Below are 40,692 nucleotides of genomic sequence, written 5' to 3'. Positions count from 1 at the left end.
TTCCCAGACCTTAGGGTCTGGGAACCACTCCTTTTTTGTTGCCCTCTTTGAGGCGACGAAAGTACGGAGGCGGACGGCTCGGTACGGGGCGACGGGCCGCTGCCGGGCGTGCCGCCGGTGTCCGTGACGGTGATGCTGACGAGTCCGGTCTCGTACCGGACCTGCACCTCGGCCGCGGCTCCCGGGCCCGAGTGCTTCATGGTGTTGGTGAGGGCCTCCTGGACCAACCGGAACACGGCGGGTTGGAGGCCGGGCGGGGCGTGAGGTGTCACGGAGCGGGCGGCCTGCTGCACCCTGTGGATGAACTGGGTGGGGACCGGCTTGCCCGCGGCGGCCGTTGGCCGCGTGGGACCAGCCTCCGGCGCTCCGGGTGCCGGCAGGGCGTGGGCCCGCGGATGGGGTGGTCGAGGGGTGGCGACGGTGTCGTACGTTCTTGTCGTGCGCACCTGGCCATCGTCGTACGGGGCGGGCCCGCCGCACATCGCACCACGGTCGTGGAACACCTTCCCCTGACCTCGTACCCGGGTACTACGGACACCGATACCGCAGGGGGCACTCCGCCGGTCGGTTCCGGAGCACAGGAGTACCGCAGTACGAGATGAAGTCGCTACCCCAGTGTGATGTCCCCCGGCCCTCCACCATGGTCCTCTTCTCCTGCTCGGGTACGAGCCCGAGCGTGCCAAGCGTTCCGAGTGAACCGCTCACGACGGTGCACGGGAGCGAACCAGTCCAGGAGAGAGGTGCCCCGATGACGACGGCGAAGTGGCTGGTGCTGGACCGGCGGATCAGGCAGGGAGTTCGTCCTCGGGCCAACGGGCCCGGGCCTGCTCACGGGAACGGAGGAGCGCCAGTGTCGGCAACCCCCGCTCTTTCCCCGCGGCGAGCAGGGAGGGTAGCTGGGGGATGGGCGCGACCGCCGCCACATCGTCGAGGACGAGGGCGAGTGGTGGGTCGAGCCGACCGGAGGATGACCGTTCGGCCATGCGCCGGCCGTGCTCGACCACGCTTGAGGCCAGAGCCGTGAGGAGGGGCATGGCTCCGGGGCGGAGCTTGGGATCTTCGATCGCCTCGCCCACCAGATAGATCGTGCCCCCTTCGGACACGAAGGAATCCAGTGCGAGCGCATCAGTTCTGTTGGGCGTGCACGCCTCGCGGACGTTCACGGTGAAGAGGGAGGAGAGAGTACGCGCCGTCAGCTCCTGAGCCATGTCCCTGCGTTCGGGGTGAGCGGTGAGCGCCGCTTCCAGTTCGCCCGCGCTGCCGGACGCGGCCTTGGGGTTGGTGCGCAGGGCGCGAACCGCCTCCTGGACCTGATTTCCCTGTGCCCACCGGTGGACGTGACGGAACTGGCGTCCGTCGACCGCGGCGGCGTGGAGGAAGCAGCGCATCAGGGTCTCGGCGGTATCGGCCACCGCCGCGTCCAGCTTCGCGGTGGGCCTCGTCGGAGCGAGTAGTGCCCTGGCCCGCTGCGCTGCCGTCTCTCGGTCCTCGCAGCCGTTGCTCGGTGACCAGTGCAGGCGGGCCGGGGTGTCACAGAGGTGAAGGGGGTCGTAGAGGAGGACGGGGCCCAGTTTGGCGCGGGCGTCCTTGGTGTCTTCCCACAGGGCGGGAGCGGAGGTGATGACGAGCGCGGGGCCTTCCGCGTCCCGTACTGCCTGGGCGGCCACCGGGTGGCGGTCCCGCGGAGGCCCCAGGACCAGGGGTCCGTGTGCGGACGGTACGAAGGCGTGGACGGGGGCACCCGGATCGGGGCCGTTCGGTCCGGTGGGTGGCACGACACTGCTTGTGGACCGCGGGCGGCGTGCCCCGGACGCATCGGCTTCGGCGGCGACCAGCGCTTGGGCTTGTGCCTGTTGAGGTTCCGACAGCTCGCTGAGCGGGGTATCGGCGCCACGAGGGGGGAGGGGGCGGGGGGTGGGGGAGGGGGGAGCCCCCCGGAGCGGCTTCTCCAAACGGTGCCGCTCCCCCGCTTCCCCCACATACCGTGCCCCGTTCCGGTGATCCGCGGGAACGCCGCCGTCTCCGTACTGCCGGCGCTCGTCGTACTCGTCCTCGTAGCGGGTGTGGGGGCCGCGGTGGCGGGCGACCTTGCGGGCGTGGGCACGTTCGGCGCGGGTGAGGCCGGTGCGCAGGCGCTCGACCAGTCCCATCACGAGGAACCCTGCGACGACGAGCAGGGCGGTCTGAACGGCGAACAGGGTCCAGAACAGCTCGTGGCCGGGGAGCTGCTCGGCAGGGGTGGCGGGCCAGGCTCCGGTCACGTCCTGGGGGTTGGTGATCAAGTGGCGTAGCGCGGCGGGGGTGTTGTCGAAGGTGATCGCGGTGGGCCAGGAACCGTGTGCCAGTCGGCCGGCGAGCCCGGTGGAGGACCAGATGAGTAGCGTTGCGCAGAGGAGGGCGGCGAGGCCGCCCACGAGGAGGGAGTCGGGCACGCCGCGTCCGCCCTGCCCGCGGTCGCCGTCGTCGTACGGGGCTTCGTACCTCCTGCGGTCATGCCGGGGCATCAGGACACCGTCCGGTTCCGCATCGCTCCTCCGCTCACACCTGTACCACTGTCCACAGTCGCCCCCGTGCTCACACACGTATCCCGGCAGATATGGCGTTGACTCGCCACCGTTGCCGCCCCCGCTCCTGTCGCTCCTGCTGGTGCTGCTGCCGGGGTTCGGGCCGGGGCGCGGGTCATGCGACGGTCGATTCGGACGCGTCGCCCCACTGTTGTTCCACGAAGGCTGCGGCGCGGTGTTCCGCTTCGAGTTCGGCGGCGTGCAGGGCCTCGTCGTGGGTCGCGGAGGATTCGGTCATGGCGCGGTCGGTGAAGACGAGGGGGCGTTCGGCTTCGGTGACCAGGTGTTTGACGACCTGGACGTTCCCGTTGACGTCCCAGACGGCGATGCCCGGGGTGAGGGTCGGGATGATCTCGACGGCCCAGCGGGGCAGGCCCAGCACCCGGCCGGTGGCCCGGGCCTCGTCGGCCTTCTGGGCGTAGATGGTCCGGGTGGAGGCCATCTTCAGGATGGCCGCTGCTTCCTTCGCGGCGGCGCCGTCGACGACGTCGGACAGGTGGTGGACGACGGCGATGAACGAGAGGCCGAGGCGGCGGCCGAACTTCAGCAGCCGCTGGAAGAGCTGTGCGACGAACGGGCTGTTGATGATGTGCCAGGCTTCTTCGACCAGGAAGATGCGCTTCTTGCGGTCGGGGCGGATCCAGGTGTGTTCCAGCCAGACGCCCACGATGGCCATGAGGATGGGCATGGCGATCGAGTTGCGGTCGATGTGGGAGAGGTCGAAGACGATCAGCGGGGCGTCCAGGTCGATGCCGACGGTGGTCGGGCCGTCGAACATGCCGCGCAGGTCACCGTCGACCAGGCGGTCCAGGACGAGGGCGACGTCGAGGCCCCAGGCACGGACGTCGTCGATGGCGACGTTCATGGACTGCGCGGATTCCGGTTCGGGGTGGCGGAGCTGTTCCACGATGTCGGTGAGTACCGGCTGCCGGTCCAGGATCGTTTCGTTGACGTAGGCGTGGGCGACCTTGAGGGCGAAGCCGGACCGCTCGTCGAGCCCGTGTCCCATCGCGACCTCGATGATGGTGCGCAGCAGGGCGAGCTGTCCGGTGGTGGTGATCGACGGGTCGAGCGGGTTGAGGCGGATGCCCATGTCCAGGGCGGCCGTCGGGTCGAGCCGGATGGGCGTTATGCCCAGCTCCTGCGCGACGAGGTTCCATTCGCCGACGCCGTCTTCTCCCTGGGCGTCGAGGACGACGACCTGTCGGTCCCGGAACCGGAGCTGCCGCAGGACGTAGGTCTTCTCCAGGGCGGACTTGCCGTTGCCGGACTCGCCGAGCACCAGCCAGTGGGGCGCCGGGAGCTGCTGCCCGTACAGCTGGAAGGGGTCGTAGATGTAGCCCTTGCCGGAGTACACCTCGCGGCCGATGATCACGCCGGAGTCGCCGAGGCCGGGTGCGGCGGTCGGCAGGTAGACGGCCTGGGCCTGGCCCGTGGAGGTGCGCACGGGCAGTCGGGTCGTTTCCACCTTCCCGAAGAGGAAGGCCGTGAACGCGTCCGTAAGGATGGACAGCGGGTCCCGCATCAGTTCATCAGCTCCCGTCCACACACATCACCCTGTCCCCGCTCATCGCTCATCATCGGTGGGTCCGGTTCACGTTCGCTGGCCTGGTTCGCGTGTTCACTGACCTGGTTCATGTTCGCTGGGGTCTGGTTCGTTTCCTGGACCCGGTCCACGTGCATGGCCTGGTCGTTCCCGTGGTGCGTGCCCTCCGTGGCGTGCAGGGCCGTGCGGTGGGGCCGGGTCCGTGGTGGGCCCGGCCGGGGTGGTTCGGCTATTTGCGGATGCCGGTGGCGAACGGCAGGGTGTTGACGAAGGCGCGGTGGTGTTCGCGGTCGCACCACTCCAGCTTGAGGTACGACTTGCCGGCGGAGGCGCGGATGGTGCGCTTGTCGCGGGCGAGGGCCTCGGGGGAGCGGGCGGACACGGTGATGTAGCCGACGAGGTTGACGCCGGCGGCGCCGGAGGCGAGGTCCTCGCCGCGTTGGTCGAGTCGGGAGTGGGCGGCGATGTCCCGGGGGTCGACGGTGCGGTTCATCTTGGCGGCGCGGCTGGCGTCGGCCTCGTCGTTGGTCTTCTCGGTGAGCATCCGTTCGATGGCGATCTCGGTGGGTTCGAGGTCCATGGTGACGGCGACCGTGCGGATGACGTCGGGGGTGTGCACGAGGAGCGGCGCGAGGAAGTTCACGCCGACGGGGGTCATCGGCCACTCCTTCACCCAGGCGGTGGCGTGGCACCAGGGGGCGCGGGTGCTGGACTCGCGGGTCTTGGCCTGGAGGAAGGTGGGTTCGACGGCGTCGAGTTCGGCGGGCCAGGCGTTGCGCTTGGTCATGGCCTGGATGTGGTCGATGGGGTGGTCCGGGTCGTACATGGAGTGCACGAGGGAGGCGAGGCGGCTCTGCCCGAGGGGTTGGCGCAGCCGGATGTCGGCTTCCTGGAGGCGGGAGCAGATGTCGGTGAGTTCACGGGCCATGACGACGGCGAGTCCGGCGTCGCGGTCGAGTTTGCGGCGGCCGGTCTGGGCGCGGGCGGCGCGGGCCATGGCGTTGGCTTCGGCGGCGAGTTCCCGGCTGTGGTGCATGCAGGCGACGAGGTAGGCGCGGTGCTGTTCGCTGCTGGTGGACACCATGGACTGGAGTTGTTCGTAGGAGTCCTGGAGCCAGCCGGGGGCGTGGGTGTCGCCGCGCTGGGCGACGTCCTTGGCGTGGGCGTCGGGGTCGGCGGGCAGGGTGCGGGCGAGCATCTGGATGCGGGTGACGAAGCCGTCGCCGTTGGCCACGTGCTTGAGGAGGGTGCCGAAGCGGTCGACGAGGGCTTCTTGGTCCTCGGAGTCGCGCAGGCCGACGCCGGGGCCTTCGATTTCGATGGCCGCGGTGATGGTCTTGCGGTCGGCGTGGAGGAGGACGGCGATCTCGTCGGGTCCGAAGGGGGCGGAGAGCCAGGCGATGCGGCCGATGCCGGGCGGCGGACCGATTTCGACTTCGTGGCCGTCGACGCTGATGCCGGCTTCGGGGGCCGCGGAGCGGTAGGTGGTGCCTCGCTTGAGGTGCCGTTTGAAGCTGCGGTTGATCTCGAACCACTTGTAGAAGGTGCGCCGTTTGTAGGGGACGTAGACGGCGGCGAGCGCGAGCAGGGGGAAGCCGAGGAGCAGCACGATCCGTAGGGACAGCACGGGGACGAGGAGTCCGCTCATCATGCCCATGAAGGCGCCGGCGATGATGAGGGCGATCTCGCCGGTCTCTCGGTTGCGGCCGACGACGGCGTTGGGCCGGGCGCGGCCGATGAGATAGGTCCGGCGTGCTGCGGCCGGGTGGGACGCGTGGGACAGCGATTCGGTCGTCAACGTCCTTCACCTCCCGTGCGGTTGGTGCTGGCGTGCGGGCTGTTCATGGGGCTGGAGCGGGGGGCGGGTGCGGAGGCGGGGGTGGTGCCGCCGCCTTGCCCGCCCTGGCCGCGGCTGCTGTGGGCGGCGACGCCTCCGCTGACCGGGTTGCTGGGGCGGGGGGGTGCTCCGCCGCCGCCGTGGTCGGCGCGGGTGCTGTGGGTCTTGATGCCCTGGGAGACGAGGGCGGCGGGGGAGCTGATGACGGCGGCGGCGCGGCTTTCGGCGCCGTGTTGGATGCGGTTGTTGCGGGAGTTCGCGATTTCGTCGCCGAAGCCGGGGACGAAGCGGTAGATCATGGCGCTGGCGAAGATGGCGAGCAGGATGATCGCGAGTCCGGAGACGACGGCGGAGAACGCGTCGGGTCCGTCGTCGGAGCTGGAGAGGGCGCCGGCGAGGCCGAGGACGATCACGATGACGGGTTTCACCAGGATGACGGCGATCATGATGCCGGCCCAGCGGCGTACGTGGCCCCACAGGTTCTTGTCGACGAGTCCGGCGTAGACGACGGTGCCGAGGAGTGCGCCGACGTAGAGGAGGGCGGCGCGGATGACGAGTTCGAGCCAGAGGACGCCGGCGGCGAGGACCGAGACGAGGGAGACCACGATCAGCATGATCGGTCCGCCGCCGATGTCGTCGCCCTTGGTGAGGGCTTCGGAGAACGAGCCGAAGAACACGTCGGTCTGGCCGCCGGTGGCCTTGGCGAGGACGTCGGTGACCCCGTCGGTGGCGGAGACGACGGTGTAGAGGATCAGCGGGGTGAAGGCGGAGGCGATGACGGTCAGCCACAGGAACCCGACCGCTTCGGACAGCGCGGTGCCCATCGGTACTCCGCGGACGGCTCGTTTGGCGACGGCGAGCAGCCACAGCAGCAGGGTGAGGATGCTGGAGGCGGCGAAGACGACGGCGTACTGCTTGAGGAAGGTGGGGTTGGTGTAGTCGACCTCGGCGGTTTCCTTGACGGCCTCGGACAGTTTGTTCACGGTCCAGGCGGCGGCGTCGGCGCAGCCCTTGGCGAGGGCGTTCAGGGGGTCGAGGGCGTCGCCGAGGGTGTCCGCGGGGTTGTCGGAGGAACCGCTCCCGCCGCCGTCGCCCTGGCTGCCGTTCTCGCAGTAGTCCCGTGCGGGCCCCTGGACGAGTTCGCAGTTGTCGTTGGTCTCCGACGGCGACGGAGTCGGAGTCGGGGCGGCGGTGGCGCGGGTGGCCAGCAGGAGAACGGGTAGGAGGGCGGCGGTCGGCGCGGCGATGAACGCGGCGGCGATCCGGGACGGGTGACGGTGGGTCCGTCCGCTGCGGTGCGCGGTGGACGCGCGGGTTTCCGGCTCCTGGGGGAGCGGGGCGCCGGAGCGTCCCGTTCCGGGTGGGGTGCCTGTCCGCACAGGTGAACGGCTACCGGGCATAGGTGAACCCTCCGTACCCCTCGACTGCCTTGGCGATGTCCTCCGCGCTGGACGCCCGGTTGTCGCCGGGGACCGGTGCGGGGCCTTGCTTCTGGGAGTGCGTGGCGACCTTCCAGTCACCGTCGGTCCACTCCAGGTTCAGGGTGAGGGTGAACCAGGTGTGGGTGACGGGGTTGGTGGAGCCTTCCCCGGCGAGGCCGAGGAGTCCGCTGCACCAGACCTCGACGGTGGCCCGATCGCCCTCCGCGCTGGTGGCTTTGGTGCCGATGGGGGTGGTTCGGGACACGAAGGTGTATCCGGTGGGGGTGGTTCCGTCGTCGTTGAGGCCGACGGCCTGGTGGAAGCCTGGGGAGTACGCCTTGTCCAGCGTGGATTCGAAGCCGGGCACCTTGGAGGGGACGATGATGGTGCGCAGGACCGCGGACCGTTTGGCCTGGTCGAACATGTCCGCCGAGCCGAGTGCGACCGCGTAGTTCGCGGCGGCCGACTGCGCCCCCTGCGCGTCGCGGGCGAACCCGGTCGCGATGCCGCCCTGCTGGCCGTCGACGGGCCGGGTGCCGCTCGCCGCGGTGGAGTCGGCCTTGGGCCGCTCGGTGTCGGGGCGGGCCGTTGACGGTTCGTCACCGCCCCGGTTGGCGAAGGCGATCGCGGCGATCAGGAGGACGACGATCCCTACGACGGTGACGAGGCCGCGTGACGAGGAGCGGGCGGGTCTGCGGGGCCCGCCCTGGCGGTCGTCGGCGTAGTCGGGCAGTCGGGTCCGGGTCTGGCCGCTGCCGCCGGGCCCGGACCTTCCGTACGGATCGGCGTGGCCGTCGCCGCGGCCGGGGTCGCCGTAGGCCCCCTCGTCCGGACTCATCGCGGGTGGGTCCCCTCCGTGTCGTGCCGGTCGCCGTCACCGGTCGCGGTGCGGGTACGGATATCCGTACCGCGTGACGCGTCCCCGTACCGACCGGTTCCGTGGCCGGTGCGTTCGCGCGGTCCGGCGCCCCCGTGCCCGGGTGTGTCGCCGGGGTGTGCACGGGGTCGTGCTGGTGTTCGCGGGGACGCGGTGTGGTGACGTGGCATCAGGGGACGCAATCTCAGCGGCGGACGGGTGGGCGGGGGCGGCCGGGGCGTGCCCCCGCGTGCGTCCCACCGGTGGGTGCGGGTCGCAGGGCGCGGCGTCGGGGGTGCGGTGGCGGGGTCACACGGTCAGACGGCCATTCCGTACACGATGGTGAAGACCGTGCCGAGCGATCCGATGATGAAGACACCGGTGAGGCCCGCGACGATGAGTCCCTTGCCCTGCTCCGCGCTGAAGGTGTCGCGCAGTGCCGTGGCGCCGATGCGCTGCTTGGCCGCGCCCCAGATCGCGATGCCCAGACACAGCAGGATGGCTGCTGCCATCACCACCTGGATCATCACCCGTGCCTCGTTGCCCAGGCTCCCGAAGGGACCCCAGTCCGGGGCGATCCCGCCGATGATGGTGGTGATGTCGCCCTTGTCGGCTGCCCTAAACATGTAACTCACCGCCCCTGTATGGGTAGTTCCTGAAACCCCTGCGAGGGTGCAGAGGGCACGCTCATTCTCGCTGACGAATCCGCCTCAGCATGTCGACTTGGCGTCTTTGGTCGGCGGGTTTCGTACAAATTATTGTTCATCGGCTCACGCGGGGGCGTGAAACGGCATACAAGGGACTGTTTGATCACTCTGTGTATCATGCGGCGTCACGCCGGGCAATGATGGCCTTGCGCAACCTCACATCTGTTGGCTCGTTAGACCCTTTTCCCCTCCGTGGCGTGCCCTGCACCTGTTGCGGGTGTGCGCCGGGCGGCCCTCATGGTGCGTGCAAGGGCGCATCGGAGCGGTCCGCACCCCCTCGTTGCGCTCCTGTCGGGCCGTGGTGCCGGGCCTACACTGGCCGGCGGCGGACTCGCTGGCGCTGAGGAGGGGTTGACGGTGCGTAGGGCGCGTGGGGCCTGGCTCGTCGCCGGTGCCGTCGTCAGCGGTGGGATCGGGTTCGTGATGCTGTTGGTCGTCGCCACGTTCCTGGCCGCGGGGAACCTCGCGGGCGGTGGTGGTGGTCAGGGGGTCGGGCTGGCGAAGGGCGCGGTTCCGGCCGCGTACCAGCCGTTGGTGGAGAAGTGGGGCAACCTGTGCGCCGCGATCAACCCCGCGCTGCTCGCCGCCCAGCTGTACCAGGAGTCGGGTTTCAACCCGAGGGCGCAGAGCCCCGCGGCGGCGCAGGGCATCGCCCAGTTCATCCCCGGCACCTGGGCGACGCACGGCGTCGACGGGGACGGGGACGGGGACCGGGACGTCTGGGACCCGAAGGACGCGATCCCGTCGGCGGCCTCGTACGACTGCGCACTCGCCAAGTACGTGAAGGACGTGCCGGGCGACCCGACGAAGAACATGCTGGCCGCGTACAACGCGGGCCCGTACGCCGTGATCAAGTACGGCGGGGTCCCCCCGTACCGCGAGACCCAGAACTACGTGAAGATCATTACCAGTCTCCAGGAGAGCTTCGCGCGGCCGGTCGGCCGGGTGGAGCCCTCGCGGCAGGCGGCGGGGGCGATCCACTACGCCCAGGGGAAGCTCGGTACGGACTACCTGTGGGGCGGTACGGGCACGGCCGCACAGGGCGGTCGCTTCGACTGCTCGGGGTTGACGCAGGCCGCGTACCGGAGTGTGGACATCGAACTGCCCCGGGTCGCCAATGACCAGTACAACGCCGGGCCGCACCCCTCGCGGGACGAACTGCTCCCCGGTGACCTGGTCTTCTTCTCGGACGACCTCACCAACTCGCGGGCCATCCGGCACGTGGGGATCTACGTGGGAGGCGGGTACATGATCGACGCGCCGAGGACGGGTGCCGTGATCCGGTTCACCCCGATCGATACGCCGGACTATTTCGGGGCGACCCGGGTGACCCAGGACGGCGCGGAAGCGTTGCCGACGCGCACCCCGTCGACCTGAGGAGACCCGTCGTGACCAGGGGCGGGGCGGCGTGTGGGACGGCTGCTCAGGCGTGTGATGATGAAGATCCGCGCGCATCGAGTGGCTGGAATCCTCCCTCCGGCGCCCGTCCCTGAGCTGCGATGACGAATCTCTCTTGGGTAACGTCTCAGTGATCTTTCGGTTGAGAGCGGAACGCGTCCCCGGGGGTTGTGCGTTCCTCGTGTACGTGGCCCCCGGGGCCGTCTCGGACACCGGAGCGGGAGACCGCCCCGGCCGGGACCGAGGGACGGGCAGACGCCGGACGAACCGGCGGTGACCGTCCGACGTGACACGAGGATCAACGGGGGTTGGTCGGTGAGGCGCACAGCCGGGTGCGCCCGCAGTAGCGATGCATGACGAAGGGGCCGCGGCACCATGGCTGGACTCGAAGACTCCGGGTCGAACCCCGATGTCAGCCTGCTCTACGAGATCAATGGCCTGGCCAAGGACGCCCCGACCTGGTTCGACGACATCATGCACTACGTCGGCGAGTACGGGCTGATGTTCGCCCTGGTGCTGCTCGGGGTGTGGACCTGGTGGAAGCTGCGGGCCCGTGCGGGTTCGCTGGACGAGGCCGCGCAGTCGGCCGCCGCCGTCATCTGGGTGCCCCTGGCCGCCGCCATCGCGGTCATCGTCAACATCCCCATCCGCGGCTTCGTGGAGCGACCGAGACCGTTCAACGACCACGAGGGCCTGGAAGTCCTCATCGAGGGCAAGACGGACTACTCCTTCGTCAGCGACCACTCCACGCTCGCCATGGCCATGGCCGTCGGCATCTTCATCGCCCACCGCAAGTACGGGCTGATCGCCATCGTGATGGCGTTCTTCGCCGGGGTGTCCCGCATCTACATGGGCGTGCACTACCCCACCGACGTCATCGGCGGATTCGCCCTCGGCACGGCCGTCGCCCTGCTGCTCGCACCGCTCGCCGCGATGCTGCTCACCCCGCTCACCCGGGCGATCGGGCGCTCCCGGCACGGCTCCTGGCTGATCATGCCCCGCTCCGCCACCGATGTTTCCCGTGAAACATCCGGCACCCCCGGCTCCCGCTCCGAGGAACGCGACCTCGCCGCCTGACGCCGACCCCGGAGACCCCTGTAGCCCCCGTGCGACGGCGGCGCTACAGGGGCGACTGCGGCACTACAGGGACTGCGGGAAGGTGAAGAAGCCCGACGGGTCGTACGTGGCCTTCACCGCCCGCAGCCGTCCGGCCGCCGCCCCGTAGTAGGCGGTGCGCCAGTCGGTCAGCGCGGCATCGGTGTAGTTCTGGTAGGCGGCACCGGAGGCGTACCGCCGCATCGCGGTGTGCGTCCCGTCGAGCCAGCCCGACGCCGCGGTGCTCGCGGTTCCCGGGGCCCAGGACACCAGGTACTGGGCCAGCATCCGGGAGCGACGGTGGACGAAGGCCGTCGCGGTCGGGGCGACCCGGTTCACGGCCCCGCCCAGCGCGGTCAGCGAGACGCTCCCCGCCCCGCCGCGCACCCCCTCGATCCGGCCGAGCAGGGTCCGCACCCCGGCCTCGGACAGCGACCGGTCGAAGAAGTCGGACCGGGCCGCATAGGTCTCCCGGCCCAGCGCACCCCGCGGGGAACGCCCCGGGACCTCCCCCGGCAGTCGGCACTGCGCCGCCTCGCCGAAGCCCGAGCAGCCTGCGTACACCTCCATCGCCGCCGCGTACGACAGGCGCCGCAACCGGACGCTGCTCGCCGAGGCGCCGATGCGGTCGGCGAGCCGGTCCACCGCGTTCTGGAGCTCGCCGTACGTACCGAGCGAGAAGCAGTTGACCGCCACGCGCGGGGCGCCGCCCGGCGAGCGGGTCAGGTGCAGCGAGGACCAGATCTCGTCGGGCTGGGCGGGCCCCCACGCCTGCCACGCCTTCAGGACGGCCGCCGCCCGGGCCCACGGCCAGGTCAGCCGCCCCGAGACGGCGCGAGGTGCGGGACGGGTACGGAAGCGGAGTTCCGTGACGACGCCGAAGTTGCCGTTGCCGGCGCCGCGCAGCGCCCAGAACAGGTCACGGTTCTGCTCCCGGTCCGCGACCAGCCGCTTGCCGTCGGCGGTGACGATCCGCGCCCCGATGAGGTGGTCGCAGGTCAGCCCGTAGGCGCGGGACACCACACCGTGGCCGCCGCCGAGGGTGAGTCCGCTGATGCCGACGGTCGGACAGGAGCCGGCCGGGACGGTCACCCCCCGCGCGGCGAGCGAGCGGTAGACGTCGATGAGCTTGGCCCCCGCGCCCACGACGGCATCGGCGCCGTCCGCGCGGATCCGGGACAGCGCGGACACGTCGACGATCAGTCGCCCGTTGCCGGAGGACCAGCCGGCGTACGCGTGGCCGCCGCTCCGGATCGCCACCTGCATCCGCCGGGCCCGGGCGTACGCGAGGACGGTGCGCACGTCCTGTTCGTGCCGCACGTAGGCGACGGCGGCGGGGCGCAGCCCGTCGAACCGGGTGTTGTAGAGGACCCGGGCACTCTCCCAGACGCGGTCGCCGGGCCGCACCAGCGTTCCGTCGAGGTCCCGCGCCAGGTCCCGCCACCGTGCGGGGACCCTGGTGGGCGCCGCGCGGGAGGCGGAGGCGAGCGTGGCGGGTGCGGCCGTGCTCGGTGTCGGGGAGGTGCGGGTGCCGACCGCTGCTCCGTCGTCCCGGGCGCCACCGCCCGTGCAACCCGCCAAGGTCGTCACCGTGATCGCCGCGCCCGCGCCGATGAACCCGCGCCGTTCCATGTCCGCCTCCCCCCGGGGCCCGGTCGCCGGCACGCGGTGTGCGTCGCCCCGCCGCCCGTCCGGCGCGCGACCGCCCGCCCCCCACGCCCGTTCGTCCGTCACCCCCGTAGAGCTGCGGCGGTGACGTTCGGTTCCCGGGCGGGCGGGTTCAGCGCAGGGGGCCGGTCCGGTGTCCCTCGGCGTCCGAACGGGCCTTGCTCCGGGCACGGCGGGCCGCGCCGCGCCAGCCGCAGCTACAGCGTGCGGTGACGAAGCGGCCCTGCTCCACGGTGGTGGTGCGGTGCTCCGCGGCGGTGGGGGGTTCGGTGAGATCCAACTCGTGCGCCACGGTTCCACGGTAGCGCCGCGGGGGCGCGGTGCGAACCCGAGCGTGACGGGCGCCGGGACACGTCGTTAGGCGGGACGACACAGCACGGTGCCCTGACTCGTATCGACAGCTTCTCGACAGCCATGGGGGTCGGCGATGGTGGTGCGGCAGTACAGGCGGAGCCCGGGCGCGGTCGTCGCGGCCGTCGCCGTGACGGGGCTGCTCGCCGGGACCACCGGCTGCACCGGGGCCGGGGTCGTCACCGGGCAGTTGCCCCCGGCCGATCCGGTGGACGCCGTGCACCGGGCCGCCGCCCGGCTGGTGGGTGCGGGGACCGCCAAGGCCCGCACCGCGATGGACATGGCGACCGGCGGTACGCGGGTCACCATCCGCGGCGAGGGCGTGTACGACTTCGCGCGGCGGCTCGGTCGGTTGCGGGTGGTGCTGCCGCAGGACCCCACCGGAAGCCCTCGTCAGCGCCCCATCACCGAACTGTTGGCGCCCGGGGCGCTGTACATGAAGAACCGGGGGGCCGGGGTGCCCGCCGACAAGTGGGTCCGGGTCGACACCGCGTCCGTGTCCGACGGGAACCTGGTCACCGGCGGTGTCACCGATCCGTTCGCCGCCGCCGAGTTGCTGCGTGGGGCCCGTGCGGTGCGGTACGTGGGGGAGACCAGGGTGGCGGGGACGCCGGTGCGGCACTACCGGGGGACCGCGGACCTCGCGCGGGCGGCGGCCGTGGCGTCCCGGGAGACGAGGAGCGCCCTCGCCGCGGCGGCCAAGGGCTTCTCCACCCGGGAGGTGCCGTTCGACGTGTACCTCGACGAACAGGGGCGGGTGCGGAAGGTACGGCACCAGTTCAGCTTCGTGAACGAGCGCCACGCGGACGCGGTGGCCGTCGCGTCTACGACGCTGCTGTTCGGGTTCGGCGCACCGGTCGACGTACGGCTGCCGGACGCGGGGGACATCTACGCGGGAAAGATCGCGGAAGGGGCGTGAACCGGTGCTGCGCGCGGAGTGCGCGGCGCGCGAGCCGCGGCAGGACGCGGGAAGGCGCAGAAGGGGCGTAGTCGTCAGGGCGGGGCGGAAATGGTCCGTCCGTGCCATGCGCGGTGTGTAGTCGCTGCCTACTCTAGGAAGTCGGTGGCGGCCAGGAAGAGGTGATGTGTGTGGCTCCGTCCAGTGGAACGGCAGTGCAGGACCACGTCGCTCTTGCTGAGATCGAGCTGTGCGGCGAGTTGATCATCGCTGCGAGTGCGTCGCACGAGGAGCGGTTGAGTGTGGCCCTCATCGACGAGGTGCTGCGGGTGCACCGTGCGGCGGACGAGGAGCCGGTCGTCGGCAGGACCGACGGCCGGACCGGGTGACCGCACGGCGTACGGCGTTCGCCTGACCGCGTGCCGGTGTCGAGCCGCACCGGTACGCGGTCAGGTCGCCGTACGGATCAGGTGCGGAGCAGCCGGGCGATGGCCTTCGACGCTTCCTCGACCTTGTCGTCGATCTCCGAGCCGCCCTTGAGGGCCGCATCGGCGACGCAGTGCCGCAGGTGCTCCTCCAGGAGCTGGAGGGCGAAGGACTGGAGGGCCTTGGTGGAGGCGGACACCTGAGTGAGTATGTCGATGCAGTAGGTGTCCTCGTCCACCATCCGCTGTAGGCCGCGGACCTGCCCCTCGATCCGCCGCAGCCGCTTGAGGTGCTCGTCCTTCTGCTTGTGGTAGCCGTGGATGCCCAGGTCGTGGTCGGTGATCAATTCCGTGGTCCCCTCGGTCGCCGCCGCGCTGGATCCGGAGCAGCAGGCGCCGGTCGTCGTCGAGTCGGTGTCGGTGCTCGCCATGGCGTCCTCCGTACTGTCGCCGCGCGGAGCGGCAGCCTTAAGGTTGTATACCCCTAGTGGGTATATGGTACCGAACTTTTCCGGGTACGGGACGGTTGGACGGACCCGGTGCCGTCCGGTGCGTTCCATGAGCGACACTGGTGGAACGCCGGTTAGCGTGACTGGATGATGCGCCTGGCATCAACCTGACCGAAACCACAGCATCCCGAGGACCCCACGTGCGTTTTCGTCTGACCCCCAGGGAGACGAGCTTCTACGACATGTTCGCCGCGTCCGCGGACAACATCGTCACCGGCTCGAAGCTCCTGATGGAACTGCTCGGGGCCGACGCGTCCGATCGGGCCGAGATCGCGGAACGGATGCGCGCTGCCGAGCACGCGGGCGACGATGCCACCCACGCCATCTTCCACCAACTGAACTCCTCGTTCATCACCCCGTTCGACCGTGAGGACATCTACTCCCTCGCCTCCTCCCTCGACGACATCATGGACTTCATGGAGGAGGCCGTCGACCTGGTCGTCCTCTACCAGGTCGAGCAGCTGCCGAAGGGCGTGGAGCAGCAGATCGAGGTGTTGGCGCGGGCGGCCGAGTTGACGGCCGAGGCGATGCCGCACCTGCGCACGATGGAGCACCTCACCGAGTACTGGATCGAGGTCAACCGGCTGGAGAACCAGGCCGACCAGATCCACCGCAAGCTGCTCGCCCACCTCTTCAACGGCAAGTACGACGCCATCGAGGTGCTCAAGTTGAAGCAGATCGTCGATGTGCTGGAAGAGGCCGCCGACGCCTTCGAGCACGTGGCGAACACGGTGGAGACCATCGCCGTCAAGGAGTCCTGACCTTCGTGGACACCTTCGCGCTGGTCGCGACCATCGGGGTCGCGCTGTTCTTCACGTACACCAACGGGTTCCACGACTCGGCGAACGCCATCGCCACCTCCGTCTCCACCCGGGCGCTGACGCCCAAGGCCGCGCTGGCGATGGCCGCGGTGATGAACCTGATCGGTGCGTTCCTCGGCAGCGGGGTGGCCAAGACGGTCAGTGAGGGGCTGATCGAGACGCCGCACGGCAACAAGGGGATGGGCATCCTCTTCGCCGCGCTGGTCGGTGCGATCATCTGGAACCTGGTGACCTGGTACCTCGGGCTGCCCTCGTCCTCCTCGCACGCCCTGTTCGGCGGGATGGTCGGCGCGGCGCTCGCGGGCGGCACGGACGTCATCTGGTCCGGGGTGTTCGACAAGATCGTCATTCCGATGTTCCTGTCGCCGCTGGTCGGGCTGGTGGTGGGCTATCTGGTGATGTGCGCGATCCTGTGGATGTTCCGGCGGGCCAACCCGCACAAGGCCAAGCGCCACTTCCGGATCGCGCAGACCGTCTCGGCGGCCGGCATGGCCCTCGGGCACGGCCTCCAGGACGCGCAGAAGACGATGGGCATCGTCGTGATGGCCCTGGTGATCGCCGACGTCCAGGCGTCCGGCGACGAGATCCCGGTGTGGGTGAAGATCGCGTGTGCGGTGATGCTCTCGCTCGGCACCTACGCCGGCGGCTGGCGGATCATGCGCACCCTGGGGCGGAAGATCATCGAGCTGGACCCGCCGCAGGGGTTCGCGGCGGAGACCACCGGCGCGGCCATCATGTTCGGCTCGGCGTTCCTGTTCCACGCGCCGATCTCCACGACCCATGTGATCACCTCGGCGATCATGGGGGTCGGGGCGACGAAGCGGGTGAAGGCGGTGCGCTGGGGGGTCGCCAAGAACATCGTCCTCGGCTGGTTCATCACCATGCCCGCGGCGGCGCTGAGCGCCGCGTTGAGCTTCTGGGTCATCCAGCTCGGCTTCGGCTGACCTGACCTGACCGGGCCCCAGCACCGGAGCCCCAGCACCGGAGCCCCAGTGCCGACGCCCCGGCGGCGGGGGTCAGAACGCGGCGCGCACGGCGCCCACCTCGGCCGCGCCGCCGGTGAGGGGCGCCCGGCCGATGCGGTCCACCACCTCGTCGTGGACGTCCAGCTGGTGCAGCACCCGGGCCAGGACCGGACCCAGGGCGCGCCCGCCACCGTCCTCGATCTTGAAGGCGAGGGCGCGTCCATCGGGCAGCGCCACCGCCTGGACGGCCTCGGCGCCCATCTTCGCCAGCGTCCCCGGCACCGCCCGCATCAGCCAGGTGTCGGCCCGCCGGGTCCCCGCCACGTACTCGGGGTGGCTGCGCATGGCGTCCGCGACCTGCCGCTCGGGCGACCCCTGGGGCGCCCGCACGAAGGAGCGGAACGCCCGGGCGAGCCCCGTCAGGGACAGCGCGAACAGCGGCGCCCCGCACCCGTCGGTGCCCGTCGCCGCGATGCTCTCCCCGGCGGCCTCCTCGACCGTGTCGCGCACCAGGAGCTGGAGCGGATGGCCCGGGTCGAGGTAGGAGTCGAGCGGCCAGCCGTTGCGCAGACAGGCGGCGAGCATCGCCGTGTGCTTGCCCGAGCAGTTCATGGTGACCCGCTCCCGGGTGCCGCCGGCCGCGAGGTACGCCTCCGCCTCCGTCGCGTCGAGCGGCAGGTCGGGCGGGCACTGGAGCTGCTCCTCGGTGAGCCCGTACTCGGTGAGCAGGGTCCGCACCAACTCCAGGTGAAACGATTCGCCTGAGTGGCTGGCGGCGGTCAGGGCGAGCCGCCGTCCGGTGAGCGGGACCCCCGCCCGCAGGATCGCGGCGGCCTGCATCGGCTTGTTCGTCGACCGGGGGAACACGGGTGCGTCGGCGTCCCCGAGCACCCGTTCCACCCCGCCGTCCGCGGCGAGCACCACCAGGTGCCCCCGGTGCCGCCCCTCCACGAAGCCGGACCGCACCACCTCGGCGAGCACCGGCGGCACGTCGGGCCGCGGCTCCGGGGACGTCACGGGGTTGGGGACGGGGCTGGTGGACATGGCAGGTGGCCTCCGGGGGACGGCCCGCGACCGGCCGCCCGGGATCGCCGGGCCGACGGGGTCAGACGAGCAGGTCGTCGACTTGTGCTTCGCCCTCACGGTACCTGCGGGCGATCTCCGCGCTGCACTCGTCGGTGGTCCGCTGGAGGGTCTGTCGTCGTCCTGACACCTGCTGTTCGTACTGGACGAGCCGCCCCCGGGCGTCCCGCAGCTCCTGGTCGGTGCGGGCGGCGAGATCGGAGAGCTCGACCTCGCCGAGCATCTCCGCGGCGAGCCTTCGGTACTCCTCGCCGTGCGGGGTGCCGAGGGTGACGTGCCGGGCGGAGGAGCGGTGCCGGGCGGGCTGGTCGGCGAGGATCTCGGACAGCCGGTCCACGACGGGCGCCTTGGGGGCGGTGCGCCGGCCGAGCTCCGCGCACAGGATGTCGATGCGGCCCTGGAGCAGCCGCCGCACGTAGCTGAGGTCGGCCTCGTCCCGTTGCGCGTCCCGGCGCAGCCCGCGCAGCTCGGGCAGGGTCAGCGCGGTCAGGTCGGGTTGCGGCAGCCGTTCGAAGAGCGGGGTCTGGGCGGTGCGCTGTGCGGGTGGTCGCGCGCCCGTTCTCGCGCCGCCCTTCACGGTGCTTCTCGTCCGCGGGCTCGTCCGGGTCAGTGACACGGGTACGGGCTGCTGACGCCCGGTACTCGGTGTGCTCATGTGATCGTTAACCGTCCCCTCGACCGGTGCGGCCTACCGCCTGGGAAGCATCGTGCCACCCCGAGTGGGCGCTATGTGACCGAGTGCCCCCGATCGGCCCCGGATGGGGGGTTCGGGAGCATGCGAGTGCCCCCGGATGGGCGTGGGGGCACACGACCGGCGGGTGCGGGCATGATGGTGCGCATGCGAGCGGTGGTGCAGCGGGTGGACGGGGCGGACGTCGTCGTCGAGGGCGAGACGGTCGGGGAGATCGACGGGGAGGGCCTGTGCGTCCTGGTGGGGGTGACCCATGAGGACACCCCCGAGCAGGCGGCGCGGCTGGCCCGCAAACTGTGGACGCTGCGCATCCTCGACGGGGAGCGGTCCTGCTCGGACACGGGCGCCCCGCTGCTGGTGATCAGCCAGTTCACCCTCTACGGGGACGCCCGCAAGGGCCGGCGGCCCACCTGGAACGCGGCGGCCCCCGGCGAGGTGGCCGAGCCGCTGGTCGACGAGGTGGTGGCCCGGCTGCGCGAGCTGGGCGCGAAGGTCGCCACGGGGCGGTTCGGCGCGTCGATGCGGGTGTCCCTGACGAACGACGGCCCGTTCACCGTGTTGCTGGAGGTCTGACCTGCTGGAGGTCTGCCCCCTCCGGCGCCGGGCCGTCTCGCGCGTCCCGGGTGTTCAGGGGGCGACGACGGTCTCCTGGGCCGCGGCGGTGGTGTCTGCGAGGAGGTCCGCGTCGACGGGGACGTTCCGCTTGATCAGCGCGAGGGCGATGGGCCCCAGTTCGTGGTGGCGGACCGAGGTGGTGACGAACCCGATCGCCCGTCCGTCGGGGCCGTCGGCGGCGCGCCGCAGTTCGGTGCCGCGGGGCGGCAGGTGCACCTCGCTGCCGTCGAGGTGGAGGAAGACCAGCCTGCGGGGCGGCTTGCCGAGGTTCTGCACCCGGGCGACGGTCTCCTGACCCCGGTAGCAGCCCTTCTGGAGGTGCACGGCGGAACCGATCCACCCCAGCTCGTGCGGGATCGTGCGGTGGTCCGTCTCGAAGCCCAGCCGGGGCCGGTGACCCTCCACCCGTAGCGCTTCGTACGCGAGCACGCCCGCCGGCGGGCCGAACGGGCCGCTGCCGGAGAGGTCCGCCAGCCGGGCGCGCGGCAGGAACAGGTCCCGCCCGTGGCCGGTCTCCCGGACGACGACGTCCTCGGGGACGGGGGCGATGGACCCGGCGGGCAGGTGGACGACGGCGAACTCGTCCGTGCGGTCGGCGACCTCCACCCGGTAGAAGAACTTCATCGACTCCAGGTACGCGATCAGCGCCTGCTGCGTGCCCGGTTCGACGTGCACCCACACCGTCGTGCCGTCGTCGACCAGGTACAGGGCGTGCTCGATGTGTCCGTTGGCGGACAGGACCAGTGCCTCGGTGGCGCGGCCGGGCGGCAGCTCGCTGACGTGCTGGGTGAGCAGCAGGTGCAGCCAGGCCAAGCGGTCGTCGCCGGTGACGGTGATGACCCCGCGGTGCGACAGGTCCACGAAGCCGGTGCCGTCGGCGAGGGCGCGCTGCTCACGGAACAGGTCGCCGTAGTGGCCGGCGACGCCTTCGTCCACGCCTTCGGCGGAGACGGCACCGGGCAGCGACAACAAGGGGCTCTTCATATCCACTCAGGGTACGACCCGCCGCGGCCCGGGATTATTTCCCGGCGGCGGCCCGGTCCTCGTCGGCCGCCGGTTTCGGTGCGGTGCGGCAGTTCCCGCACCGTCCGAAGATCGCGAAGTGCTTCATGTCGGTGTCGAAGTCGAAGGTGGCGTGCAGCTTCGCGGTGAACTCGTCGGCGACGGTCACGTCCGCTTCGATGACGCCCGAGCAGTCCCGGCACACCAGGTGCAGGTGGTGGTGGCGGGCCGCGAGGTGGTAGGTCGGCGCCCCGTGCCCGAGGTGGGCGTGGCTGACCAGCCCCAGTTCCTCCAGCAGCTCCAGGGTGCGGTACACGGTGGAGATGTTGATCCCGGACGCCGTCTTGCGCACCTCGCACAGGATGTCGTCGGGCGTCGCGTGCTCCAGCGCGTCGACGGCCTCCAGCACCAGCTGCCGCTGCGGCGTCAGTCGATAGCCGCGGCGCCGCAGGTCGGCCTTCCAGTCGGTGCTCACCACGCGACCAGTGTAGGCAGGGCCGGACGGGTCGGGGCCCGGCCGACGCAATCCCCCGGGACGCTGGCGAAAACGCGACGGCCCCGGCGCGAGGGGTTCGCGCGCGGGGTCGTCGGGGTTGCCGGGGGCCGTGGGGCCGGCGGGGCTACTTGAAGAAGGCGATCCCGTCGTCGGGGAGGTCGCCGAGGTCCTTCGCCCAGTTGGCCACGTCCTCGGGGCTGACGACCTTCTTCAGGTGGGCGGACATGTACGGGCGCAGCGGGACGTCGGGCGTCTGCTTCTCACCGACCCACATCAGGTCGCTCTTGACGTAGCCGTACAGGCGCTTGCCACCGGTGTAGGGGCCGGAGGCCGCGGTCCGCGCGACCGCGTCGGTGACCAGGTCGATCTGCGGCTTCTTGTCGGCCAGCTCGCCGTACCAGATCTCGACGACGCCGTCGTCCCGGACCATGGTCACCTCGACCTTGCGGTCCGCGTCGATGCGCCAGAAACCGGCCTCGGACTCCAGCGGCTTCACCTTGTTGCCGTCGTTGTCGAGGATCCAGGTGTGGGAGCGGTACTCCAGGAAGTCCCGTCCGTCGTGGCTGAAGGTGACCTCCTGTCCGAAGTTGGCCTTTTCGGCCCCGGGGAAGTCGGTGACGCCCGCGCCCGCCCAGTTCCCGAGGAGGAACGCGAGGGGGACGAGGTCCTTGTGCAGGTCGGACGGGATCTCGATCATGAGCGGAGGTTCCTAGGTGGGGATCAGCGCTGGCCCTGGTACAGCTTCTTCACAGCCAGCCCCGTGAAGGCGAGGACGCCGACGCAGACGAGCGCGAGAAGGACTTCGAAAAAGATGACCACGGGGTGCTCCTCGGTGGGCGGTCGGGCGGGGCCGGCGGTGCCGGGCCGGGCCCCAGTTTAGTGGGCGGGGGCCCGGGCTTCGCGGTGAGGTCAGCCGAGCAGCTGACCCTGGAGGGTCACGGTCTGCTGGAACGGGACGTCACGGGCGCCTCCCGCCCGGGACTGGATGACCAGGCCGACGGTGTCGCCCGCGGTGAGGAAGGCGAGTCGGGTGTGCTTGCGGCCCTGCGGCTCGGCGTCCGTGAAGGGGTACGCGGTGACGTACTCCTGCTGGGCCTCCTCGGGGAACTCCGTGTCGCGACGGGCGACCGACACGTCCTTGAGCTCGTGGACGGGACCCGTGCTGCTCCAGCCGTGGGCGAGCCGCCAGGACTCCGCCGCGCCCGCGCTGCCGAACCGCAGCAGGTAGACCCGGGTGCGGGTGCCGTCCGGTGTGGTCCAGCCCCGGGCGGCGATCCCCGGTACGGCGTAGTCGATGAGCTGCTGACGGATCTCGGCGCGGTCCTGCGGCAGGGTGAAGAGCTCCGCGAACTCGCCGGGCGGCAGCCAACCGTCCTCGTCCTTCAGGCCCGGGTCGGGGACCGAGCCGCGCGGCGCCGGCAGCAGGAGTTCCCGCAGCGGGGCGTGGTGGACGGCGGCCGGGTTGTCCTCCGCGAAGGGTGCGGGGGAGCCCTCGGGCAGCGCGGGCCGCTCGATCCGCGGGTAGTCCCACCGGCCGTCTGAGTCGGTCGCCAGGCCGGGCACCTCGGCGCGTTCGACGGTGGTCAGGCCGTAGGCGATGCCGGTCGCCGCGGCGGCGAAGACCAGGACCGCCGCCGCCCAGCGGACGAGGGCGCCCGGGCCGCGGCGCGGGTCCTTCGGGGGCGCCTCGTCCGCGGTGTCCACCGGGGTCTGTTCGATCGTCTCGATGGTCATGCGGGCTGCCCCTGCTGGGTGAGGCGGTCGAGTTGACCGCCGATGAGTGCCAGGCGGTACTGGTCCAGGGGCCCGGCGGAGTGCACGAAGGCGAGCATCAGCACGTCGCCGACGTGGGCCACGCACTCCAGTGAGTCCACCCGGTCCGAGGTTTCGCTGGACTCCTTCGGTTGGATCGAGGGAAACCGGTAGCAGCGGGCTTCGCGGTGCCCCTCCGGTGTCGGCCCCGGCACGGCGCCGGGCTTCTTCGCGAGGGAGTCCGCCATGATCCGCGCCACGGGCCCGGTGTTCTTGCTCGGCAAGCGGGACAAGGAGATCCGGACGACGTTGCCCTGCCCGCCGTACTCCCGGGCGTAGCTCCGCACGGCCGTCGCCTCGACGTCGGTGTTCGCGAGACCCCGTTCCAGGTCTCGGCGCTCGTCGTCCGACCAGGTGGGGTTCTCCGCCCGGAACCGTTTCCTGATCTCGTCGCCGCTCAGGACGGTGTCGTGACCGCCTAGTTCGACGTCGTCGGGACCGGGTCGGTAGCCGTAGTCCGCCTCGTAGGGAACGAGGAGCGCGGCGAGTCCTTCGGGGCGCTTCGCCGGCGGTTGCGGGGTGTCCGCGGACGCCCAGACGGGTGCGGGCGGGGTGCGGTCGGCGGTGGCCACCGTCGCGGCGGTGACTCCGGTGGCGATGACTGTCGCGCCGGCCAGGGCGAGGGCCGTCACTAGCTTGGCCCGCCGGCGCCCGGTCGCGGGTGCTTCCTCGTTCACAGCCGGGCCACCTGTCGTCGTGCCAGTTCGCTGATCTCCTGCTCGGGGATCGGCGTGGTGCCCGTGATGATCACGCGTACGACCACGTCGCCGCGCCACGCGTGGGCCTGGCCCAGGTACATCGGTCGGCCGTCGACCTGCTCGGGTGTCGTGTGCGTGAACACCATTCCGTTGCTCGAACCGGGCAAGGCGGTGCCAGGCGTCCCGCTCTCTCCGGCCGCCTGGTAGCTCATTCCGTCCACCACGCGGGGGAGATGGTGCTCCGGGCCCGTCCGGTACTGGTCGAGCTGGACCTTGACCCCGCGGCTGCCGGTGCGCCAGGTGGCCTGGGCGGTGCGGCGGAAGTCGTGATCGACCAGGTTGCTCAGCCGCCCCGCCGGGATGCCGTACAGCTCCAGCTGCCGGCCGAGCGGCGACCAACCCCGCAGGTCGCGTGCCCCGCGGGGTGCGGGGAGCAGCAGTTCGCGCAGGTCGCCGGCGGTGCGGGCGGCGGGGTCGGCCGGGGCGGTGTCGCCGCGGGGCGCGGTCGGGACGACCGGCTGGGACAGCGGTGCGAGCGGGGTGGGGGTGCGGTCGGCCTGGATCAGGTAGCCGACGCAGGCACCGGCGATGACACCGAGTGCCGCCGCTCCGGCGAGCAGCGGGAGTGTCCTCCTCCGGGGGCGGCCGGGTGCGGTCCGGGGCCCCTCGTCGGGTCTCGGTGGTTCCACGGGATCTCCTCTGAGGATCAGTTCAACGCAGGGGAGACCCGTGGGCACACTGTGTGGTTGCGGGATACACGATTACGATTCGGGCATGGCGAAGAAGCTCGTGATCAAGGTGACGGCGGGGGCGGACGCGCCCGAACGGTGCTCCCAGGCGTTCACGGTGGCGGCGGTCGCCGTGGCCAGTGGCGTCGAGGTGTCGTTGTGGTTGACCGGGGAGTCGGCGTGGTTCGCGCTGCCCGGGCGCGCGGCCGAGTTCGAACTGCCGCATGCGGCGCCGTTGCCCGAGCTGATCGAGGGGGTGCTGGCCGGGGGGTCGGTCACCCTGTGCACGCAGTGTGCGGCGCGGCGCGACATCACGCAGGGCGATGTGCTCGACGGTGTGCGGATTGCGGGGGCGCAGGTGTTCGTCCAGGAGGCGATGGCTGACGGCACGCAGGCGCTCGTCTATTGACGTACCGCCGCTCGTACGGGGCACCTGCGGTGGGCTCGTTCGTTCGTGCGGGTGCGCTGTGGTTTTGGTGCGTTCACCTGGCGGTGCGCTGTTTTCGTGCGGGTGCGTGGTGTGTTTGCGCAGTTCCCCGCGCCCCCTTCGGGTGCGTTCACCTGTGGGTGCGTTGTCCGGTGCGGTGCGCTGGAGGTTCGCGCAGTTCCCCGCGCCCCTTTTGGTGCGTTCGTCTGGGCGTGCGCTGGTCCTGTGCGGGTACGTGGTGTGTTTGCGCAGTTCCCCGCGCCCCCTTCGGGTGCGTTCACCTGTCGGTGCGTTGTCCCGTGCGGGCGGATTCGCGACGGCGAGGCGTGGCCCCGCCCCGATAGGGGCGCGGGGAACTGCGCGAGACCACAGCGCACCCGCACAGAACCAGCGCACCCACAGCGGAACGCACCTAAAGGGGCGCGGGGAACTGCGCAAAACGCACCGCGCACCCGCACGGAAACAGCGCACCGCCAGGTGAACGCACCAAAAGGGGCGCGGGCAACCACAGCGCACCACACGGGAACAGCGTCCCCGAAGGGGGATCAGCGTTTGCCGTCCAGTTCGTCCCACCACTCGTCGGACTTGGGGTCACCGGACGGCGCGTCCCACCAGCGGTCGTCGGGGCCCCGACGGTTGGCCATGATCGCGGCGACCGGCGGAATGAGCATCGCGACCACGCACATGGCGACGGCCGCGGGGATCGACCACAGGCGCACCACGGACCACGCCAGGACGAAGAGCACCACGCACGTGCCCATCATGGCGAAGTACACATGCCGCCTGCGTGCGTACATGTCTCCAGCGTACGTCCGGTGCCTGGGCCCGGCCCGGTTGGAAGTCGAGGCGGACGCGCTTTTCGGTGCTCGGAGCCGGTCAGTCCCGTCGGGCGCCGGCGGGCCACGTCACCGTCACGGGCACGCCCTTCTCGCGTGCGTACGCAACGACGTCGGCGCTTCCTCCGTACCCGCGCGCGGGCTGCCCGTCCCAGACGGCGATCAGTCGGTCAACCTGGTCGACCAGGAGCTCGCTGCCCGCCATGTGGGCACGGGAACCCGACGCGTCGAGTCCCGTGCGGTGCACGGAGGCAGCTCGGCGGAGGAGCTCGTCGTAGGTGTCGTGGTGCCAGTCGGGCAGGTCCGCGCGGTACTCCTCGGCGGGCAGGACGACTTCCAGTTGCCCGCCGTGTTCGAGTACGGCCAGGGTGAACCACGTGTCGGGGCCATCGGCGATGCAGCTGACGACGACCAGTTCAGCGGCGTCGTAGTAGGTCACCACCTTGGCGAGGAGAGCCCGCACCTGCGCTTCGACTTCACTGGGCAGACCGCGGTGGCCAGTGATTCCCAGTCTCATGAGTGATCTCCCGTCTCCTACTGATGTGAGAAGTGCCGATAAGGACCTACAGGTATGCGTCGTGGAGTCTCGCGTCGAAATCCTGGATGACCGCCGGCGGCGTGTTCGATGCGTAGCTCCGACGGAAGGTGCGAGCCCGCTCGACAATGCGGCCGGAGCGCAGTCGGAGGCCGGTATCGAGGGCTCGGGTGGCGAGGCCGAATGCGGTATCGAGGTGACCGGCAGCCAGGTGCCCAGTCGCCACGTCTAAGCCGAGCAGCGCCCGCTGTTTGTGGTGATGAGACGACAGGGCCGCCTTCGCGTCGTCGAGTGACGTAGTGACCCATTGGGGTCGGGCCAACCGTGCACCACAAGCGACCCGGGCAGCTGCCACCTTGCGCTGGTCAAAAGCGAAGACCCACGGCCAAGGCGGCGGCTCTTCCGCCGACATCTTCTCCACTCCGTCCGCGCTGTCGAGCAGGGCCCGATCTGCCGCATGCCCGTTCCCTGCCGTGGCGTGGGCAACGGCTTCGAGGGCCGCCAGCCACGCAGTGGCGATGGCCGGTTGTTCATCCCCTAGCCGGCCTCGGGCGCTGCGGATCATTCTCAGACCCTGGGATACGTTGCCGGCCTCAACCTCGAACTGAGCAAGACTGCCCTGCTGGTACGCCATCAACAGCGGGTCACCAGAGCGGCGAGCGGCCTTGATCGCCGCTCCGTACCAGGTCCGCGCCGACCCGGTGTCCGCCATGTCCCAGCTCAACCAGCCAGCAAGACTCGCAACTTCGCTCCCCACAGCGGCGAGTTGGGCCCGACTGACGGGATCAACGGCGCGGGCCGCCACAGATTGCACCAGCCGCATATGGCCGTGAACAGTGTCAGAGAGCTGCCGGGCTCCTACGGTGGCGTCCATGCGCCTGTAGGCGTTGGTGGCGAGACGCAACGCGTCTGTCTGGTCGGCTACTTCCTCAGGGAAGCGAGGCGATGAATCGCTGGCGGATGACCGCCCGACACCAACCGGTTTCCCCACGGGCAACCGGCGTCCTCGCGCTCGATCGGGCTGCCCTGTTGGCAATCCGGTTGGCACATCTGGGCTCGCGAGGCCAACCAGCGCGAGGGGGATTCCTAGGTGTCCGGCGGCTCTGGCAAGGGTGGTCATGTTGTAGGCACCAACTCCCCTCTTCTCCATCCGGGAAATTGCTGACTGCGACAGCCCGCAGGCATTCCCTAGTTGCCGCTGGGTCATCCGAGCCTCCTTGCGAGCCAGCTCTATGACCCGCCCGTAGTCGCCAATCCCGGAAGCTTCGCGGGCCTTGCTCTCCGACCAGCTCATCACCATCTGCTCCTCACGGTATGCATCTGTTCGTGGGATGCGGATCTCCTTATGCGCCTGCGCATACGCGCATGCGTCCGGCGCATCAAATCTCAGCGTTCCCCCGGCAACGGCGTTTCCCTCACGACACGACCTGCGTTCCTTCGATGCTGCAAGTGACTCAAGGGGAGACACCAGATGCCAACTCACCAGGATCCACCCCAGCCCGGCACCCTCGTCCGCGACACCCAACGGGACACGCTGGGAACATTCATGGGGGAGGTGGGCGGGCGGTGGTTGCTGCGGCCCCTCGGGGGCGGCCTGGAGTGGGAGGCAGAGCCGTCACAGGTGGAGGCGATGGCGGAAGCCGTGCCCCGGGCCGTCCGGTACCGGTTCGGGGAGTGGACGCACACTCCTGGCGCCGGGCTCCGACTGCTCCCCTGGTCGTCCCCCGAAGGTAAACCCTGCTACCTCGCGACGGCCGACGAGGACGGGTACCTCTCCCGGCTCGCAGGCGGAGTGGAAGCCACCCAACTCTCCATGGCGGAGGACCTGCTCGGACACGCCCACGCGATGCTCGACGAACCCAAGCTCACCGTCCCGGAACTCAAGTTCACCGTGGCCCGGTTGGCGGAGGCGCTCAGCGACACGCTCCGGGTCGCCCACAGTCGGGGCCGGCGCTAGGGATGAGTGGACGCTCCGTGCAGCGCGCGAAAAGCCCGGAGCGCCGTACCCCGGTCCAGTGGCGTCCAACCCCTGGGGTACGGCCCTCCGGGCCGCTTCGTTGCGCGGTGGCCGTCAGACGGCGATCGCGACCTCGGCGAGTCCGCCGGTCTGGGCGACGACGGTACGGTCCGCCGTGCCGCCGGGCACCAGGGCGCGCACGGTCCACGTGCCCTCGGCGGCGTAGAAGCGGAACTGACCGGTGGCCGAGGTGGGCACCTCGGCGGTGAACTCGCCGGTCGAGTCCAGCAGTCGGACGTAACCGGTGACGGGCTCGCCGTCGCGGGTCACCTGACCCTGGATGGTGGTCTCACCGGGCTTGATCGTCGAGGCGTCGGGGCCGCCGACCTTGGCTCCACACATAATGCGTCTCTCCTGAGTGGCTGTCTGGCTGTCGGTCGGGGGGCTTACTTGGCGGGGCCGAGCTCGATCGGCACACCCACGAGGGAGCCGTACTCGGTCCACGAGCCGTCGTAGTTCTTGACGTTGGTCACGCCGAGCAGCTCGTGCAGCACGAACCAGGTCAGGGCGGAACGCTCACCGATGCGGCAGTACGCGATGGTGTCCTTGCTCAGGTCGACCTGCTCGTCCTCGTACAGCGCCTTGAGCGCGTCGTCGGACTTGAAGGTGCCGTCGTCGTTGGCGTTCTTCGACCACGGGATGCTGCGGGCGCTCGGGATGTGGCCCGGGCGCTGCGACTGCTCCTGCGGGAGGTGGGCCGGGGCGAGCAGCTTGCCCGAGAACTCGTCGGGGGAGCGGACGTCGACCAGGTTCTGCACGCCGATCGCGGCGACCGCGTCGTCGCGGAAGGCGCGGATCGAGGTGTCCTGGGCCTTGGCCTTGTACGCGGTGGCCGGGCGGGCGGGGACCTCGGCGACCAGGTCGCGGGAGTCCAGTTCCCACTTCTTGCGACCGCCGTCGAGGAGCTTGACGGAGTCGTGGCCGTACAGCTTGAAGTACCAGTACGCGTAGGAGGCGAACCAGTTGTTGTTGCCGCCGTAGAGGACCACCGTGTCGTCGTTGGCGATGCCGCGCTCGGACAGGAGCTTCTCGAAGCCGGCCTGGTCGACGAAGTCGCGGCGGACCGGGTCCTGGAGGTCCTTCTGCCAGTCGATCTTGATGGCGTTCTTGATGTGGTTCTTGTCGTACGCCGAGGCGTCTTCGTCGACCTCGACGATGACGACCTTCGGGTCGTCGAGGTTGGCCTCGACCCAGTCGGCGTCAACCAGGACGTCGCTACGGCTCATGCTCGTTCTCCTCCGGGGCAGTTCGGGGCAGTTGCGGCGGGGCAAACACAGGGGATCAGGGCGCGCGGCGCGGAGCCCGGGGGTCCGGGGTGGCGCCTGGCTGCGCGGGCCTGGGTGGAACCGGCCGCCGGGGCGGCTCGACGGGGCGGGACCGCGCGGTTCGTCGGGGTCGGTGACCGAGGGTCGGGGTCCGCTCAGACAGTGCGACAGAGCATGGCGGCGACGCGGCACAGGTCGACTGCCCGCCGCTTCGTCAGATCCGCCTGTCCCCGCGTTCGGGGACCGCTCAAATAGCACTGCATGGGGACGATCGTAGGTAGCCGGGGGTGGCCGTGTCACCGATGTTTCACATCGCGAGACAGGATCATCCGCAATGCGGGATGAGCGGACCTCGGCGGGTCGGCGGGGCGGGGTCCGGTGGACCTTCGCGCGGGGTCGTATCTGAGGTACGGACTTCACCGTCTCGCACTGTGGACGGAGGGTGTCCCGTGGGGCCTCCGAGGAGGGTTCCGTGAGGTGGCCGACGACCGGGGACTACCCGACGAGGCGGACGTTCGAACCCTTCACGGAGATGTTCACCCCGTCCGGGGCGGCCTCGACCTTGTCCAGCTCGATGCCCGCGGGCAGGTCGCTGATCCGCTGCCGGAAGTCCGTGATCTCCCGGACCTTCTCCTCGGCGAGCGGCACCCCGAGGTTCGGCAGCGAGTCCGCGTCCACGGTCACCTCGCCGTTGCGCACGGTGGCGGAGCTCGTCACGGTGATCGGCTGCGGGAGCTTGCGGCCCATCACGGTCGCCTCGACGGACACCGCTATCTTGCCGTCGCCCCCGTCGGACAGCCCGATGACCTTCGCGGTCACCCCGCGGGCCAGTTGCACCGGCTTGACCTGCGCGGCCTTCAGGAGTTCGGGGTAGGAGACGAGTGCGGTGCCGGTGGCGCGCTGGGCGGTGGCGGAGGAGAAGTCGCCGGAGAAGTCGACGTCCGTCATCCGGGCCGTCAGCTTCTCGATCCGGACCGGCTTCGCGCCGTTGCCGCTGCCGGTTCCGGCGTTCGCGTCGTAGTCCTTGATGCCGACCTCGATCTCGTCCAGGGTGCCGCTCGCCGCCTGGGTGAGGAAGGGGAAGCCCTTGATCGAGACGTCGGGCGTGCTCGCCAGACCCTCGCTGGTGCGCAGCCGACCGGCGGCCTCGTTCTCGGCGAAGTTCACGGCGAGTCGGTCCGCGGCGACGAACAGGCCGCCCAGGACGACGGCCACGATCAGGAGTATGCGTAGTGCGCGCATGGACGGTCTCTTCCCCCGGCTGCATCGGTCGTAGACGGCGAGCCTAACCCCGTCCACAGGCTGTGGACGGGGTCGGTCGAAGGTTGTCGATCGGCTTTGACTCCTCCCCTCACTGATGGGAGGGGATTCCTAGCTCACTTCGCCTGGCCGTCAGCGACGGACAGGGCTTACAAGATCAGCACTAGCCGGGTTGAGACCAGCCCGGACGAGCATCACGCGGGCGGAATTCTTATCCCTGGGGGACATCGCTGCGCACGCGGTGCACGTATACGTTCTCTCGGAGAGGGGAAGTGCGTGCTTGGCTCTCGCTCCGCACTGTGCGCAGTCCATGGTGGTGTGCGCGGGGTGGACCAGGTGCACGGTCCGGCCGTGCTTGCGGCCCATCTCGATCAGGGCCGTCTTGGTCGCGCCGATCGCGGCGTCTGCCGCCTTGCGGGCCATGGTGGTCCTCGCGAGGAACTTCGGTCGGAAGTCTTCCACCGCGAGGTGGTCGAAGTCCCGGACGACTTGCTTGGCCCACTTGCGGCCGGTGTCCTTCCGCTGCCGGGCGAGCTTCTTGGACACCTTCGCGGCTGCCTCGCGGGCCTTGCGGTAGCCAGCGGTGTCGGGCCGGTTCTTCGGGGTCCGGCGCCGGGCCGTCATCCGCTGGTACTTCGCCAGCTTTGCCGCAGCCGTCTTCCCGTGCTGGGCATGTGGCAGGTCGTGGGCGTCTGAGGTGGTGGTGGCGGTCTCCTTGACGCCCCAGTCGATGCCGATGTTCCGGCCGGTCTCCGGCAGGCCCTCGGTCACCGTGGCCACGACGAAGGAGCAGTACCAGTGTCCGAGGCTGTCGCGGTACACCCGCACCGACGACGGCGGGGTGAGCAGCTCACGCGACCACGCCACCGTCAGCACGATCCCGCCCGCAAGATGCAGCCGGTCGTCCTTGATCCGGAAGCCGCGCCGCGTGTAGTTCAGCGACGGTGCCGCCTCGCGCTTGCGCTTGATCCGGGGCATCCCGGCCCGCTGCCGCATCGGCAGCTTCGCCTTGACGTCTTTCAGGGCCTTGGCCCGGGACTTCGCGAAGTCCCGGATGATCTGCTGCTGCGGAACGCTCGCGCCTTCCCGCAGCCAGGTCATCGACTGCCGGGCCTCGGTCAGCATCCTGTCGAGCTGCGCCGGGCCGCACGTCGCCTTCTCGCCGGTCGTCTTGTTGCGCTGGTGGACCTTGCGGGACATCGCCACACACTCGTTCCACACCCAGCGACACCGTGCCCACTCATCGTTCAGCTTCGCGAGCGCGCCAGACGACACGCGCAGCCGGAAGGCATACCGAGCATGCCCGGCCACCTGTTCGCCCATCGCCGCCGTGGTCACGATCCAGAACGTAACACCCCCCACTGACAACGGAAGAGAGTGCAAGTCACCACAGACACGAAGGGAACCCCGGCGCTTCGCGCCTCCACGCCAAAGACCTGTTCCTCCCCGACCCGAAGGCCGGGCACCCTGGGAGAAGTCAGGTAACGAGCGGGGTCCCGCCCCCCTAGGGAGGGCGGGACCGGGCCCGGGCGGCGTCCGCGCGGGTCAGCCGAGGGCGCGGCCCAGGAAGTACACCGCCGGGCCCGCGGCGGCCAGCGGCAGTGCGACGCCGGCCGTCATGTGCACGAACCGCGAGGGGTAGTCGTAGCTGGCGGCCCGGTGCCCGACCAGGGCGCAGGCACCGGCGGCGAGGCCGAGCAGCGCACCTTCCGAGCCCAGGTCGGTCAGCCCGCCGGCCACCAACCCGCCGCCGGCTGCGGCGGCCACCAGCGCCACCAGGACCGACACCACCGTGGGGAGCGGCAGGGCCCGGGCGAGCACGGCCGCGGCGACGGCGAGCGCCCCGACGACCACCGCGTCCGGTTCCGCGCCGAGGTGCCCGGCGGCCACCACCGCGAGCGCCGCCGACACCACCTGGGCCAGCAACCCGTACAGCCGTTCGTCCGCGCTGGCGTGGCTGCGCAGGGTCAGCACGATGGACAGCAGCACCCAGACGCCGAGGGTGCCGAGCACCGCGGCGGGCGTGTTCTCCCGGCCCGCGACGAGCAGTGCCGCATCGGCGACGAGACCGCCGAGGAACGCCAGCGCGATGCCCTGCCGGGCGGGCCACATGCCGTTGAGCCGGAACCAGCCGGCCGCCGTCACCGCCTGGAGCAGCGCCACCGGAAGGAACAGGGCGTACTGGTGCAGGGCCCCGGCGCCGGCGATCAGCAGCGCGAGGACCGCGGTCAGCGCGGCGGGCTGGAGCCCCGGCTCCAGGATCTGCGGCCGGCCCTCCGCACGGGCCCGGTCCGCGGCCGTCGCGTACTGCGGCTCCGGGGCGGGCGCCGCGGCGGAGCCGGCGTCGGTGGTTCCGTTTCCGGCCGTGGTGCTCCCGGTGTCGGTCTGCCGGGGGTCGCCCGGGTCGGTGCCCTGCGGTGGGGTGCGGGTGCCCCGGCCGTACGTCTGCGGGGGGCCGTACGCCGGACCCGGCGCGGGCTCCGGCGCGACGGGGGCGACCGGTGCGTACGGGGCGGGGGCGGGCTGCTGGTCCAGCGCGGGTACGGGGGGCTGGAGCTGGGTCTCCCAGGTGGGCGCCTGCCACTGCTGGGTCTGCGGCCCCTCGTCGTACGGCTGCTCCGCGAAACCGGGGTGACCCGTGTGACCAGAGTGACCCGTGTGGCCCGGGTGGTGGCCGGGGTACTGGGCGGCGGCCGGCGGGAACGCACCGGGTGCCTGCTCCTGCGGGGACGGCGCTCCGTACTGCTGCCCCTGCTGCTGTCCGTGCTGCTGTCCGTACTGCTGTTGCCCGTACGCGTACTGCTGCTGTCCGTACGGGGGGGCGTGCCCGTACGACGGGTCGGTGCCGTGGCCGGCGCCCTGCGGGTGCGACGGGTGCGGCTGATGGGGCTGGTAGGCCAGGGAGTCGGAGTCGTGGTCTGACTGGTCAGGCATCGTGCGGGGTCACCCTCCTGCGAACGGCGGGAGCACCTCGACCGTGCCGCCCTCGGCCAGCCGTACCGTCTCGTGCCCCCGGGTGCCGACGGGCTCGCCGTCGATCAGGAACGAGCTGCGGTCCAGCACGCGTACCAGCTCCCCGGGGTGGCGCTGTCGCACCCCGGCCAGGGCCTCGGCCAGGTTCCCGGCGTCGAACGGTTCCTCCGCCACCCCCGCGGCGGCCTTCGCCGCGGCCCAGTAGCGGATCTTCCCCCTCGCCATGCGTCGCCCCTCCGGAGTCCTCTGGTACGGCTCCCATCATGCCGTGCCCCGGGTGTCCGTCGTGCCCGTGCGGCAGGGCGCAGGATCGGTTCCGTGAGCGGCGGCACACTCCGGGCGACCCGTTGACCCTGCCTATGGGGGAGGCATGTGGGTTATTCTGCTGGCAGAGGACTCGGGCGAAGTGGCCCCCGGGTCCTTTTGTGCTTTCCGGCGCGTTGTATACGACTCTGGAGTCGTGACGGGACAGAGTGCGCAGCAACATGAGCAGTGCGAGTAAGACCAGTACGAGTAAGACCAGTACGAGCAGCAAGAGCAGTACGAAGCAGTGCCGTAAACGTCCTCGCAGGGACCGAGGAGGAACCGACGTTATGGGCGAGCGAACCGTGCACGCAGGCAGGACGACCCGGGCGGGTGGGGTGCGATGAGCTCACTCCTGCTCCTGACCAATGCCCTCCAGCCTTCGGCGGAGGTGCTGCCCGCGCTCGGACTGCTCCTCCACAACGTCCGGGTGGCGCCCGCCGAGGGCCCCGCCCTGGTCGACACCCCCGGGGCGGACGTGATCCTCGTGGACGGGCGGCGGGACCTGCCGCAGGTGCGCAGCCTGTGTCAACTGTTGCGCTCCACGGGGCCCGGGTGTCCGCTGATCCTGGTGGTGACGGAGGGCGGCCTCGCGGCGGTGACCGCGGACTGGGGGGTGGACGACGTCCTCCTCGACACCGCGGGGCCCGCCGAGGTCGAGGCGCGGCTGCGGCTCGCGACGGGTCGCCAGCAGATCGGGACCGACGACTCCCCGATGGAGATCCGGGGCGGTGACCTGTCGGTGGACGAGGCGACGTACAGCGCCAAGCTGAAGGGGCGCGTACTGGACCTCACCTTCAAGGAGTTCGAGCTGATCAAGTACCTCGCGCAGCACCCCGGGCGGGTGTTCACGCGGGCCCAGCTGCTCCAGGAGGTGTGGGGGTACGACTACTTCGGGGGCACCCGGACCGTGGACGTCCACGTGCGGCGGCTGCGCGCGAAGCTGGGCCCGGAGAACGAGTCCCTGATCGGCACCGTCCGCAATGTCGGGTACCGGTTCGTCATCCCCGAGAAGCCCGATAAACACGACAAGCAAGACAAGCGGGACAAGCGGAACGAGCGAGACGGTGCCGACCGGCGCGACGGGCGCGACCGGGCCGGCGAATCTGAGGGTTCGTCGCGGTCCGCCGCTGCCGCGCCCGTTCCGGGTGGGGTGCCGCACCGGCTGCGGGGGTGACCGGGCGGGGTTCGGGACGGTCGGCGCGGGACCTGCGGCGGTCGGCACGGGACCGGCCTGGTCACCGTTGGATCGCCCTCGGGTCACCGGAAGATCCCAGAGAACGGACGACCCGCTCATTTCGGGGTCTCTCCGCGTAGACTTCGCGCGTGGCCAAGGTGACTCGGGACGATGTGGCGCGACTGGCGGGTACCTCGACCGCGGTCGTCAGCTATGTGATCAACAACGGACCCCGGCCGGTCGCCCCGGCCACCCGGGAACGCGTGCTGGCCGCGATCAAGGAGCTCGGGTACCGCCCGGACCGCGTCGCCCAGGCGATGGCCTCCCGCCGCACGGACCTCATAGGCATGATCGTTCCGGACGCCCGGCAGCCGTTCTTCGCGGAGATGACGCACGCGGTGGAACAGGCGGCGGCCGAGCGCGGCAAGATGGTGCTGGTCGGCAACTCCGACTACCTCGACGAACGCGAAGTGCACTATCTGCGCGCGTTCCTCGGCATGCGGGTCTCCGGCCTGATCCTGGTGAGCCAGGGCCCCAGCGAGACCGCCGCGGCCGAGATCGACGCCTGGGACGCCCGGGTGGTGCTGCTGCACCGCAGGCCCGAGGCGATCGAGGACGTGGCCGTGGTCATCGACGACGTGGGCGGCGCCCAACTCGTCACCCGTCACCTGCTGGAGCACGGGTACCCGTACGTCGCCTGCCTGGGCGGCATCGAGGAGACCCCGACCGTGGGCGACCCGGTCACCGACCACGTCGAGGGTTGGCGTCGCGCGATGGCGGAGGCGGGCCGCTCGATCGAGGGACGCCTGTTCCAGGCCCCGTACAACCGGTACGACGCGTACCAGGTCGCGTTGGAACTGCTCGCCGGACCGCGCCGCCCGCCGGCGATCGTCTGTGCGACCGACGACCAGGCCATCGGGGTGCTGCGGGCCGCCCGGGAGCTGCGGATCGACGTTCCCGGGGAGCTGGCCGTCGCCGGTTTCGACGACGTGAAGGAGGCCGCGTTGACCGATCCGCCGCTGACGACGGTCTCCTCCGACCGGCCCGCGATGGCCCGCGCGGCCCTCGACCTCGTCCTCGACGACGGCCTGCGGGTGCCCGGTTCCAGGCGGGAACGGCTCAAGCTGTTCCCGTCCCGCCTGGTCGTCCGCCGGTCCTGCGGCTGTCACTGATCCCGGTCGACGGCGCCGCGGGCCCGACGCCTACAGATTCCGCCTACGCCTCCGAGCGGTACATCAGGTCCGTCTCGTGGGTGACGAACCCGAGGCGTTCGTACACCTTCACCGCGGCGGTGTTGTCGGCGTCGACGTAGAGCATCGCGGTCGGTGCGTCCGTCGCGGCGAGGTGGCGCAGGCCGATCGTGGTGAGCGCCTTGCCGAGTCCGCCGCCCTGGACGCCGGGGCGCACCCCCAGCACGTACACCTCGCCGAGTCCCTCCTCGGCGTGCACCTTCGTCCAGTGGAAGCCGACGAGTTCGCCGTCCCGCTCGGCGAGGAAGAACCCGGCTGGGTCGAACCAGGGCTGTGACGTGCGCGCGTCCAGGTCACGTTGGGTGAGCGAACCCTGTTCCGGGTGGTGGGCGAAGGCTGCGGCGTTCAGCGCCAGCCAGTCGGCGTCGTCCCGGCCCACCACGAAGGTCCGTACGGTGACGCCCTCGGGCAGCACCGGGTCCGGGAGGTCCAGGGCGGTCAACGGGCGCCGCATCTGGCGCAGTTCGCGGAACAGGGTCAGACCGAGCACCTGGGCGAGGTGGCGCGCGGCGGAGTGGCCGCCGTGCGCCCAGACCCGTAGCCGCTTGCCGGTGGCGGCCAGCAGGGCGGTGCCGAGGGCGCGGCCGTGGCCCCGGCCCCGGAGCGCGGGCCGGACGACCAGCTCGGCCGCGGGGGCCTCCACCGGGTCGGTGTCCTCCAACTGTGCGTAACCGACGAGTTCGTCGCCGACGAGCAGCAGCAGGTGGCGCACGCCCTCGCGGGTCCCGCCGCGCAACTGGAGGCGGCCCTGCTCGGACACGGCGGGTTGGCCGTCCTCCCGGGCCGCCTCCTCGATCAGCTCCAGCACGGCGTCCGCCTGGTCGGCCGTGAGCGCCGTCAACGTTTCGATCCGCCGCAGCGGTCCGCCCGCAGGCGCAGTCTCACTCGTCATGCCCCCGAGCCTACGTCCCGCGTGGACCCTTGCCGGGGTGGTGGTGCGGTGGCGCGGTGGCCCGCGGGTTCCGGTCCCGCAACCACTCCGTAATCCTTACCCCCTGTTGCGCTACGCGCGTTGACTCTAGGCTTCCGACGATTGCCACCGACGACCGCACCCACCCAGGGGGCCCCGTGCGAATCCATTCGACCCCGTCCAGACGGAACATCCGCGTGCTCGCGGCCGTCGCCGCCGCCGCCACGGTCGGCGCGCTGACCGCCGCCCTTCCCGCCTCCGCCGATTCCGGTCGGGGCGACCGCGACGACCACCGTGGTCACGGCCACGGTTCGTCCCGCACGGTGGACGTCCAGCTGCTGTCCTTCAACGACCTGCACGGTCACCTGGAGCCGCCCTCGGGCTCCTCGGGCAACGTGACGGAGCGTCAGCCCGACGGGACGACGAAGCAGATAGCGGCCGGTGGCGTCGAGTACCTGGCCAGTTCCCTGCGGGACGCCCGCAAGGGCGAGCGGTACTCGGTGACCACCGCGGCGGGCGACCTGATCGGCGGCAGCCCGATGCTGTCCGGTCTGTTCCACGACGAGCCCACCATCGAGGCCCTGAACGCACTGGACCTGGACGTCGCGGGCGTCGGCAACCACGAGTTCGACGAGGGCATCAAGGAACTCCAGCGCATCCAGCGCGGCGGCTGTCACCCCACGGCCGGCTGTTACGAGCCCGGCCGGAAGTTCGAGGGCGCCGACTTCCCGTACCTCGCGGCCAACGTCACCAACGAGAAGTCGGGCCGCCCGGTCCTCGCCCCCTACTGGGTGTGGAAGGAGAAGGGCGTCAAGGTCGGGTTCATCGGGATCACCCTGGAGGGGACGCCGGACGTCGTCTCGGCGGACGGCATCAAGGGCCTCAAGTTCCACGACGAGGTCGAGACGGTCAACAAGTACGCGAAGGTGCTGGAGCGCCAGGGCGTGAAGTCGATCGTCGCCGTGATCCACGAGGGCGGCTACCCGGCTTCGACCTCGTACAACTACGACTGCGACTCGCCGGGTGCGGGCGACGGCATCTCCGGTCCGATCGTGGACATCGCCAAGGGCATCTCGCCGCAGGTGGACGCGCTGGTGACGGGGCACACGCACCAGCCGTACGCGTGCACCATCCCGGACCCGTCGGGCAAGCCCCGCACGGTGACGTCCGCGGCGTCGTTCGGTCGTCTGTACACGGAGACCACGCTCACGTACGACCGGCGGACCAAGGACATCGTCCGCACCAGCGTGAAGTCCGCGAACCACGTGGTCCGGCGCGACCAGCCGAAGGCCGCGGACATGACCGAGCTGATCGGCCGCTGGAACAAGCTGGCCGCCCCGGTGGCCAACCGCCCGGTCGGCTACATCTCCGGTGACGTCCCGGGCCGCGGCGCCACGACGCCCGAGACCCCGCTCGGCGACCTGATCGCCGATGCGCAGCTCGCGCACGCCAAGTCCCTGGACCCCAAGGCTTCGCTGGCCCTGATGAACCCGGGCGGCATCCGCGGGGACCTGCTGCACCGGGCGAGCGGGGCCGAGGGCGACGGCGTGGTCACCTTCGGCGAGAGCTTCACCGTGCAGCCGTTCGGCAACACCGTGAACCTGGTGGACCTGACCGGTGCCCAGCTGGTCACCGCGCTCCAGCAGCAGGTCACCGGCTCCAACACGGCCGCCCCGAAGATCCTCCAGGTCTCGGACGGCTTCACGTACACGCTGGACCTGACCAAGTCCGGTGCGGACCGCGTCGTGGTCGACTCGATCCGGCTGAACGGTGCGCCGCTGGACCCGAACGCCACCTACCGGGTCGCCCTGAACAACTTCCTCACCGGTGGCGGTGACGGCTTCGCCGAGCTGGGCAAGGGCAAGAACACGCTCGTCGGCGGGGACGACCTCAAGGCCCTGAACGACTACTTCGGCGCCCGTTCGTCGGCCGGGTCCCCGTTGGCCCCGCCGAAGGCGGACCGCATCAACGTCGTCCGCTAGCCCCTAGCTCCGCCTCACCTGCCTCACCCGCCCGAAGGGGCCGTACGGGACCAGCGTCCCGTACGGCCCCTTCGGTGCGTCACGTACGGGCCCCGTCAGGCGGCTTCCCGGGGGCCGTCCGGGGGTTGTGGGGGTGGGGTGGGGGCGCCCGGGAGGCGTACCGAGACGAGGGTGCCGCCACCGTCCGCGGCCTGGAGGCGAACCGTTCCGCCGGACTGTTCGACCGTGCGCGCCACGATCGAGAGGCCGAGGCCCGAGCCGGGCAGCGAACGGGCGGACGGGGAACGCCAGAAGCGGTCGAAGACGTGCGGGAGGTCATCGGGGGAGATGCCGGGCCCGTGGTCCCGCACCGACAGCTCGCCCTCCCGCAGGGTCACCGTGACCTCGCCGCCGGCCGGGCTGAACTTGATCGCGTTGTCGAGGATGTTGATGACGGCGCGTTCCAACGCGGCCGGTTCCCCGCGCACGTACCAGGGGGTGAGGTCCGCGGTGATGGTCAGCTCCGGGCCGCGCAACCGGGCGCGGCGCAGCGCCAGGTCCGCGAGGTCGTGCAGGGCGAGCACCTGGACGCGGCTGGTGCCGTCGGGGCGGGAGAGTTCCTGGAGGTCGCCGATGAGGGAGGCGAGTTCCGTCATCTGGGCCTTGACCGAGGCGAGCAGCGCGGTGCGGTCGTCGGGGGGCAGGGCGCGGCCGGTCTCCTCGCTGCGGGCGAGCAGTTCGATGTTGGTGCGCAGCGAGGTGAGCGGGGTGCGCAGTTCGTGGCCCGCGTCGGCGATCAGCTGCTGTTGGAGTTCCCGGGACGAGGCGAGGGCCTCCGTCATCGCGTTGAACGAGCGTGACAGCCGGGCGATCTCGTCGTCCCCCTCGGTCGGGATGCGCACGGTCAGGTCCTGGGTGCGGGCCACGTGTTCGACGGTTCGGGTGAGTTGGTCGACGGGGCGCAGTCCGGTCCGGGCCACCAGGGCACCGGACATGCCGGCGACGACGACGCCGAGCCCCGCGGCCAGCACCAGCACCAGGGTGAGGTCGGAGAGGGTGTCGTTGATCTCGTCGAAGGGGCGGGCGATCGACAGGGCGTAGGGCGCGCCGCTGATCTGGTACGTCAGGACGCGGTACTCCCGGCCGCTGGCGTCCTTGGCGTCGTGGTAGGTGTCGATGAGGGTGCCCTCGACGACCGCCTTGTCGCTCACCGAGACCTTGAGGGGTTCGCCGCCGAGGATCAGGCAGGTGGTCCCGTCGGGCATGACGGCCTGGAGGGTCATGCCGTACCAGGTGGTCTCCTGGTTGGGCATGAGCGGTGCGCAGCGGGGCGCCGGGAGTTGGGTCTCCATGAGGATCCTGACGTCCCGGTCGTTGGGTCGGTTGGTGCTGAGCGACTTGTCGAGCGAGTCGACGAGTGCGCCGCGGACCACGAGCCAGCTGGTGGTGGCGATGGCGGCGACGGCGAGCGCCACCGTGGCGGCGACGAGCAGGGCGAGGCGGGAGCGCAGCGGCAGTGCGCGGAGCCGGCCCAGGGCGTGCCGGCTCCGCGCACCCCCCCGGGGGGGGTTGCGCGGAAAGGGGGGTGAGGG

At 71.0% G+C, this 40,692-nt stretch carries 42 protein-coding genes and 1 pseudogene; 12 read left to right on the top strand and 31 right to left on the bottom strand.

Annotation, left to right across the window (positions count from 1 at the left end; translation table 11 throughout):
- From ACFV88_RS14280 to ACFV88_RS14250, 7 genes are all read right to left on the bottom strand, one after another.
- On the bottom strand, positions 1-446 hold a 446-nt coding region (locus ACFV88_RS14280; protein ID WP_385490155.1), incomplete at its 3' end, for an ATP-binding protein.
- 339 nt (positions 447-785) lie between these two features.
- Complete coding sequence (locus tag ACFV88_RS14275; protein ID WP_385490152.1) at positions 786-2,504, bottom strand: type VI secretion protein; 1,719 nt, start codon at positions 2,502-2,504, stop codon at positions 786-788.
- Between the two features lie 175 nt (positions 2,505-2,679).
- On the bottom strand, positions 2,680-4,089 hold the full coding sequence (locus ACFV88_RS14270) for an ATP-binding protein (protein WP_385490149.1): 1,410 nt from the start codon (positions 4,087-4,089) through the stop codon (positions 2,680-2,682).
- Positions 4,090-4,339: 250 nt separating this feature from the next.
- Positions 4,340-5,893 carry an SCO6880 family protein gene (locus ACFV88_RS14265; protein ID WP_385490208.1) on the bottom strand — a complete coding sequence of 518 codons (1,554 nt, stop codon included), beginning with the start codon at positions 5,891-5,893 and terminating at the stop codon, positions 4,340-4,342.
- 11 nt (positions 5,894-5,904) lie between these two features.
- Entirely contained in the window at positions 5,905-7,209 is a 1,305-nt protein-coding gene (locus ACFV88_RS14260; protein WP_385490206.1) for a hypothetical protein, read from the bottom strand.
- Between the two features lie 127 nt (positions 7,210-7,336).
- The gene (locus ACFV88_RS14255; protein WP_385490147.1) at positions 7,337-8,206 is read right to left on the bottom strand and encodes a hypothetical protein; all 870 of its coding nucleotides are present in this window, start codon (positions 8,204-8,206) and stop codon (positions 7,337-7,339) included.
- Between the two features lie 335 nt (positions 8,207-8,541).
- Positions 8,542-8,850: a hypothetical protein gene (locus ACFV88_RS14250; protein ID WP_385490204.1), complete on the bottom strand. Its 309-nt coding sequence runs from the start codon at positions 8,848-8,850 to the stop codon at positions 8,542-8,544.
- 432 nt (positions 8,851-9,282) lie between these two features.
- Between ACFV88_RS14250 and ACFV88_RS14245 the strand changes: the two genes are divergently transcribed.
- Positions 9,283-10,308, top strand: a complete 1,026-nt coding sequence (locus tag ACFV88_RS14245) for an NlpC/P60 family protein (RefSeq protein ID WP_385490144.1) — start codon at positions 9,283-9,285, stop codon at positions 10,306-10,308.
- A gap of 396 nt (positions 10,309-10,704) precedes the next feature.
- Positions 10,705-11,406 (top strand): phosphatase PAP2 family protein, encoded by a 702-nt coding sequence (locus ACFV88_RS14240; protein WP_385490142.1) that lies wholly within the window; start codon positions 10,705-10,707, stop codon positions 11,404-11,406.
- A 63-nt stretch (positions 11,407-11,469) separates the two neighbouring features.
- Here ACFV88_RS14240 and ACFV88_RS14235 read toward each other — a convergent pair whose 3' ends face one another.
- On the bottom strand, positions 11,470-13,056 hold the full coding sequence (locus ACFV88_RS14235; RefSeq protein ID WP_385490139.1) for an FAD-binding oxidoreductase: 1,587 nt from the start codon (positions 13,054-13,056) through the stop codon (positions 11,470-11,472).
- A 148-nt stretch (positions 13,057-13,204) separates the two neighbouring features.
- Positions 13,205-13,384 (bottom strand): hypothetical protein, encoded by a 180-nt coding sequence (locus tag ACFV88_RS14230; protein WP_385490137.1) that lies wholly within the window; start codon positions 13,382-13,384, stop codon positions 13,205-13,207.
- A gap of 135 nt (positions 13,385-13,519) precedes the next feature.
- Here ACFV88_RS14230 and ACFV88_RS14225 point away from each other — a divergent pair, with 135 nt between their 5' ends.
- Both ACFV88_RS14225 and ACFV88_RS14220 read left to right on the top strand, forming a co-directional pair.
- The gene (locus tag ACFV88_RS14225; RefSeq protein ID WP_385490135.1) at positions 13,520-14,362 is read left to right on the top strand and encodes a hypothetical protein; all 843 of its coding nucleotides are present in this window, start codon (positions 13,520-13,522) and stop codon (positions 14,360-14,362) included.
- Between the two features lie 164 nt (positions 14,363-14,526).
- Entirely contained in the window at positions 14,527-14,730 is a 204-nt protein-coding gene (locus tag ACFV88_RS14220) for a hypothetical protein (RefSeq protein WP_385490133.1), read from the top strand.
- A gap of 77 nt (positions 14,731-14,807) precedes the next feature.
- Here ACFV88_RS14220 and ACFV88_RS14215 read toward each other — a convergent pair whose 3' ends face one another.
- On the bottom strand, positions 14,808-15,197 hold the full coding sequence (locus ACFV88_RS14215) for a metal-sensitive transcriptional regulator (protein ID WP_385490130.1): 390 nt from the start codon (positions 15,195-15,197) through the stop codon (positions 14,808-14,810).
- Positions 15,198-15,415: 218 nt separating this feature from the next.
- Here ACFV88_RS14215 and ACFV88_RS14210 point away from each other — a divergent pair, with 218 nt between their 5' ends.
- Together ACFV88_RS14210 and ACFV88_RS14205 are read left to right on the top strand one after the other, a co-directional pair.
- The gene (locus tag ACFV88_RS14210; protein ID WP_385490127.1) at positions 15,416-16,036 is read left to right on the top strand and encodes a DUF47 domain-containing protein; all 621 of its coding nucleotides are present in this window, start codon (positions 15,416-15,418) and stop codon (positions 16,034-16,036) included.
- Positions 16,037-16,041: 5 nt separating this feature from the next.
- A complete protein-coding gene (locus ACFV88_RS14205) occupies positions 16,042-17,040 on the top strand; it encodes an anion permease (RefSeq protein ID WP_385490124.1) in 999 nt (332 codons plus the stop codon).
- 72 nt (positions 17,041-17,112) lie between these two features.
- On the opposite strand, the gene ACFV88_RS14200 is transcribed toward ACFV88_RS14205, so the two are convergent.
- A complete protein-coding gene (locus tag ACFV88_RS14200) occupies positions 17,113-18,105 on the bottom strand; it encodes an asparaginase (RefSeq protein WP_385490121.1) in 993 nt (330 codons plus the stop codon).
- Between the two features lie 61 nt (positions 18,106-18,166).
- Entirely contained in the window at positions 18,167-18,799 is a 633-nt protein-coding gene (locus ACFV88_RS14195) for an ABC transporter substrate-binding protein (RefSeq protein ID WP_385490118.1), read from the bottom strand.
- Positions 18,800-18,982: 183 nt separating this feature from the next.
- On the opposite strand from ACFV88_RS14195, the gene dtd reads away from it, so the two are divergent.
- Positions 18,983-19,408, top strand: a complete 426-nt coding sequence (dtd, locus tag ACFV88_RS14190; protein WP_385490115.1) for a D-aminoacyl-tRNA deacylase — start codon at positions 18,983-18,985, stop codon at positions 19,406-19,408.
- A gap of 54 nt (positions 19,409-19,462) precedes the next feature.
- Here dtd and ACFV88_RS14185 read toward each other — a convergent pair whose 3' ends face one another.
- The 6 genes from ACFV88_RS14185 to ACFV88_RS14160 form a co-directional block, all read right to left on the bottom strand.
- Positions 19,463-20,434, bottom strand: a complete 972-nt coding sequence (locus tag ACFV88_RS14185) for a YgfZ/GcvT domain-containing protein (protein ID WP_385490113.1) — start codon at positions 20,432-20,434, stop codon at positions 19,463-19,465.
- Between the two features lie 34 nt (positions 20,435-20,468).
- Positions 20,469-20,930, bottom strand: coding sequence for a Fur family transcriptional regulator (locus tag ACFV88_RS14180; protein WP_385490110.1), 462 nt, complete (start codon positions 20,928-20,930; stop codon positions 20,469-20,471).
- A gap of 142 nt (positions 20,931-21,072) precedes the next feature.
- Complete coding sequence (locus ACFV88_RS14175) at positions 21,073-21,645, bottom strand: FABP family protein (protein ID WP_385490107.1); 573 nt, start codon at positions 21,643-21,645, stop codon at positions 21,073-21,075.
- 212 nt (positions 21,646-21,857) lie between these two features.
- Positions 21,858-22,682, bottom strand: a complete 825-nt coding sequence (locus tag ACFV88_RS14170) for a hypothetical protein (RefSeq protein WP_385490104.1) — start codon at positions 22,680-22,682, stop codon at positions 21,858-21,860.
- A complete protein-coding gene (locus ACFV88_RS14165) occupies positions 22,679-23,437 on the bottom strand; it encodes a hypothetical protein (RefSeq protein WP_385490101.1) in 759 nt (252 codons plus the stop codon). Before ACFV88_RS14165 ends, ACFV88_RS14170 begins: the two co-directional genes overlap by 4 nt.
- Positions 23,434-24,147: a hypothetical protein gene (locus ACFV88_RS14160; protein WP_385490098.1), complete on the bottom strand. Its 714-nt coding sequence runs from the start codon at positions 24,145-24,147 to the stop codon at positions 23,434-23,436. Before ACFV88_RS14160 ends, ACFV88_RS14165 begins: the two co-directional genes overlap by 4 nt.
- A gap of 85 nt (positions 24,148-24,232) precedes the next feature.
- On the opposite strand from ACFV88_RS14160, the gene ACFV88_RS14155 reads away from it, so the two are divergent.
- Complete coding sequence (locus tag ACFV88_RS14155; RefSeq protein ID WP_385490095.1) at positions 24,233-24,595, top strand: DsrE family protein; 363 nt, start codon at positions 24,233-24,235, stop codon at positions 24,593-24,595.
- Between the two features lie 563 nt (positions 24,596-25,158).
- On the opposite strand, the gene ACFV88_RS14150 is transcribed toward ACFV88_RS14155, so the two are convergent.
- From ACFV88_RS14150 to ACFV88_RS14135, 4 genes and pseudogenes are all read right to left on the bottom strand, one after another.
- Positions 25,159-25,410 carry a DUF3099 domain-containing protein gene (locus tag ACFV88_RS14150; RefSeq protein ID WP_385490092.1) on the bottom strand — a complete coding sequence of 84 codons (252 nt, stop codon included), beginning with the start codon at positions 25,408-25,410 and terminating at the stop codon, positions 25,159-25,161.
- 79 nt (positions 25,411-25,489) lie between these two features.
- Positions 25,490-25,966 (bottom strand): hypothetical protein, encoded by a 477-nt coding sequence (locus ACFV88_RS14145; protein WP_385490090.1) that lies wholly within the window; start codon positions 25,964-25,966, stop codon positions 25,490-25,492.
- A 46-nt stretch (positions 25,967-26,012) separates the two neighbouring features.
- On the bottom strand, positions 26,013-26,696 hold the full coding sequence (locus ACFV88_RS14140) for a DNA-binding protein (RefSeq protein WP_385490216.1): 684 nt from the start codon (positions 26,694-26,696) through the stop codon (positions 26,013-26,015).
- A gap of 420 nt (positions 26,697-27,116) precedes the next feature.
- A pseudogene (locus ACFV88_RS14135) lies at positions 27,117-27,191 on the bottom strand (helix-turn-helix domain-containing protein); the annotation flags it as partial.
- A 264-nt stretch (positions 27,192-27,455) separates the two neighbouring features.
- Between ACFV88_RS14135 and ACFV88_RS14130 the strand changes: the two are divergent.
- Positions 27,456-27,941, top strand: a complete 486-nt coding sequence (locus tag ACFV88_RS14130; protein WP_385490087.1) for a hypothetical protein — start codon at positions 27,456-27,458, stop codon at positions 27,939-27,941.
- A gap of 114 nt (positions 27,942-28,055) precedes the next feature.
- On the opposite strand, the gene ACFV88_RS14125 is transcribed toward ACFV88_RS14130, so the two are convergent.
- The 7 genes from ACFV88_RS14125 to ACFV88_RS14095 form a co-directional block, all read right to left on the bottom strand.
- Complete coding sequence (locus ACFV88_RS14125; protein ID WP_385490085.1) at positions 28,056-28,343, bottom strand: DUF1416 domain-containing protein; 288 nt, start codon at positions 28,341-28,343, stop codon at positions 28,056-28,058.
- Between the two features lie 44 nt (positions 28,344-28,387).
- Positions 28,388-29,227: a sulfurtransferase gene (locus ACFV88_RS14120; RefSeq protein ID WP_385490082.1), complete on the bottom strand. Its 840-nt coding sequence runs from the start codon at positions 29,225-29,227 to the stop codon at positions 28,388-28,390.
- 194 nt (positions 29,228-29,421) lie between these two features.
- On the bottom strand, positions 29,422-29,529 hold the full coding sequence (locus tag ACFV88_RS14115; protein ID WP_385490079.1) for a putative leader peptide: 108 nt from the start codon (positions 29,527-29,529) through the stop codon (positions 29,422-29,424).
- Between the two features lie 232 nt (positions 29,530-29,761).
- Positions 29,762-30,508 carry a DUF2993 domain-containing protein gene (locus ACFV88_RS14110; RefSeq protein WP_385490076.1) on the bottom strand — a complete coding sequence of 249 codons (747 nt, stop codon included), beginning with the start codon at positions 30,506-30,508 and terminating at the stop codon, positions 29,762-29,764.
- A gap of 150 nt (positions 30,509-30,658) precedes the next feature.
- On the bottom strand, positions 30,659-31,849 hold the full coding sequence (locus tag ACFV88_RS14105; protein ID WP_385490201.1) for an RNA-guided endonuclease InsQ/TnpB family protein: 1,191 nt from the start codon (positions 31,847-31,849) through the stop codon (positions 30,659-30,661).
- Between the two features lie 222 nt (positions 31,850-32,071).
- Positions 32,072-33,460, bottom strand: a complete 1,389-nt coding sequence (locus ACFV88_RS14100; RefSeq protein WP_385490073.1) for a hypothetical protein — start codon at positions 33,458-33,460, stop codon at positions 32,072-32,074.
- Between the two features lie 9 nt (positions 33,461-33,469).
- Positions 33,470-33,724, bottom strand: a complete 255-nt coding sequence (locus ACFV88_RS14095; protein ID WP_385490070.1) for a MoaD/ThiS family protein — start codon at positions 33,722-33,724, stop codon at positions 33,470-33,472.
- 421 nt (positions 33,725-34,145) lie between these two features.
- Between ACFV88_RS14095 and ACFV88_RS14090 the strand changes: the two genes are divergently transcribed.
- The gene (locus tag ACFV88_RS14090) at positions 34,146-34,979 is read left to right on the top strand and encodes a response regulator transcription factor (RefSeq protein ID WP_385490067.1); all 834 of its coding nucleotides are present in this window, start codon (positions 34,146-34,148) and stop codon (positions 34,977-34,979) included.
- Between the two features lie 149 nt (positions 34,980-35,128).
- Complete coding sequence (locus tag ACFV88_RS14085; RefSeq protein ID WP_385490065.1) at positions 35,129-36,151, top strand: LacI family DNA-binding transcriptional regulator; 1,023 nt, start codon at positions 35,129-35,131, stop codon at positions 36,149-36,151.
- A gap of 43 nt (positions 36,152-36,194) precedes the next feature.
- Here ACFV88_RS14085 and mshD read toward each other — a convergent pair whose 3' ends face one another.
- Positions 36,195-37,121 (bottom strand): mycothiol synthase, encoded by a 927-nt coding sequence (gene mshD, locus ACFV88_RS14080; RefSeq protein ID WP_385490062.1) that lies wholly within the window; start codon positions 37,119-37,121, stop codon positions 36,195-36,197.
- Positions 37,122-37,303: 182 nt separating this feature from the next.
- Here mshD and ACFV88_RS14075 point away from each other — a divergent pair, with 182 nt between their 5' ends.
- Positions 37,304-39,121 carry a bifunctional metallophosphatase/5'-nucleotidase gene (locus tag ACFV88_RS14075; RefSeq protein ID WP_385490198.1) on the top strand — a complete coding sequence of 606 codons (1,818 nt, stop codon included), beginning with the start codon at positions 37,304-37,306 and terminating at the stop codon, positions 39,119-39,121.
- A gap of 95 nt (positions 39,122-39,216) precedes the next feature.
- Here the strand turns inward: ACFV88_RS14075 and ACFV88_RS14070 are convergent, their stop codons facing one another.
- Entirely contained in the window at positions 39,217-40,635 is a 1,419-nt protein-coding gene (locus tag ACFV88_RS14070) for a sensor histidine kinase (RefSeq protein WP_385490196.1), read from the bottom strand.
- Positions 40,636-40,692: the final 57 nt, after the last annotated feature.

The sequence above is a fragment of the Streptomyces sp. NPDC059816 genome, from assembly GCF_042732055.1.
Taxonomy (GTDB): Bacteria; Actinomycetota; Actinomycetes; order Streptomycetales; family Streptomycetaceae; genus Streptomyces.
The sequence above is the reverse complement of the archived record's forward strand: the minus strand, read 5'-3'. Positions and strand labels throughout refer to the sequence as shown.

Excerpts from the sequence above, each read along its gene's own strand:
- ACFV88_RS14250 (WP_385490204.1), bottom strand. The coding sequence starts at position 8,850 with ATGTTTAGGGCAGCCGACAAGGGCGACATCACCACCATCATCGGCGGG.
- ACFV88_RS14255 (WP_385490147.1), bottom strand. The coding sequence starts at position 8,206 with ATGAGTCCGGACGAGGGGGCCTACGGCGACCCCGGCCGCGGCGACGGC.
- ACFV88_RS14225 (WP_385490135.1), top strand. The coding sequence starts at position 13,520 with ATGGTGGTGCGGCAGTACAGGCGGAGCCCGGGCGCGGTCGTCGCGGCC.
- ACFV88_RS14215 (WP_385490130.1), bottom strand. The coding sequence starts at position 15,197 with ATGGCGAGCACCGACACCGACTCGACGACGACCGGCGCCTGCTGCTCC.
- ACFV88_RS14145 (WP_385490090.1), bottom strand. The coding sequence starts at position 25,966 with ATGAGACTGGGAATCACTGGCCACCGCGGTCTGCCCAGTGAAGTCGAA.
- ACFV88_RS14120 (WP_385490082.1), bottom strand. The coding sequence starts at position 29,227 with ATGAGCCGTAGCGACGTCCTGGTTGACGCCGACTGGGTCGAGGCCAAC.
- ACFV88_RS14235 (WP_385490139.1), bottom strand. The coding sequence starts at position 13,056 with ATGGAACGGCGCGGGTTCATCGGCGCGGGCGCGGCGATCACGGTGACG.
- ACFV88_RS14110 (WP_385490076.1), bottom strand. The coding sequence starts at position 30,508 with ATGCGCGCACTACGCATACTCCTGATCGTGGCCGTCGTCCTGGGCGGC.
- ACFV88_RS14170 (WP_385490104.1), bottom strand. The coding sequence starts at position 22,682 with ATGACCATCGAGACGATCGAACAGACCCCGGTGGACACCGCGGACGAG.
- ACFV88_RS14095 (WP_385490070.1), bottom strand. The coding sequence starts at position 33,724 with ATGGCGAGGGGGAAGATCCGCTACTGGGCCGCGGCGAAGGCCGCCGCG.
- ACFV88_RS14275 (WP_385490152.1), bottom strand. The coding sequence starts at position 2,504 with ATGCCCCGGCATGACCGCAGGAGGTACGAAGCCCCGTACGACGACGGC.
- ACFV88_RS14185 (WP_385490113.1), bottom strand. The coding sequence starts at position 20,434 with ATGAAGAGCCCCTTGTTGTCGCTGCCCGGTGCCGTCTCCGCCGAAGGC.
- ACFV88_RS14150 (WP_385490092.1), bottom strand. The coding sequence starts at position 25,410 with ATGTACGCACGCAGGCGGCATGTGTACTTCGCCATGATGGGCACGTGC.
- ACFV88_RS14240 (WP_385490142.1), top strand. The coding sequence starts at position 10,705 with ATGGCTGGACTCGAAGACTCCGGGTCGAACCCCGATGTCAGCCTGCTC.
- ACFV88_RS14100 (WP_385490073.1), bottom strand. The coding sequence starts at position 33,460 with ATGCCTGACCAGTCAGACCACGACTCCGACTCCCTGGCCTACCAGCCC.
- dtd (WP_385490115.1), top strand. The coding sequence starts at position 18,983 with ATGCGAGCGGTGGTGCAGCGGGTGGACGGGGCGGACGTCGTCGTCGAG.
- ACFV88_RS14175 (WP_385490107.1), bottom strand. The coding sequence starts at position 21,645 with ATGATCGAGATCCCGTCCGACCTGCACAAGGACCTCGTCCCCCTCGCG.
- ACFV88_RS14090 (WP_385490067.1), top strand. The coding sequence starts at position 34,146 with ATGAGCTCACTCCTGCTCCTGACCAATGCCCTCCAGCCTTCGGCGGAG.
- ACFV88_RS14115 (WP_385490079.1), bottom strand. The coding sequence starts at position 29,529 with ATGCAGTGCTATTTGAGCGGTCCCCGAACGCGGGGACAGGCGGATCTG.
- ACFV88_RS14125 (WP_385490085.1), bottom strand. The coding sequence starts at position 28,343 with ATGTGTGGAGCCAAGGTCGGCGGCCCCGACGCCTCGACGATCAAGCCC.
- ACFV88_RS14270 (WP_385490149.1), bottom strand. The coding sequence starts at position 4,089 with ATGCGGGACCCGCTGTCCATCCTTACGGACGCGTTCACGGCCTTCCTC.
- ACFV88_RS14105 (WP_385490201.1), bottom strand. The coding sequence starts at position 31,849 with ATGGGCGAACAGGTGGCCGGGCATGCTCGGTATGCCTTCCGGCTGCGC.
- ACFV88_RS14130 (WP_385490087.1), top strand. The coding sequence starts at position 27,456 with ATGCCAACTCACCAGGATCCACCCCAGCCCGGCACCCTCGTCCGCGAC.
- ACFV88_RS14140 (WP_385490216.1), bottom strand. The coding sequence starts at position 26,696 with ATGGCGGACACCGGGTCGGCGCGGACCTGGTACGGAGCGGCGATCAAG.
- ACFV88_RS14220 (WP_385490133.1), top strand. The coding sequence starts at position 14,527 with ATGTGTGTGGCTCCGTCCAGTGGAACGGCAGTGCAGGACCACGTCGCT.
- mshD (WP_385490062.1), bottom strand. The coding sequence starts at position 37,121 with ATGACGAGTGAGACTGCGCCTGCGGGCGGACCGCTGCGGCGGATCGAA.
- ACFV88_RS14200 (WP_385490121.1), bottom strand. The coding sequence starts at position 18,105 with ATGTCCACCAGCCCCGTCCCCAACCCCGTGACGTCCCCGGAGCCGCGG.
- ACFV88_RS14195 (WP_385490118.1), bottom strand. The coding sequence starts at position 18,799 with ATGAGCACACCGAGTACCGGGCGTCAGCAGCCCGTACCCGTGTCACTG.
- ACFV88_RS14155 (WP_385490095.1), top strand. The coding sequence starts at position 24,233 with ATGGCGAAGAAGCTCGTGATCAAGGTGACGGCGGGGGCGGACGCGCCC.